Annotated in this window: 55 protein-coding genes and 4 pseudogenes (1 of these 59 cut by a window edge); 30 read left to right on the top strand and 29 right to left on the bottom strand. The window is 52.6% G+C overall.

From position 1 onward, the window contains the following. Positions 1-672: 672 nt before the first annotated feature. From ltrA to yniD, 5 genes and pseudogenes are all read left to right on the top strand, one after another. Positions 673-2,181: a group II intron reverse transcriptase/maturase gene (gene ltrA / locus OGV38_RS23185; protein ID WP_001189111.1), complete on the top strand. Its 1,509-nt coding sequence runs from the start codon at positions 673-675 to the stop codon at positions 2,179-2,181. Positions 2,182-2,261: 80 nt separating this feature from the next. After that, positions 2,262-2,441: pseudogene (locus OGV38_RS23190) on the top strand (DDE-type integrase/transposase/recombinase); the annotation flags it as partial. A 280-nt stretch (positions 2,442-2,721) separates the two neighbouring features. Beyond that, positions 2,722-3,804 (top strand): IS110 family RNA-guided transposase, encoded by a 1,083-nt coding sequence (locus OGV38_RS23195; protein ID WP_069219573.1) that lies wholly within the window; start codon positions 2,722-2,724, stop codon positions 3,802-3,804. 16 nt (positions 3,805-3,820) lie between these two features. Next, a pseudogene (locus OGV38_RS23200) lies at positions 3,821-4,117 on the top strand (IS3 family transposase); the annotation flags it as partial. A 126-nt stretch (positions 4,118-4,243) separates the two neighbouring features. After that, positions 4,244-4,351, top strand: a complete 108-nt coding sequence (gene yniD, locus OGV38_RS23205) for a small membrane protein YniD (RefSeq protein ID WP_109017548.1) — start codon at positions 4,244-4,246, stop codon at positions 4,349-4,351. Positions 4,352-4,519: 168 nt separating this feature from the next. Here yniD and OGV38_RS23210 read toward each other — a convergent pair whose 3' ends face one another. Further along, positions 4,520-5,278: a DUF481 domain-containing protein gene (locus OGV38_RS23210; RefSeq protein ID WP_016152863.1), complete on the bottom strand. Its 759-nt coding sequence runs from the start codon at positions 5,276-5,278 to the stop codon at positions 4,520-4,522. 287 nt (positions 5,279-5,565) lie between these two features. Here OGV38_RS23210 and pfkB point away from each other — a divergent pair, with 287 nt between their 5' ends. Together pfkB and OGV38_RS23220 are read left to right on the top strand one after the other, a co-directional pair. Then, entirely contained in the window at positions 5,566-6,495 is a 930-nt protein-coding gene (gene pfkB, locus OGV38_RS23215; protein WP_269517311.1) for a 6-phosphofructokinase II, read from the top strand. A 269-nt stretch (positions 6,496-6,764) separates the two neighbouring features. Further along, a complete protein-coding gene (locus tag OGV38_RS23220; protein WP_016152861.1) occupies positions 6,765-7,625 on the top strand; it encodes a fructosamine kinase family protein in 861 nt (286 codons plus the stop codon). A gap of 64 nt (positions 7,626-7,689) precedes the next feature. On the opposite strand, the gene OGV38_RS23225 is transcribed toward OGV38_RS23220, so the two are convergent. Then, positions 7,690-8,226, bottom strand: a complete 537-nt coding sequence (locus OGV38_RS23225; RefSeq protein WP_019076635.1) for a YniB family protein — start codon at positions 8,224-8,226, stop codon at positions 7,690-7,692. Between the two features lie 168 nt (positions 8,227-8,394). Between OGV38_RS23225 and hxpB the strand changes: the two genes are divergently transcribed. The 4 genes and pseudogenes from hxpB to tcyP all read left to right on the top strand — a co-directional run bounded on the left by hxpB (position 8,395) and on the right by tcyP (position 11,425). Beyond that, complete coding sequence (hxpB, locus tag OGV38_RS23230) at positions 8,395-9,063, top strand: hexitol phosphatase HxpB (RefSeq protein ID WP_016156335.1); 669 nt, start codon at positions 8,395-8,397, stop codon at positions 9,061-9,063. A 30-nt stretch (positions 9,064-9,093) separates the two neighbouring features. Continuing rightward, positions 9,094-9,215, top strand: a pseudogene (locus tag OGV38_RS23235) (2-deoxy-D-gluconate 3-dehydrogenase); the annotation flags it as partial. Positions 9,216-9,298: 83 nt separating this feature from the next. After that, entirely contained in the window at positions 9,299-9,898 is a 600-nt protein-coding gene (locus tag OGV38_RS23240; protein ID WP_087050648.1) for a metal-dependent hydrolase, read from the top strand. Between the two features lie 135 nt (positions 9,899-10,033). Beyond that, the gene (tcyP, locus tag OGV38_RS23245) at positions 10,034-11,425 is read left to right on the top strand and encodes a cystine/sulfocysteine:cation symporter (protein ID WP_137379886.1); all 1,392 of its coding nucleotides are present in this window, start codon (positions 10,034-10,036) and stop codon (positions 11,423-11,425) included. A gap of 65 nt (positions 11,426-11,490) precedes the next feature. On the opposite strand, the gene cedA is transcribed toward tcyP, so the two are convergent. After that, positions 11,491-11,736 (bottom strand): cell division activator CedA, encoded by a 246-nt coding sequence (gene cedA / locus OGV38_RS23250; protein WP_369707928.1) that lies wholly within the window; start codon positions 11,734-11,736, stop codon positions 11,491-11,493. A gap of 209 nt (positions 11,737-11,945) precedes the next feature. On the opposite strand from cedA, the gene katE reads away from it, so the two are divergent. After that, a complete protein-coding gene (gene katE, locus OGV38_RS23255; protein ID WP_137352116.1) occupies positions 11,946-14,204 on the top strand; it encodes a catalase HPII in 2,259 nt (752 codons plus the stop codon). A gap of 36 nt (positions 14,205-14,240) precedes the next feature. Here the strand turns inward: katE and chbG are convergent, their stop codons facing one another. The 7 genes from chbG to osmE all read right to left on the bottom strand — a co-directional run bounded on the left by chbG (position 14,241) and on the right by osmE (position 20,152). Then, complete coding sequence (gene chbG / locus OGV38_RS23260; protein WP_019076632.1) at positions 14,241-14,999, bottom strand: chitin disaccharide deacetylase; 759 nt, start codon at positions 14,997-14,999, stop codon at positions 14,241-14,243. A gap of 12 nt (positions 15,000-15,011) precedes the next feature. Further along, positions 15,012-16,367, bottom strand: a complete 1,356-nt coding sequence (locus OGV38_RS23265; RefSeq protein WP_016152854.1) for a 6-phospho-beta-glucosidase — start codon at positions 16,365-16,367, stop codon at positions 15,012-15,014. Positions 16,368-16,491: 124 nt separating this feature from the next. Continuing rightward, the gene (gene chbR / locus OGV38_RS23270; RefSeq protein ID WP_085951046.1) at positions 16,492-17,334 is read right to left on the bottom strand and encodes a transcriptional regulator ChbR; all 843 of its coding nucleotides are present in this window, start codon (positions 17,332-17,334) and stop codon (positions 16,492-16,494) included. A 10-nt stretch (positions 17,335-17,344) separates the two neighbouring features. Next, positions 17,345-17,692, bottom strand: coding sequence for a PTS N,N'-diacetylchitobiose transporter subunit IIA (chbA, locus tag OGV38_RS23275; RefSeq protein ID WP_003030618.1), 348 nt, complete (start codon positions 17,690-17,692; stop codon positions 17,345-17,347). Positions 17,693-17,746: 54 nt separating this feature from the next. Beyond that, a complete protein-coding gene (gene chbC / locus OGV38_RS23280; RefSeq protein ID WP_003030619.1) occupies positions 17,747-19,105 on the bottom strand; it encodes a PTS N,N'-diacetylchitobiose transporter subunit IIC in 1,359 nt (452 codons plus the stop codon). An 87-nt stretch (positions 19,106-19,192) separates the two neighbouring features. Beyond that, complete coding sequence (gene chbB, locus OGV38_RS23285) at positions 19,193-19,513, bottom strand: PTS N,N'-diacetylchitobiose transporter subunit IIB (protein WP_003832547.1); 321 nt, start codon at positions 19,511-19,513, stop codon at positions 19,193-19,195. A 297-nt stretch (positions 19,514-19,810) separates the two neighbouring features. Beyond that, on the bottom strand, positions 19,811-20,152 hold the full coding sequence (gene osmE / locus OGV38_RS23290; protein WP_003030621.1) for an osmotically-inducible lipoprotein OsmE: 342 nt from the start codon (positions 20,150-20,152) through the stop codon (positions 19,811-19,813). A gap of 210 nt (positions 20,153-20,362) precedes the next feature. On the opposite strand from osmE, the gene nadE reads away from it, so the two are divergent. Next, a complete protein-coding gene (nadE, locus tag OGV38_RS23295; RefSeq protein WP_016156329.1) occupies positions 20,363-21,193 on the top strand; it encodes an NAD(+) synthase in 831 nt (276 codons plus the stop codon). Between the two features lie 106 nt (positions 21,194-21,299). Further along, positions 21,300-22,214 carry an excinuclease Cho gene (cho, locus tag OGV38_RS23300; protein WP_410675706.1) on the top strand — a complete coding sequence of 305 codons (915 nt, stop codon included), beginning with the start codon at positions 21,300-21,302 and terminating at the stop codon, positions 22,212-22,214. Here the strand turns inward: cho and ves are convergent. From ves to astC, 7 genes are all read right to left on the bottom strand, one after another. Next, on the bottom strand, positions 22,174-22,749 hold the full coding sequence (gene ves / locus OGV38_RS23305; protein WP_016152850.1) for an environmental stress-induced protein Ves: 576 nt from the start codon (positions 22,747-22,749) through the stop codon (positions 22,174-22,176). The two genes, cho and ves, sit on opposite strands and share 41 nt — an antisense overlap. Positions 22,750-23,100: 351 nt before the next feature. After that, positions 23,101-23,586 (bottom strand): ATP-independent periplasmic protein-refolding chaperone Spy, encoded by a 486-nt coding sequence (gene spy, locus OGV38_RS23310; RefSeq protein WP_003030629.1) that lies wholly within the window; start codon positions 23,584-23,586, stop codon positions 23,101-23,103. A gap of 349 nt (positions 23,587-23,935) precedes the next feature. Continuing rightward, positions 23,936-24,901 (bottom strand): succinylglutamate desuccinylase, encoded by a 966-nt coding sequence (gene astE, locus OGV38_RS23315; protein ID WP_202195171.1) that lies wholly within the window; start codon positions 24,899-24,901, stop codon positions 23,936-23,938. Next, entirely contained in the window at positions 24,894-26,237 is a 1,344-nt protein-coding gene (gene astB / locus OGV38_RS23320; RefSeq protein ID WP_202195172.1) for an N-succinylarginine dihydrolase, read from the bottom strand. Before astB ends, astE begins: the two co-directional genes overlap by 8 nt. Then, entirely contained in the window at positions 26,234-27,712 is a 1,479-nt protein-coding gene (gene astD, locus OGV38_RS23325; RefSeq protein WP_269517313.1) for a succinylglutamate-semialdehyde dehydrogenase, read from the bottom strand. The genes astB and astD overlap by 4 nt, the downstream gene beginning before the upstream one ends. Further along, complete coding sequence (gene astA / locus OGV38_RS23330) at positions 27,709-28,743, bottom strand: arginine N-succinyltransferase (RefSeq protein ID WP_016152846.1); 1,035 nt, start codon at positions 28,741-28,743, stop codon at positions 27,709-27,711. The genes astD and astA overlap by 4 nt, the downstream gene beginning before the upstream one ends. Beyond that, positions 28,740-29,960, bottom strand: a complete 1,221-nt coding sequence (astC, locus tag OGV38_RS23335) for a succinylornithine/acetylornithine transaminase (RefSeq protein WP_049271262.1) — start codon at positions 29,958-29,960, stop codon at positions 28,740-28,742. The genes astA and astC overlap by 4 nt, the downstream gene beginning before the upstream one ends. A 444-nt stretch (positions 29,961-30,404) precedes the next feature. Here astC and xthA point away from each other — a divergent pair, with 444 nt between their 5' ends. The 7 genes from xthA (at position 30,405) to OGV38_RS23370 (ending at position 37,534) form a co-directional block, all read left to right on the top strand. Further along, a complete protein-coding gene (xthA, locus tag OGV38_RS23340; RefSeq protein ID WP_016152844.1) occupies positions 30,405-31,211 on the top strand; it encodes an exodeoxyribonuclease III in 807 nt (268 codons plus the stop codon). A 223-nt stretch (positions 31,212-31,434) separates the two neighbouring features. Continuing rightward, positions 31,435-32,091, top strand: a complete 657-nt coding sequence (locus OGV38_RS23345; protein WP_286475175.1) for a TVP38/TMEM64 family protein — start codon at positions 31,435-31,437, stop codon at positions 32,089-32,091. Next, the gene (locus tag OGV38_RS23350; protein ID WP_269517314.1) at positions 32,088-32,798 is read left to right on the top strand and encodes a TVP38/TMEM64 family protein; all 711 of its coding nucleotides are present in this window, start codon (positions 32,088-32,090) and stop codon (positions 32,796-32,798) included. Before OGV38_RS23345 ends, OGV38_RS23350 begins: the two co-directional genes overlap by 4 nt. 32 nt (positions 32,799-32,830) lie before the next feature. Continuing rightward, positions 32,831-34,000, top strand: coding sequence for an ABC transporter substrate-binding protein (locus tag OGV38_RS23355; protein WP_269517315.1), 1,170 nt, complete (start codon positions 32,831-32,833; stop codon positions 33,998-34,000). Beyond that, on the top strand, positions 33,973-35,508 hold the full coding sequence (locus OGV38_RS23360) for an ABC transporter permease family protein (protein ID WP_269517316.1): 1,536 nt from the start codon (positions 33,973-33,975) through the stop codon (positions 35,506-35,508). The genes OGV38_RS23355 and OGV38_RS23360 overlap by 28 nt, the downstream gene beginning before the upstream one ends. After that, positions 35,508-36,140 (top strand): ATP-binding cassette domain-containing protein, encoded by a 633-nt coding sequence (locus OGV38_RS23365; RefSeq protein WP_095715542.1) that lies wholly within the window; start codon positions 35,508-35,510, stop codon positions 36,138-36,140. The genes OGV38_RS23360 and OGV38_RS23365 overlap by 1 nt, the downstream gene beginning before the upstream one ends. An 86-nt stretch (positions 36,141-36,226) precedes the next feature. Then, positions 36,227-37,534 (top strand): sulfurtransferase, encoded by a 1,308-nt coding sequence (locus OGV38_RS23370; RefSeq protein ID WP_047418447.1) that lies wholly within the window; start codon positions 36,227-36,229, stop codon positions 37,532-37,534. A gap of 100 nt (positions 37,535-37,634) precedes the next feature. Here OGV38_RS23370 and OGV38_RS23375 read toward each other — a convergent pair whose 3' ends face one another. Next, the gene (locus OGV38_RS23375) at positions 37,635-38,258 is read right to left on the bottom strand and encodes a CDP-alcohol phosphatidyltransferase family protein (RefSeq protein WP_137352125.1); all 624 of its coding nucleotides are present in this window, start codon (positions 38,256-38,258) and stop codon (positions 37,635-37,637) included. Further along, positions 38,251-38,821, bottom strand: a pseudogene (locus OGV38_RS23380) (carboxymuconolactone decarboxylase family protein). The gene OGV38_RS23375 and the pseudogene OGV38_RS23380 overlap by 8 nt, the downstream one beginning before the upstream one ends. A 79-nt stretch (positions 38,822-38,900) precedes the next feature. Between OGV38_RS23380 and OGV38_RS23385 the strand changes: the two are divergent. Next, positions 38,901-39,314, top strand: coding sequence for a pyrimidine (deoxy)nucleoside triphosphate diphosphatase (locus OGV38_RS23385; RefSeq protein WP_103283891.1), 414 nt, complete (start codon positions 38,901-38,903; stop codon positions 39,312-39,314). Here OGV38_RS23385 and OGV38_RS23390 read toward each other — a convergent pair. Next, positions 39,274-39,549 (bottom strand): YnjH family protein, encoded by a 276-nt coding sequence (locus OGV38_RS23390; RefSeq protein WP_016152834.1) that lies wholly within the window; start codon positions 39,547-39,549, stop codon positions 39,274-39,276. The two genes, OGV38_RS23385 and OGV38_RS23390, sit on opposite strands and share 41 nt — an antisense overlap. A 237-nt stretch (positions 39,550-39,786) precedes the next feature. Between OGV38_RS23390 and gdhA the strand changes: the two genes are divergently transcribed. Then, complete coding sequence (gdhA, locus tag OGV38_RS23395) at positions 39,787-41,130, top strand: NADP-specific glutamate dehydrogenase (RefSeq protein WP_047498892.1); 1,344 nt, start codon at positions 39,787-39,789, stop codon at positions 41,128-41,130. A gap of 63 nt (positions 41,131-41,193) precedes the next feature. Here the strand turns inward: gdhA and topB are convergent, their stop codons facing one another. The 3 genes from topB to OGV38_RS23410 form a co-directional block, all read right to left on the bottom strand. Further along, positions 41,194-43,140: a DNA topoisomerase III gene (gene topB, locus OGV38_RS23400; protein WP_049282049.1), complete on the bottom strand. Its 1,947-nt coding sequence runs from the start codon at positions 43,138-43,140 to the stop codon at positions 41,194-41,196. A 4-nt stretch (positions 43,141-43,144) separates the two neighbouring features. Further along, a complete protein-coding gene (selD, locus tag OGV38_RS23405; protein ID WP_016152831.1) occupies positions 43,145-44,188 on the bottom strand; it encodes a selenide, water dikinase SelD in 1,044 nt (347 codons plus the stop codon). Between the two features lie 116 nt (positions 44,189-44,304). Continuing rightward, entirely contained in the window at positions 44,305-44,856 is a 552-nt protein-coding gene (locus OGV38_RS23410; protein WP_286475186.1) for an NAD(P)H nitroreductase, read from the bottom strand. A 175-nt stretch (positions 44,857-45,031) separates the two neighbouring features. On the opposite strand from OGV38_RS23410, the gene sppA reads away from it, so the two are divergent. The 5 genes from sppA to yajD all read left to right on the top strand — a co-directional run bounded on the left by sppA (position 45,032) and on the right by yajD (position 50,564). Then, positions 45,032-46,888 carry a signal peptide peptidase SppA gene (gene sppA, locus OGV38_RS23415; RefSeq protein ID WP_016156312.1) on the top strand — a complete coding sequence of 619 codons (1,857 nt, stop codon included), beginning with the start codon at positions 45,032-45,034 and terminating at the stop codon, positions 46,886-46,888. A gap of 55 nt (positions 46,889-46,943) precedes the next feature. Next, on the top strand, positions 46,944-47,960 hold the full coding sequence (ansA, locus tag OGV38_RS23420; RefSeq protein WP_016156311.1) for an asparaginase: 1,017 nt from the start codon (positions 46,944-46,946) through the stop codon (positions 47,958-47,960). 14 nt (positions 47,961-47,974) lie between these two features. Continuing rightward, the gene (gene pncA / locus OGV38_RS23425) at positions 47,975-48,613 is read left to right on the top strand and encodes a bifunctional nicotinamidase/pyrazinamidase (RefSeq protein ID WP_406584874.1); all 639 of its coding nucleotides are present in this window, start codon (positions 47,975-47,977) and stop codon (positions 48,611-48,613) included. A 259-nt stretch (positions 48,614-48,872) separates the two neighbouring features. Continuing rightward, complete coding sequence (gene chiD / locus OGV38_RS23430) at positions 48,873-50,126, top strand: chitinase ChiD (RefSeq protein WP_137380473.1); 1,254 nt, start codon at positions 48,873-48,875, stop codon at positions 50,124-50,126. A 93-nt stretch (positions 50,127-50,219) separates the two neighbouring features. Beyond that, entirely contained in the window at positions 50,220-50,564 is a 345-nt protein-coding gene (gene yajD, locus OGV38_RS23435; protein WP_003832478.1) for an HNH nuclease YajD, read from the top strand. 44 nt (positions 50,565-50,608) lie between these two features. On the opposite strand, the gene OGV38_RS23440 is transcribed toward yajD, so the two are convergent. Further along, a complete protein-coding gene (locus OGV38_RS23440) occupies positions 50,609-50,884 on the bottom strand; it encodes a YeaC family protein (RefSeq protein ID WP_016152817.1) in 276 nt (91 codons plus the stop codon). A gap of 42 nt (positions 50,885-50,926) precedes the next feature. Continuing rightward, positions 50,927-51,340, bottom strand: a complete 414-nt coding sequence (gene msrB / locus OGV38_RS23445) for a peptide-methionine (R)-S-oxide reductase MsrB (RefSeq protein ID WP_016152816.1) — start codon at positions 51,338-51,340, stop codon at positions 50,927-50,929. A 341-nt stretch (positions 51,341-51,681) separates the two neighbouring features. Here msrB and gapA point away from each other — a divergent pair, with 341 nt between their 5' ends. Both gapA and OGV38_RS23455 read left to right on the top strand, forming a co-directional pair. Further along, a complete protein-coding gene (gene gapA, locus OGV38_RS23450; RefSeq protein ID WP_003030697.1) occupies positions 51,682-52,677 on the top strand; it encodes a glyceraldehyde-3-phosphate dehydrogenase in 996 nt (331 codons plus the stop codon). Positions 52,678-52,876: 199 nt separating this feature from the next. Then, complete coding sequence (locus OGV38_RS23455) at positions 52,877-53,761, top strand: D-hexose-6-phosphate mutarotase (RefSeq protein ID WP_286475195.1); 885 nt, start codon at positions 52,877-52,879, stop codon at positions 53,759-53,761. A gap of 95 nt (positions 53,762-53,856) precedes the next feature. Here the strand turns inward: OGV38_RS23455 and OGV38_RS23460 are convergent, their stop codons facing one another. From OGV38_RS23460 to OGV38_RS23475, 4 genes are all read right to left on the bottom strand, one after another. Further along, the gene (locus OGV38_RS23460; protein WP_286475203.1) at positions 53,857-54,711 is read right to left on the bottom strand and encodes an aldo/keto reductase; all 855 of its coding nucleotides are present in this window, start codon (positions 54,709-54,711) and stop codon (positions 53,857-53,859) included. A 178-nt stretch (positions 54,712-54,889) separates the two neighbouring features. Beyond that, positions 54,890-55,243: a hypothetical protein gene (locus tag OGV38_RS23465; RefSeq protein ID WP_286475206.1), complete on the bottom strand. Its 354-nt coding sequence runs from the start codon at positions 55,241-55,243 to the stop codon at positions 54,890-54,892. A gap of 10 nt (positions 55,244-55,253) precedes the next feature. Next, positions 55,254-55,496 (bottom strand): hypothetical protein, encoded by a 243-nt coding sequence (locus OGV38_RS23470; protein WP_019076610.1) that lies wholly within the window; start codon positions 55,494-55,496, stop codon positions 55,254-55,256. 578 nt (positions 55,497-56,074) lie between these two features. Further along, positions 56,075-56,731 carry the 3' portion of a MipA/OmpV family protein gene (locus OGV38_RS23475; RefSeq protein WP_286475209.1) on the bottom strand. Its footprint extends 90 nt past the window's final position, so the window shows 657 of its 747 coding nt (coding positions 91-747); its start codon lies off the right edge, out of view — the gene reads right to left on this strand; it ends in the stop codon at positions 56,075-56,077.

A 56,731-nucleotide genomic window follows, 5' to 3' on the forward strand; every position in this document is an offset into this window, starting at 1 on the left:
AGTGTGCCCGGAGTTCAGGGCGGGCATGGATGCTTAAATGAACCGCGAGTCTGTCTGGAATATTGAACCGGTAACTCACGATGAGAAACCCAACAATCCCACCGGGTGTGACGGTGGAGAACCTGAGCGGCAGTGACCTGCGGCATGCCCGCAGGGTGATGTAACCCGCTGACAACGGGGATTGAGGCGAGATCACTAAGCCGAGATGATCCTCAAGGTTAAGTACTGAAAGGCTGAAGAACATGAACCCGTTAATCCGCCTCTGTGGGTTGAAAACGTCACCACGGCCTACGTGATCTGACAGGCCGTGCAGGAGGAACTGGCAGTGATACGTAAGCACTGCCGGTCGAAGGTGTTTTGACATGTATGCGAAACACCGGGGCAGCAGCGTCTATCACGCTTGCGTTGCTGACTTCTGCCAACTTGCGGCAAGCAAGGATAAAGAGTGCGACGGGCAGCCTCCTCAGTATGCCTGAGTCCAGGCAGGTAAACCGGGGAAGGTCAGCGACGGATGTTAAGGGGGCATGGCTCCGATGACGCGCTGGCTGGCGGAGCTTCCGTAGTAGTCCGCGATGGGGAAAGCCCATTACATGGCGAAGGGAAGCAGTTTGAATGTGTTTGCGACGTGAATTAACTGACCTAACGAGGTGAAGACCTTTGATAATCAGCGAAATGCAACGCAAGCTTGCCACATGGGCAGCCACCGATCCGTCCCTACGGATTCAACGGCTGCTGCGTCTGATAACACAACCAGAATGGCTGGCTGAAGCGGCGCGGATCACGCTTTCATCAAAGGGGGCCCATACCCCCGGCGTTGATGGCGTGAACAAAACAATGCTACAGGCCAGACTGGCTGTTGAGCTGCAAATCCTCAGGGATGAATTACTCTCAGGCCACTACCAGCCCTTGCCCGCCAGACGGGTTTACATCCCTAAAAGCAACGGCAAACTGCGACCACTGGGTATCCCCGCGTTGCGGGATCGTATTGTTCAGCGGGCCATGCTGATGGCGATGGAGCCGATATGGGAGAGTGATTTTCATACGCTCTCATATGGCTTCCGGCCTGAGCGCAGTGTCCACCACGCGATCCGCACGGTGAAATTACAGCTCACAGACTGTGGTGAAACCCGGGGACGCTGGGTGATTGAAGGCGACCTGTCCAGTTACTTCGACACCGTACATCATCGACTGCTGATGAAGGCTGTACGCCGCAGGATCAGTGACGCACGTTTCATGACTCTGCTGTGGAAAACCATCAAGGCGGGACATATCGATGTCGGTCTCTTTCGGGCGGCCAGTGAAGGTGTACCACAGGGCGGTGTTATATCGCCGCTATTATCGAACATCATGCTGAATGAGTTCGATCAATACCTGCATGAGCGCTACCTGAGCGGGAAAGCCAGAAAAGATCGGTGGTACTGGAATAACAGTATCCAACGGGGCCGAAGTACGGCGGTCAGAGAAAACTGGCAGTGGAAACCCGCGGTGGCGTACTGCCGCTATGCCGATGATTTTGTCCTCATCGTCAAAGGCACCAAAGCACAGGCGGAAGCCATCAGGGAGGAGTGTCGGGGTGTGCTCGAAGGCAGTCTGAAACTCAGGCTGAACATGGATAAGACTAAAATCACCCATGTTAATGACGGCTTTATCTTTCTGGGGCACAGGATCATTCGCAAACGCAGTCGTTATGGCGAGATGCGAGTGGTCTCAACGATCCCGCAGGAGAAAGCCAGAAACTTCGCCGCATCGCTGACAGCACTGTTATCAGGCAACTACAGTGAAAGCAAAGTCGATATGGCTGAACAACTCAACCGAAAACTGAAAGGCTGGGCCATGTTCTATCAGTTCGTTGATTTTAAGGCCAAAGTCTTCAGTTATATCGACCGTGTCGTGTTCTGGAAGCTGGCTCACTGGCTGGCCCGCAAATACCGTACAGGTATCGCTTCCCTGATGAGGTGGTGGTGTAAATCACCGAAACCGGGTCAGAGCAAAACGTGGGTTTTATTTGGTAAAACCAATCACGGCAAGCTCAGCGGCGAAATACTGTACCGGTTGGTGGGGCAAGGCAAGAAGCTGTTCCGCTGGCGGCTACCCGAAGGTAATCCCTATCTGAGGACGGAGACCAGAAACACGTATACATCGCGCTTTACAGAAGTGGCAATGGCGTTCGCCAGCATTTAAATGGAGAGCCGGATGCGCTGAAAGGTGCACGTCCGGTTCGGGGAGGAGAGGCAGGGAAATAGTCCGACTACGCCCTGCCTCTTACTCTACTCCGAACCCACGAAGGCTGGCTGTAGCTGGCCGTAGTTGTTGACCTGTTCTCGCGCAAAGTTATCGGCTGGTCAATGCGACCCCGGATGACAAAAGATATTGTTCTGAACGCACTGCTGATGGCTGTATGGCAGCGTAATCCCCAAAAACATGTGCTGGTTCACTCAGACAGTAAGAATGTCGGTGTCAGTTTTCATCATCATGCTTGCTGTTTTCTCAGCCCGGTGAGATCACTGATGCAGTGAAGACTTTCCGGCTCCCTGACTCACACTCTGATCGACCAGAAATGTGTCTTTCCCTGGACCCGTCGGTTGACGGAAAGTACTTCATGCAAGGCTTCTCCTCACCGATGCGCGTGACTCAAGAAGGGCCTGACGGCTTGTCTTATTACTGTCCTGTCCGGGTTATCGTCAGGAGAAATGACGATAAGTTTCAGAGCAGGATTAGATCATGGCGAAAATTAAGTCAGTTCTCACACCGTCTGTCGTGGGTGGAGTTGATACGCACAAGGATCTGCACGTTGCTGCAGTGGTTGATGAAAATAACCGCGTTTTAGGCAGTAAGTTTTTCGCGACAACCCGACAGGGATATCGTCAGATGCTGACATGGATGACATCTTTTGGAACTGTTGCCCGCATCGGCGTTGAATGTACCGGCTCATACGGCGCTGGCTTGCTGCGCTACCTGCAGAATGCCGGGATCACCGTTCTGGAAGTGACTGCTCCGGATAAGATGGAGCGTCGCAGGCGTGGTAAAAGTGACACAATTGATGCTGAAAGTGCCGCTCACGCAGCTTTCTCATTTATACGCACTGTCACACCTAAAACACGAAGCGGGATGATTGAAGCACTTCGCGTTTTGAAAGTTTGCCGAAAAACGGCCGTTGCGGCGCGTCGAATTGCGCTGCAAATGATCCAGATGAATATCGTTTCTGCACCGGACGAACTACGTGATCAAATACGCAGTCTGACCCGGATGCAACTGATTCGCACCCTGGCCGCATGGCGACCGGATGTTACGGCATATCGCAATGTTCAGGATGCTTATCGTATTGCCCTGAAATCGCTGGCTAGGCGATATCTTGAACTGCACGATGAAATAGCAGACCTCGATATTATGATCGCATCAATCGTTGATGAGCTGGCACCTGATCTGATTAAGCGTAACGCAATCGGCTATGAATCGGCTTCGCAGTTGCTGATCACAGCCGGTGATAACCCTCAACGGCTTCAGTCTGAGTCTGGCTTCGCGGCCTTATGCGGAGTCAGCCCCGTTCCCGTCTCATCAGGCAAAACAAATCGCCACAGACTGAACCGTGGTGGCGATCGTGCAGCTAATAGCGCGCTACATATCATCGCTATAGGCAGATTACGCACGGACACGAAAACACAGGAGTATGTAGCGAAAAGAGTCTCAGAGGGACACTCAAAAATGGAAGCACTGCGCTGCCTGAAACGTTACATCGCACGCGAGGTCTTTACACTGCTTCGAAATCAAAATCGGCAGATCAACAGCACTCAAATAACAACTTGACACTTAGAAGGGCGTCCAGGGCAGTCAATACACAAGTCATGAGTGGCAGTCGTTCCTGAAGTCACACGGTCTGGAAGATAGCATGAACCGTCGCGGTAACTGTCATGATAACGCGGTTGCAGAGAGCTTTTTCCAGCCACTGAAACGCGAACGGATAAAGAAAAAGATCTACGGAACGCGTGAAGAAGCCCGTAGCGATATTTTTGATTACATCGAAATGTTTTATAACAGTAAGCGTCGCCATGGTTCAAGCGATCAGATGTCACCGACAGAATACGAAAACCAGTATAATCAACAGCTCGGAAGTGTCTAGATCATCCGTGGCGATTCAATCAAAGCAACAATCAACGCGCACTCTATGATGTAAATCAATTCACTGACACCCTGACGTTTTTGTTACACTTGTATAAAGTCATCTAACCTGAGCAGGAAAAGGACAATGCCAACAAATCGCTTTGCGAAGAAACACTGGAAGATGGTTGTGATACTGCTCGTTATTTGTGCGGCAATGCTGATGCTACGTTGGGCTGCGATGCTCTGGGGTTAAAATACTGGCACACGCTGTTCCGGTTCCGTTGTATTTATCAATTAAATCGAATTCGTCTGAAAATAGCGCGTTATTGATAAGTATTAAAAATAAAACACAGATTTAATATTAAATAATATTTAACGTTAATTGAGAAAAGCCGGGCCAATTATTTGACCCGGCTTGTCATTACATACGATAGCCGAGTGACACAGTAGTACGACGATCGGTATGCTCCGGCGCTGTTGCCGGTGGTTCAGAGTTCCAGGTAACGTTGTAAGCCACCTTTAACCCAAAGTGTTCGTTGATAGCAACGTTCAAGGCCGTTTCAGAATTGAGCGTTGTATCGTCAGCACCAAATACCGACACACCTTGCGTAAACTTAGTATTGTCCGTCATCTGCCACGCATAGGCCCCGGACGCATAGCCCAGCGGCTGTGTTTCGGTGGTGCCATCCGTGTGCTCGTCATAGCGCACACCAGGACCGAATTCAAAACGGAAGCTGTGCACTGGTCCGTTGAGGAACTGACGACCATAACCTGCGGTCAGCACGTCACGCTCGCGATAGCCGTTGTAACGGTCGGTCAGCCAGCTTGCCTGCCCAAAGAGATAATCATAGTCGGTCATGTTGTAACGACTACGGCCACCTACGGCATATTTCTCTGATGAACGCTCATCATTTGAGGAGGTATTGCTGGCATTTCCCCACAAAGACCACGCCGTAGTTTGACCGTACCAGGTCATGGTGGTGTCTGCAGTTAAAGAAGAACTTTTTGTGTTGCCTGACTGGGCGAGATATCCCGCGTTCAGGTTACCTTCAAAGGGTTTTTTCGCGCTGGAAGGGTCATCCATGACAGTAAAAACGGAATCATCGGCGGCAGCCTGCATTGACGCAAGCAGGCCACCCGTCAGCAGTAACGCTGCGGGCACTGTCTTCAAAAGCTTCATTTATTAAGAGTCCGTACAACAAAAAAAGAGACCATAACGGTCTCGGAAACTTTCATATGGATCAATGACAAAAGACCCTTGAAAGGTAACAAATTATAAAAAGACTCGAATAACATAGCAATAAATTCTTATTTCATTTTTTGAATAAGAGCGTTCCTAAACCGTTTTTTTATTTATATATCTTTAACGCGATTATTTTAAATAAAGATATGAAAAATCATGTTGTTAATTACTTCACTTTCGGGGGGTTAAGTGCCAGACTGAGGACAGCCTAACAGGAGGTAAAGATGGTACGTATCTATACGTTAACACTTGCGCCCTCTCTCGATAGCGCAACAATCACGCCGCAAATCTACCCGGAAGGTAAGCTTCGCTGTACCTCGCCGGTTTTTGAACCCGGCGGCGGCGGTATCAACGTCGCTCGCGCAATTGCCCATCTTGGCGGCACCGCTACGGCCATCTTCCCTGCGGGTGGCGCCACCGGAGAGCATCTTGTTGCTTTGCTCGCCGACGAAAATGTTCCCGTATCCACCGTCGAAGCTAAAGACTGGACCCGACAAAATCTCCATGTCCACGTTGAGTCCAGCGGCGAACAGTATCGCTTCGTCATGCCAGGCGCTGCGCTCACCGATGATGAGTTCTACCAACTTCAGGATCAGGTGCTGGAAATTGAGTCTGGCGCACTGCTGGTTATCAGTGGCAGTTTGCCGCCTGGCGTACAGCTTGAGAAGCTGACCCGGCTCATTACCACAGCACAAAAACAAGGGATTCGCTGTATCGTCGATAGTTCTGGCGAAGCGCTGGCAGCAGCATTAACCATCGGCAATATCGAACTGGTCAAACCCAACCTCAAAGAACTGAGCGCGCTGGTGAATCGCGAACTCACGCAGCCCGATGATGTGCGCAACGCCGCACAAGAAATCGTGCAAAGCGGAAAAGCGCATCGCGTAGTAGTCTCGCTTGGACCACAAGGAGCGCTGGGCGTTGATCGTGAAACCTGTGTCCAGGTGGTTCCGCCACCGGTGAAGAGTCAAAGTACCGTAGGTGCGGGCGACAGTATGGTCGGGGCCATGACGCTTAAACTGGCGGAGAGCGCACCTTTTGCAGATATTGTTCGTTACGGTGTCGCCGCAGGTAGCGCCGCCACCCTGAATCACGGTACGCGTCTGTGCGCTTTAGACGATACGCAAAAAATATACGCGTATCTGGCTCAGTAATGACGGCTTCCCCTTGTCTAGATACAAGGGGATTTCCCCGTAAAACTGTCGGCATGGGTGTTATACGTCTATGATAAAAAATCACATGATTACAAAGCAGTGAATCATGTGCGACCAGGCGTCTTCACAACGATGCGAGGTGAAGAAGAACGACACACATTAAGTGCCTTTCCAGCGATGACGCGTCCGTGGTGTGCGTCAGTTCGTGTTTTTTAACCGCATTCTTGCGCTAACCTTATGATCTGGCAGACAACATGGGGAGAGACATCATGTGGCAGGCTATCAGTCGTCTTTTAAGCGAGCAATTAGGTGAAGGCGAAATCGAACTGCGTAACGAACTGCCCGGCGGAGAGATCCACGCCGCATGGCATTTACGCTATGCGGGGCGCGATTTTTTCGTTAAATGCGATGAAAGAGAGCTGTTAACCGGCTTTACGGCGGAAGCCGATCAGCTGGAGCTACTTTCTCGCAGTCAAACCGTATCTGTACCGAAAGTCTGGGCGGTAGGCGCAGACAGAGATTACAGCTTTCTGGTGATGGATTTCCTCCCTCCCCGTCCGCTTGATGCGCACAACGCGTTTATCCTCGGCCAACAGTTGGCGCATTTGCATGAATGGAGCGATCAGCCGCAGTTTGGGCTCGACTTCGATAATGCGCTCTCTACCACGCCGCAGCCCAACACCTGGCAACGTCGCTGGTCAACCTTTTTTGCCGAGCAGCGTATTGGCTGGCAGCTGGAACTCGCCGCTGAAAAAGGCATTGCGTTTGGCAATATCGACGCCATTGTCGAGCATGTTCAGCAGCGTCTCTCTTCCCATCAGCCGCAGCCATCTCTTCTGCATGGTGATTTGTGGTCCGGGAACTGCGCCCTCGGCCCGAACGGCCCGTACATCTTTGACCCTGCCTGCTACTGGGGGGACAGAGAGTGTGACCTGGCAATGCTGCCGTTACATACCGATCAGCCGCCGCAACTCTATGACGGTTATCAGTCTGTTTCTCCGCTACCATTGGATTTTCTCGACAGACAGCCTGTCTACCAGCTCTATACGCTGCTGAACAGGGCTATTCTGTTCGGGGGACAGCATCTGGTCGTGGCGCAGAAAGCGCTGGACCGGTTACTGGCGGCTTAGCAAAGTCGCACGTTGCTTATCTGGCCTGGCGTTTCACAACGCGTCAGGCCTGATAGTGCAGCAGTTACAAAAAACCCAGTAATGAAAAGAAGAAGTAGCCAATCACGATAACGATCACCGGCAAAATATAGAGCGGGAAAATTTGTAAAAAGATCGTATGGTGCGGTACCACAATACGCGACTCAAGTTGCTCGCGTGATAACCCTTCACTGCCCTTTGCCTGTTCCAGAATCAACTGGTCCTCAACGCCCTCGCGTAAATAACGCGCCTGACGGCTCATTCTGGCGCCTGAATCCTGCAACGCCAGACCGATAAAAATCAGAATGAAAATCAGCCAAAAAACGAGATTCAGTCCACTTTGAAAATCGGGCGTCGGCGAGTTATACCAAAACACGTTAAGAAAAGGTGTGTTCACACGCATCATGTCGATCATCACATGAGCAAAATCGAGCATGACCGCGTTAATCCCTTCCTGCTTTTCGCTGTGCGCATACATAAACTTCAGTACTGAAACCAGGGTTGAAATCAGCGCGGGAATGAAAATCACCCATCCCACCAGCCTTTTCAAGATGGCAATGCGTCCAGCTTGTTGATACGTCATGAGTTCCCCTTGATTAAGACGTGTCATTTTGGCCTAAGTTTACCCGTTGATTATCGTTTTCGCCTGATCTTTAAAGGCGGTATACTACTGAATTAGCCATAATGAACGCTCAGAGCCCGTCCAGGCTGGCTCTTAATCCCTTTTATCACCCGTAAAGGAGAGGTTGTGATGTCAACCCCGCGTCAAATTCTTGCTGCAATTTTCGATATGGATGGATTACTGGTCGATTCTGAACCGCTTTGGGATCAGGCCGAACTGGATGTGATAGCAAGTTTAGGCGTTGATATCTCCCGCCGCCATGAACTTCCCGATACACTTGGCTTACGCATCGACATGGTGGTTGATTTGTGGTTTGCACAGCAACCGTGGAACGGTCCCTCACGTCAGGAAGTAACCGAGCGCATCATTACCCGGGCAATTGCGTTAGTTGAAGAAACAAAACCACTGCTGCCGGGCGTGCGTGAGGCCGTGGCATTGTGCAAATCTCAGGGGTTGAAAGTAGGACTGGCATCCGCCTCGCCGCTGCATATGCTGGAAAAAGTGCTAACCATGTTTGATCTGCGCAGCAGCTTCGATGCACTGGCTTCTGCGGAAAAACTGCCCTACAGCAAACCGCATCCGCAGGTTTATCTCGATTGCGCGGCAAAACTGGGCATTGACCCTATAAACTGCGTAGCACTGGAAGACTCGGTGAACGGCATGATTGCTTCGAAAGCCGCCCGTATGCGTTCCATCGTAGTACCTGCGCATGAAAATCAGGACGATCCTCGCTTCGTTCTGGCCGACGTCAAACTGGCCTCGCTCACCGAACTCACTGCCGCTCACCTGCGCGGCTAATCCTGCGACGGGCAATGATCGCATTGCCCGCCTGCCGGACGCTGGGCACGCCTGATGACCTGAAAGGCCCGGTCGTGTTCCTCGCAAGTGCTGCCTCGGACTATATACATGGTTATACGCTAGCCGTGGATGGCAGTTGGCTGGCGCGGTAAAGGCGCACTTGTGACAAAGGGTTACAACGTCACCTCTTCCGCCTACTGTATAAAACCCCTATACTGTATGAATCGACAGTTTATTGGGTTTTATCATGACGGCGGAAGGTCACCTTCTTTTTTCTATTGCCTGTGCGGTATTTGCCAAGAATGCCGAGCTAACGCCCGTTCTTGCGCAGGGTGACTGGTGGCATATTGTTCCTTCAGCCATTTTAACGTGCTTGCTGCCGGATATCGATCATCCCAAATCCCTGCTGGGGCAGCGTCTGAAGTGGATATCAAAGCCCATTGCCCGGGCATTTGGTCATCGCGGATTTACACATAGCCTGCTGGCGGTTTTTGCCCTGCTGGCCACGTTTTACCTGAAAGTCCCTGATACCTGGATAATTCCAGCGGATGCCTTACAAGGTATGGTTCTCGGTTATCTCAGCCACATTCTGGCCGACATGTTGACCCCGGCGGGCGTCCCCCTGCTTTGGCCCTGCCGCTGGCGTTTTCGTCTGCCTATCCTCGTGCCGCAAAAAGGCAACCAACTGGAGCGGTTTCTGTGCATGGCGCTGTTCGCGTGGGCAATCTGGATGCCGCAGACCGTACAAGAGAACAGTGCGGTGCGCTGGTCATCACAAATGATAAATACGCTGCAAATGCAGTTTAATCGTTTTATAACGCACCAGGTTGACTAATAAATCAGCCAAAAAGTTATTTTTGGCATAAACAATTCCATTTGAATATAAGAGGCAAGTCACAGTTCTGCTAATCTTGCGCCAACAGAATCACCGTCACACGGTGATACGCATAATAAGATCAGGAGAACGGGGATGAACTATCCATTAATCGCGAACATTATCGTGTTCGTAGTGCTGCTGTTCGTGCTGGCGCAAGCCCGTCACAAGCAGTGGAGTCTGGCAAAAAAAGTACTGGTCGGTCTGGTCATGGGTGTGGTGTTTGGCCTCGCCCTGCACACCATTTATGGTTCCGACAGCCAGGTTCTTAAAGATTCCGTACAGTGGTTCAACATTGTCGGCAACGGTTACGTCCAACTGCTGCAGATGATTGTCATGCCGCTGGTGTTTGCATCTATTCTCAGCGCCGTTGCGCGTCTGCACAACGCCTCTCAGTTAGGTAAAATCAGCTTCCTGACCATCGGTACACTGCTGTTTACTACGCTGATTGCCGCGCTGGTAGGGGTTCTGGTGACCAACCTGTTCGGCCTGACCGCAGAAGGTCTGGTGCAAGGTGGGGCCGAAACCGCTCGTCTGAACGCGATTGAAACCAACTATGTTGGCAAAGTAGCTGACCTCAGCGTTCCACAGCTGGTGTTGTCGTTTATCCCGAAAAACCCGTTTGCCGATCTGACCGGAGCTAACCCGACGTCGATTATCAGCGTGGTTATCTTCGCTGCATTCCTCGGTGTTGCCGCACTGAAGCTGCTGAAAGATGATGCGTCGAAAGGCGAGCGCGTGCTGGTCGCTATCGATACCCTGCAAAGCTGGGTGATGAAGCTGGTTCGTTTGGTGATGCAGTTGACACCATACGGTGTTCTGGCGCTGATGACCAAAGTGGTTGCGGGCTCCAATCTGCAGGACATCATCAAGCTGGGTAGCTTCGTCGTGGCCTCTTATCTCGGTCTGGGCATTATGTTCGTGGTACACGGGATCCTGTTGGGTGTTAACGGCGTTAGCCCGCTGAAATACTTCCGCAAGGTGTGGCCGGTGCTGACTTTCGCCTTCACCAGCCGTTCCAGCGCAGCCTCAATTCCTCTGAACGTTGAAGCGCAAACCCGTCGTCTGGGCGTGCCTGAATCCATCGCCTCTTTTGCCGCCTCCTTTGGCGCCACCATTGGCCAGAACGGTTGTGCAGGGCTGTACCCGGCAATGCTGGCAGTAATGGTCGCCCCGACCGTCGGGATCAACCCGCTGGACCCGATGTGGATTGCCACGCTGGTCGGTATCGTCACCGTCAGTTCCGCAGGGGTTGCGGGTGTGGGTGGCGGTGCAACGTTTGCCGCGCTGATCGTCCTGCCAGCTATGGGTCTGCCGGTCACGCTGGTTGCGCTGCTGATTTCCGTTGAGCCGCTGATCGATATGGGTCGTACCGCGCTGAACGTAAGCGGTTCTATGACAGCCGGTACGCTGACCAGCCAATGGCTGAAACAGACCGATAAAACAATTCTGGACAGCGACGATAACGCCGAACTGGCGCATCGCTAAGTCTGTTCGACTGAAAAACAAAAAAACCGCCGGAGTGTCATGCTCCGGCGGTTTTTTTATATCCATTAATCGCTCAGTTCATTTTCCTGGCGAACCTGATTAGCCCAGCGTTGCGCTGATTCCGGGACCGTAAATGCAGGTGAACGCTGAAACGCCTCCCCTATTAAGACAAAAGCGACATATTTTCCGCGCAGTATCCATACGTCACGAAACGCATCCATTTTAACTGCATGCTCTGGTGGGGCTGGCTCCACGCGAGGAACATAGCTAATTACCGGACGATTTTGTTGGCGAAGAGGTTTCATAATCAGTTGCTTCACTAAAGACTAATTCTAAAAATCAGAAAACGGCTATCTTAGCCGATTTTGCCTCCTGACGTCCTGCCTTGCGTGCGCTGTTTGCCTGGTTCATCGCGCTTTACGCCCTCGGTCAGTTCCTGCACCACTGAGCAAGTGGTCTATAGTTAAAGCTTTTGACGGCAACAACGACCTTTAAGCGATGAAAACAGGAGACGAGTTTAATGTCACAGAATGATAAGCACCCACTCCATCACTCAGCGCCGGTTCATGATGCCAGCGAATCCCAGCCAGGACTTGACTCACTGGCGCCAGCAGACGGTTCACATCGGCCAACACCTGAACCCACACCACCTGGCATGCAGCCCACTACGTCCGGCAGCTTAAAAGCGCCTGACACCAAAAGTGACAAACTCAACGCGCTGGAAAGTTTTCGCAAAGGCAGCGAAGATTTTGCTCTGACAACCAATCAGGGAGTGCGCATCGCGGACGATCAGAACTCTCTGCGCGCAGGAAACCGTGGGCCAACTCTGCTGGAAGACTTTATCCTGCGGGAAAAAATCACCCATTTTGATCACGAACGCATCCCGGAGCGGATCGTACATGCCCGAGGTTCGGCCGCTCATGGTTACTTTCAGCCCTATGCCAGCCTCAGCGCGACGACGAAAGCGGACTTTCTGAGTGATGAAAATAAAATCACCCCGGTTTTTGTCCGTTTCTCTACGGTTCAGGGCGGCGCAGGCTCAGCGGATACGGTCAGAGATATTCGAGGATTTGCGACCAAATTTTATACTGAAGAGGGCATTTTCGATCTGGTGGGAAACAACACGCCAGTCTTCTTCATTCAGGATGCCCATAAATTCCCGGATTTCGTCCATGCGGTAAAACCGGAGCCGCATTGGGCTATCCCACAGGGTCAAAGCGCCCACGATACCTTTTGGGATTATGTCTCGTTACAGCCAGAAACGTTGCACAACGTTATATGGGCGATGTCTGACCGGGGTATTCCACGCAGCTATCGCACGATGGAAGGCTTTGGCATTCACACGTTCCGGTTGATAAATGCGCAAGGGAAAGCCACCTTTGTCCGTTTTCACTGGAAACCGCTGGCGGGCAAAGCTTCGCTGGTATGGGATGAAGCGCAAAAACTTACCGGTCGTGATCCCGATTTTCATCGCCGCGATCTGTGGGAAGCTATTGAAGCAGGCGATTATCCGGAATACGAACTGGGGCTGCAGCTCATTCCTGAAGAAGACGAATTCAAGTTCGATTTTGACCTGCTCGACCCGACCAAGCTGATCCCAGAAGAGCTGGTTCCGGTGCAACGCGTCGGTAAAATGGTGCTGAATCGTAATCCGGATAATTTCTTCGCCGAAAATGAACAAGTCGCTTTTCATCCCGGACACATCGTCCCTGGTATCGATTTTACCAACGATCCCTTGCTGCAAGGCCGCTTGTTTTCGTATACCGATACCCAAATCAGCCGCCTGGGCGGGCCCAACTTCCATGAAATCCCGATTAATCGCCCGACCTGCCCGTACCATAACTTCCAGCGTGACGGTATGCATCGTATGGACATCGATACCAACCCGGCCAACTATGAACCTAATTCCATCAATGATAACTGGCCGCGTGAAACGCCGCCGGGGCCAAAACGCGGTGGATTTGAATCGTATCAGGAACGGATTGAAGGAAACAAAATCCGCGAACGTAGCCCCTCTTTTGGCGAATACTATGCGCACCCTCGCCTGTTCTGGCTAAGTCAGACGCCAATTGAACAGCAGCATATTATCGGCGGATTCAGCTTCGAACTCAGCAAAGTTACGCGCCCCTATATTCGGGAAAGAGTGGTCGAACAGTTAGCCCATATTGATACAGCCCTCGCCGAGGCGGTTGCCGATAATCTCGGTTTTGAGCTAACCGAGGAACAGGCCAAAATCGCCCTACCGGCCAACGTGAATGGTTTGAAAAGTGCGCCGTCACTCAGTTTATATGCGGGTGCGCAAGGTGAGATTAAGGGCCGCGTGGTCGCCATTCTACTTAATGATCAGGTGAAATCGGGCGACCTGCTTGCCATCATGCAAGCCTTACAGGCCAAAGGCGTTCACGCCAAACTGCTCTATTCCCGAATGGGTAATGTGGTTGCCGATGATGGTTCCGTCCTGACAATCGCCGGTACCTTTGCGGGTTCACCATCGCTGACCGTCGATGCGGTTATCGTTCCGTGTGGCAATATCGCAGATATCTCTATGAACGGTGATGCCCGATATTACTTACTCGAAGCGTATAAGCACTTAAAACCTATCGCACTGGCTGGCGATGCGCGTCAGTTTAAAGCAACGTTGGATATCAAAACTGAAGGAGAAGAAGGCGTGGTGGAGGCAGACAGTGCAGACGCACAGTTTATGGATACCCTGCTGACGCTAATGACTGCGCACCGCGTCTGGTCACGCGCCGGAAAAATCGACACGATCCCTGCCTAAAAAAATGCGGCGCATTATGCGCCGCAAACTCAGGAGTTAGACGTTCAGAAAACTGCCAAGACGATAACCGCGCTCCGCAATAGCATATTTCAGTGACGGAGACGTCAGCACGTCGAGCTCAGTTAAGCGGGGGTAACAGTAGGCACTTTGACGAATAATGTCATCGATAAAGGCCGGATGACACATCACTTCCAGCGAGGACTCTCCCCGGTCTGCTGACGCGTCAAGCGTTTGCAAAAACAGGGCTTCAGAAATCGCTTCGCCATAAAACTCGCTGCTGAATCCCTGGGAAGTCCGTAACGTCTGCGGAAAGTCAGACGCCTGGAATACCGTCTGACGATCGATCCGTAACGCAATCCCCCGTTGGGCAGCAAACCCGGCCACGATAGGGAAAATCTGCGGGAACATATGCACATGGTGATGGCTATCCAGATGCGTTGGCTCCCGCCCGAACAGGTCAATAAAACGCTGATACTGCGCGGCCAGTTCCTGAGAAATTTCATCCAACGGCAAGGTGTCTTCTTCAGCCATCTGCCAGATCCATTTTCCCAGTAACCCGTCACGAGTAAGGCCTGGCATTGCCGTCAACGGCCTGCCCAGCGTCAGAACAAAATGCATCCCAACGGCAAGTTCAGGTATGTCGCGACTCAGCTGTACCGCATGGTCAATGGCTGCGCCATTAACCAGTGCAGTTGTCGAGGTGACCACGCCATTGCGACAGGCTTCAACAATGCCGTAGTTTTGTCCTTTACTCAGGCCAAAATCATCCGCATTTACAATCAGTACGCGTTCCATAGCCGACCTCAGTTAGTGTTGTTCGCTTTTGAGTTTCTCGATACACCCGGCGAAGTTTGGCAGCCATTTTTCATGCGCCAGAATCAGCTCACGCGCCAGAATCTCGGCATCGCTGTCAGAATGCACCAGCGGACTCAGGTTCAACGCCAGCAGCACATCATTCAGCTCGCCGCTCAGTGCCGCATTGCTCGCCGCGACTTCAAAGCCTTTAATGGTATAGATAAGGCCGAGCACTTTCTCATCAAAATGGGTAATACGTGGGTGCGGCGTGGCGCCGTTGCGTCCCAGTGTACAGGTCATCTCAACCGCCCAGTCCGCCGGGATATTGTCAACATGCCCATGGTGCGGAACGTTGACATAGTGCTCGGTCTGTTTGTCGTTGTAGATGGCGTTGATCACTTCACAGGCCGCATCGGAGTAATAGGCTCCACCACGCTGTTCAAGCTCTTTCGGTTTCACGTTCAAATCCGGGTTTTTGTAGAGATCAAACAGTTGTTTCTCCACTTTCTGTACCACCTGAGCGCGAGCGCCGCCCTTATAGTATTCACCCATTTCAATCGCCAGCATCTCTTTTGGCTTGAAGTAATAGAGCAAATATGAGCACGGCAGCAGCTTCAGCGAGCGAATCAACCCTTCACTGAACGGCAGGTCGAAGATGTTCTTCACGGTGGAGGCTTTCAGTTGACCTGAAGCCACGCCATCCAACAGTTCATCAAAGCGTGATTTACCATTCACCAGTACGTCTTTAATAAAGACCATATGGTTCAGACCGAACAGATCGATGGATAAGTCATCGCTCTCTTTCAGCGCCAGCACATCGCTAATGAACATTTTCATGCCGACAGGAATATTACATACACCGATGAATTTCTTAAAATTCGTATGGCGATAGACCGCTTCCGTCACCATCCCGGCCGGGTTAGTAAAGTTAATCACCCACGCATTCGGGCACAGTTCTTCCACATCTTTGACAATATCAAAGATAACCGGAATAGTACGCAGACCTTTGAACAGCCCACCAGCGCCGTTGGTTTCCTGCCCCAGATACCCGTGGCTCAGCGGAATGCGTTCATCCTTTTCGCGAGCTTTCAGTTGCCCTACGCGCAGTTGGGTGGTAACGAAATCAGCATCTTTCAGCGCTTCACGGCGGTCCAGCGTTTTAAACAACTTCATCGGCACGCCAGCTTTATCGATCATGCGCTGGCAAAGGTCAAAAATAATGTCCAGCTTCTCTTTTCCATCGTCGACATCAACCAGCCACAATTCAGAAACCGGTAATTCATGATAGCGCTTAATAAAGCCTTCAAGTAACTCAGGGGTGTAGCTGCTCCCGCCACCGATAGTGACGACTTTTAATTTCTGGCTCATACTTTCTCCCTTCAGTGTCAAAACACTGACGTGTATTATGCTCAACCCGTTTGTCAGGTATAGCGTGGCTGTCCCGACGCTATTTTGGGCAAGCTATAAAAAATGGGTTATTGGCAAATAATATCTACTGATTAAATTCAGTTAATTTCTTACGATAGCTATTAGGTGTAAATGACGTCAGCTTTTTAAACGTTTTAATAAACAGACTTGGACTACTGTAGCCAGATTCGTAAGCAATATCCGTTACAGAATAGTTAGTCATTTCCAGCTGTTTTTTAGCAAAGTTAATGCGGATTTCATTAATGATCTGCATCGGCGTTTTGCTGTAATAACGCTGGGTTGCGCGGGTCAGATACTCCTGGGATTTCGCGGACAGGTGTACCATGTTTTCCAGCGCATTCTCGCTAAACTGCCGTTTGTCATGCATGGTCTCCACGGTGGTTTTAAGCCACTGCGGAATATCATCCAGCACCTGCTCTTCGCGATGATGGCGCAACCGGTTAATAATATAGAAGGTGACCACTTCTACAAATTCATCCAGTCCGCTCTCGCGAAAGTTTAGTGATGCAATAACCGTTTCAATGTAGGTGAGAAACGAATTATTCGCCCGATAGACCTGCGATGCAACGAAACAAAATGGCAGCAGCGGGTGGTAGTGCTGTTCAAAAAAGCGTTTACTGATACCGACGTTCAGGATCCTTGTCGCCCCAAAATCATAAAAACTCTGGTGGTGCGATCCCAATGGAATAAAAACAAAGTCCCCGCGTTCGAGCAATACGCGTTTACCGTTGATTTCCTGATAATAGCGCCCGGTTAAAACCAGGGTAAATTCGTAGTAGTCATGTTGATGCAGCCCGCTGATGCTCTCAGTTTTGTTATAGATGAACACATGGAAATTTTTGCCATTAAACAGCTGCTGCTCATAGACGGTTTTGATTTCCGGTGCGTTAATCTGTAGCTGCATTATGCACTCCTCGCTATTTCAGCTTTTCGTGAAGCTCAATCAGTTCAGTCACCAGCTCACGCGCCAGCATTGATGTCATCAGGTGGTCCTGAGCATGAACCAGCACCAGGCTAACTTTCATTTTACCTTCGCCCTGATCGCCTTCAATCAGTTTCGTTTGCACGAGGTGCGCTTCATTCAGCGCCAGGCGAGACTGGTCCATCATAGCCTTAGCTGACTCGAAATCGCCTTGCTTGGCCATTTTGAGCGCGCCGTACGCCAGGCTACGCGCCTGACCGGAGTTGATGATGAGACCCATCACCACTTCTTCGAGTTCTTCTGCTTCTGACTGCGTGTCGACGATGTTTTCGATATCCAACATACTTTTTTCCTCTGGTTCAGTCCGGCATGACCGTGAAGCCATGCCGGATTAAATTTAGAATTTCAATGCGTTAGCGATATCTTCTTCGCTTTCTTCTTGATCAATAACGTTCTGCGCTTTGTTGGCTACCACCACGAACGGCAGATAAACCAGCGTGGCGATACCAAGGTTGAACAGCGCAACCAGCAGAGCTGCGACGCTACCGTTGGTGTTAAAGAACGCGCCCAAACCGGTTGGCATGGTCCACGGTGCGATGTTGGTAATCGGTGGAATAATGCCGGAGTAATAAGCTGCCAGCGTAATCGCCGCCAGAATCGGCTGCACCAGAATGAACGGGATAAACATCACCGGGTTCATGATGATCGGCAGACCGAACAGGATAGGTTCGTTAATCTGGAACAGGCCTGACGGCAGTGCCAGTTTAGCAACCTGACGATAATCCGGACGACGCGATGCCAGGAAGATAGCGATAATCAGACCCAGCGTAGCCCCGCTACCCCCGAGGAAAATATAGGAGTCGAGCATCGGTTTCGCCCAGACGTGGAAGGTCTTTCCGGCTTCCAGCGCGGCGTCTACGGAACCAAACTGTTGGTAAATGGAGATGTTTTCCAGCGCCCATGGCGTCATGATACCGCTGTCCAGCGCGGTCAGCGCCAGTGAACCATGAATACCGAAGAACCACAGCAGCGGAACAAAAATCACGTAGGCCCAGCCCACTACGCTGCCCAGCGATGCCAGCGGAGTTGAAATGGAATCCATGATGATCTGGTGGAAGTTCGTACCCCAGGTGTTCAATGCCCAGGCGATGATCCCCATAATGGAGAGGATAAGGAAGCCAGGAATCAGCGCAGAGAAAGAGCGCGACACGGATGTCGGTACGCTATCAGGTAATTTAATTACCCAATTGCGACGGACCACAAAGGTGAACATTTCCGCGACCGCGAGGCCGATAATAATACCGGAAATAATATTGGCACCGCCGAGCCAGTTCGCGCCAACGGCATAGGCTTCACCCACGCTATATGGCGTTACGGTCATAAACGCGGCGACGGATAACAGCCCGGCAGCCAGAGAGTCGACTTTGCGTTCTTCTGCCAGCGCCATACCGATAAAGAACGGCGCCATCAATGACATGATACCCAGCGTACCGTTATAGACGTTTCCACCAATGCCTTTCAAACTATTCAGCGTTTCAATAGTTGAAGCATCAAGTCGAATGCCCATTGAATAAAAAAACGACCCCTCCCCAAAGCTCAGGAAAACGTTATTGATTAATACAAACATGGCCCCTGCGAGGGTTAACGGCATTAAACGAATAAAACCGTTTTTGATTGCATTAACGTGTGGCTGCTTTCCAATTTTTACAGCAAAAGGAAGGAGTACCTTTTCAAGTGAAGCAATAGCGTTACTCATAGAAAAATACCCTTAAATACCGCAATTAATAATTGCGGTGAATGTTAATGAAATAACTCTTTGACGGGAAAAATTAAAATAAAATAATTAATTTGCTGCGGCTTTTTTAATTGCTGCAACCGCAGCCTTAAGCACGCCTAAACCATCGACTTTGCCATACAGCAGCGAGTCAATCACTTCCACAGGCTTGTTGGGTAACAAACGCTGAATTTCGGGCAACATATAAGCAATTTGTGGACCTAATAATACAACATCGGCCACTGGACCTTTTTCTCCGGCCAGCGTTTCAGGAAACGCTTCAATAATAACCGGTACTTCGTATTTTTCGGCCTGAGCACGCATCTTCGAAACCAACAATGAAGTCGACATGCCCGCAGAACAAAACAGATAAATGTGTTTCTTTTCCATTAAAACGATCCTCATGTGCGATTATCTGTCACCAGACACTCCGCAAGCCCTAACCTGCATCCATGCTCTGGGTAACTTGCGTCAGCTAAATTACTTTTTTAGGTGGCTGAAATGAGTATACGGGATTGCACCAGCGGATGGTATTTCCTTGACCAACTAAATTGTCTCTCCTTGACCTGGCGTTATGACCACCCTCACACTTCAGGTAAATAATTCGCGTCAATAATTAAGATCGTGTGACATAAAAAAACCGGCGCAGTGGCCGGTTTTCCCGAGTGCTCAGGCAATAAACAGTTGCTACTTCTTCGCTGCCTGCGGGTCGGTGTCGTACTCTGCGCAGGTCTGGTAGCCAGAGTTAATCACGTGTCCGGTGTCATCTAAAGCAACAAAATAGGTCTCAGCTTTACCATCTCGTTGACCCAGGATGTAGGTCTGACACGTCCCACGCGCATGGATCATACTGACTTCGGAAGACGGTTTACCGGCAATCTGCGCTACCTGCGCCCGGCTCATCCCTTTCTTCACATCTTTCACCACGGGCTGAACAAATTGGTCTTTCGTACGATCGTAGGCCGTACACCCTGCCAGCATAGTCAAAACAGCCGCTGCGCTCAGAATTCCTGTTAGATTCTTGTTCATATTCCGTCCTCTTGTATTTCAGCGTGTTATATAAGCCTGGAGCACAACAACGCATTTTTCAAGCAATCAGAGGATACTTAGGTGGTTTCGGAAAATTCTATTAAAACAAAATGATGCTATATCAGGCTCGCATCCCTTGTCGTTTGGGCCTCAACGCGTTAGCTTTAACACATCATTTTTTTGATCATTTTATTTTTCGGAGGGGGTTAAATGACTCTGCAGCAAGAGATAATCCAGGCGCTTGGCGCAAAACCGCACATCGATGCAGAAGAAGAAATTCGCCGCAGCGTGGATTTCCTGAAATCGTATCTGCAGACCTACCCCTTTCTGAAATCGTTGGTGTTGGGAATTAGCGGCGGACAGGACTCAACGCTCGCTGGAAAACTGTGCCAGATGGCGATCACCGAGCTGCGAAAAGAAACGGGTAATGACGCACTGCAGTTTATTGCCGTACGCCTACCGTATGGTGTTCAGGCCGATGAGCGGGACTGCCAGGATGCCATCGCCTTTATTCAACCGGACCGCGTACTGACCGTCAATATTAAGGGCGCGGTGCTGGCCAGCGAGCAGGCCCTGCGTGAAGCGGGTATTGAACTGAGCGATTTTGTGCGTGGCAATGAAAAAGCCCGTGAACGTATGAAGGCACAATACAGTATCGCCGGCATGACCAGCGGAGTTGTCGTGGGTACCGATCATGCTGCAGAAGCCATCACCGGATTTTTCACTAAGTACGGCGATGGCGGTACCGACATTAACCCACTATTTCGTCTGAACAAGCGCCAGGGCAAACAACTGCTCGCCGCGCTGGGGTGCCCGGAGCACTTATATAAGAAAGCACCAACTGCCGACCTCGAGGACGATCGCCCTTCTCTGCCGGATGAAGCCGCACTGGGCGTCACTTACGACAACATCGACGACTATCTGGAAGGAAAAACGCTGGATCCCGACGTCGCGAAAAAAATTGAAGGCTGGTACGTGAAAACTGAGCATAAACGTCGCACCCCGATCACCGTGTTTGATGATTTCTGGAAAAAAGCGTAATCCTTTTCCCTTCAAAATGCCGGGTAGCGCCAGGATTGGCACTATCTGGCATTAGCCTGCTGAATCTCATGCCGCTTTTTTAATCGCCCTCAAACTGCTACACTGGATGAATAACCAGCATCTGGAGTCAACAGTGGTACAGCGTCAATCAGCCCCTCGTCTGACATTTGAGGCAGCGGCAATCTATGAATATCCCGAGCACCTGCGCCCGTTTTTGAGTGCGCTTCCCACCGCGCCAGGCGTCTATCTGTTTCACAGTGATAGCGACACCATGCCGCTTTATATTGGTAAAAGTGTCAATATTCGCAGCCGTGTGCTGGCGCATCTGCGTACCGCAGACGAAGCGAGTATGCTGCGTCAGGCCAGGCGCATTAGCTGGATTTGTACGGCCGGAGAAATTGGCGCCCTGCTGCTGGAAGCGCGGCTTATCAAAGAACAGCAGCCCCTGTTTAACAAACGGCTGCGACGCAATCGCCAGTTGTGTGCCTTGCAGCTTACCGATCGAACGGTTCAGGTGGTTTACGCACGAGATATTGATTTCTCCCACGCCCCCAATCTGTTTGGCCTGTTTGCCAACCGCCGCGCAGCGCTACAGGCGCTGCAAAGCCTCGCCGATGAACAACAGCTGTGCTACGGCCTGTTGGGGCTGGAACCCCTCAGCCACGGGCGCGCCTGTTTTCGCTCCGCGCTTAAACGCTGCGCCGGAGCCTGCTGCGGGAAAGAAAGCCCTGAAGCACATTATTTGCGTCTGGTAGAAGCCCTGGAAAGAGTGCGCGTAATCTGCTGGCCGTGGAGCAATGCCATTGCACTGCAGGAAACCCGCGCTGAAATGACGCAGTACCATATCATCAATAACTGGCTGTGGCTGGGAGCCGTTTCAACGCTGGATGAGGCAGCTACACTCGCGCGAATGCCGGCCGGCTTTGATCAAGATGGCTACAAAATTCTCTGCCGGCCTATTCTGTCTGGTCAATATGACATTATTGAACTGAGTCCGGAGAATGCCCCGGCATCCAGTTAATCTCGCTGAACAGCAGTTTCCCCTCGCGCTCCAGCAGTCGTAACGTGTGTTTACCGTCGTGCCAGCTTGCACCCTGATCGACGGTCAACAACTTATCACCCAGTTGCCAGGCTCCGCTGATAACAAACACCACGCCGCCGCGCGAACCAAAGGTCGTAAAGGTGCGATCGGCAACTCTGACTTTTGCCTGGCAGACATCCCGTCGGGTCATGATATTAAAATCCATCGACATCTGCCCTTCCGTCAGCTTCGCTTTTACCACCTTGTCACCGGCAAAGGTAAAAGGCTGATGCTGTTTCAGGGTATGCGTGAAGGTGTTCGGCTCTTCCAGTGTCACTTCTCCGCCTTCCAGCAGGGTAATCACGCGTTCTACGCCGGGAAAAAGAGAAAACTCCCCATTCGCTGCGATGGAGGCGATACTCGCCCGCCAGTGAAAATCTCGTGTTGCTGGCGGAAAACAGCAAATCTCACGCGTTTCTCCCGCACCATTTCGCCACAGATTGACCGGCATTTTGCGGATATCAAAGTATTCCATCATCCCTCCAGAAAGGCGCAGCACGGCAGCCCACCGTAAACAGGCAGCCATAATTCATCATTGTTATGTTCACCCTGCAGATTATTGTTATCGGCAGCAGAGTTGATTTGCCTTAGCGATGAACCCGGTGTTTTGCAAAAAAGAACAACGCGCCCTCCAGGTGGAATTTTCGCGGGCTTCAGGAGAATAACGTGTCACAAGCGCGGTGCAAGAGGCAGCAAAGAAAAAACCGCCGATCCTGCCCACCTCGTTAAACGTGTTGTGGACAAGAGCGGCGGTCTTGAGTTTGGTTTCACACTGTGCGGCAATCAGCACACACAGCGTGAATGATATAGTGTAGACGCTGAACGATTACTCAGCAGCTTGCGGCATTTTACCCTTCTGCGCGGCACGTTCTGTCAGACGCTTCTCAAAATTGGCATTAAACTGCTTTTTCTGTTCCGGGGTCAGAATGTTGTAAATCTTGTTCTGGGTTTCCATATGCGCCAGCATGTTGGCTTTGCGCTGTTCTTCCATCTTCGCAATCTGCGCTTCCGCTTTCGCTTTATCAAAGCTATCGCTGGCGATGATGTCGTGCATTGCGCGGCGCTCTTCCAGCGGCGGACGTTTCATCTGATCACGCTGACCTTTCATGATCTCGCGAATCTGCTGTTTCTGCGCATCGGTCAGGTTCAGGTCTTTAAACATCATGTCGTGATGCGGGGCAAACTTACCGTTGTGGTGCATCATTGGTTTGGCATCAGCTGGCGCAGCTGTTGTCGTGTCAGCGGCGTGGGCCAGGTTAGCAGCGCCCAGCGCCAGGGTAGAGGCAACAAACAGAGCAGTCAGTTTACGCATAATTTCTATCCTTTCTTTCAGTTATTTTTACGACACTCATGCGACTCTTATGCAATGTGATGTCGTGTTGACGAGATTAACTTTACCGGCTTAAGCGTCAATTAATCAGAGCAACGGTAAAACAATGAAAGTGTAAAAAACAAACTTTCATCAATTATGGAGAAAAAAAGAATAAATTGCGCAGAGTTGCAATGAAAAATTACAACGGGATGATTTTGAAGGGATTATGAAGAACTATACCTCATCCCTGATTATTAAGAAAGCAATTCACCAGGAATAATCCGTAATAAATAAAAACAGCACGTAAAAATAAGCCCTTAGGGATAAACCAAAAGGGCATATATATTTGTCATAATTTTTCGAGCATCAATCCGGCACGTAAACCACAGGCCACGTTTGGATTTGGAAAAAGAACGTATTCAACATCATGGGTGACGGTAAAACGTTCATCACCGTCCTGCGCCAGCAAGGTGCCCTCTGTAAAAGGGGTAAAATTGAGCGTCTGGTTATCCATGTGAAGAATGAAATCGTCGCTACGCCGCGTGATTTGCGACACCACGCGGTAACGCAGCGGAGATGTTTCTCCCGGTGACATTCGCTCGCCCTGCAGCAGCTTCGCCAGCGCATCTGCCGTCTGCGCAAACTGAGTCAGATCGTTTTGTCCAAACGGCAGCGCTTTACCCAGTTCCAGCGTGCAGGCCAGCGCGCCAAAATGTTCAGCGCTAAAATGGGTGAACGTGCCGCCAGGTGTCTGATGGAAAACCAGCGCCTCCAGCCCTGCCTCTCCCAGCCATCCCAAAAAATCTTCGTCCCAGGCAACGTTGCGTTGTGGCAACACGCCAAAGCGCAGATGCTGCGAGCCGCGAATCGCGGTGTGCAGATCCAGATGCCAGCGGACTGGCTCTTTCGCCCGCGAATAAAAATCCTCCAGACACAGCTCAAGCTGATGGGCTCGGTGCGTTTCTTCGCTCGCGGCAAAAATCTGCCAACGGCCGCCAAACATACGGTTCAGGTCGCTATGACAATAACGTTGTCCCGCCGCCAGCGCCTGCGGGTTCCCCAGAATCACCAGCAGCCGCCATGTGAGCGTTAGTTCACCGCTAAACAGCCTGGAGAGAATTGAATCAAGTATCTCTACCGGGGCCGTTTCATTGCCGTGGATCCCCGCAGACAGCACCAGCGAATATTCCGCCGGAGCGACCGGCGTCAGCTCCAGAATTCCGTGACCAATCCACTGCCAGGAAAAGCCGCGAGCTGTGCCCTCGGTTGTCTCGGGGGTTATCCCTGCCAGCGTCTGGGCCAGAAAATTATCCATGGCTGGTCCTCTCCTGCTGGAAGGGATACACAGAGCCGAGGTTGAGCAATTGCGTCAACGTATCCAGCGCTTCACGCCCCTCACGCAACAGCTGCGGGTCGGCAAGGTCGGCGGCGGTAAGACGATCGCGATAGTAACGGTCGACCCAATTATTCAGCGTGTTAAACAGCGTATCATTCATGATAACCGCCGGATTTACGGCCTGCAGCTCCTGTGGCGTAAGCACCACTCTCAGGCGCAGACATGCCGGACCGCCGCCATTGGACATACTTTCACGCAGATCGAATACCTGCAGGTCATCGATCGGATTGTCTTCCTCGAGCAGACGGTTCAAATACCGCCACACGCCCGCATGCTCCCGACACTCCTGCGGCAGGACCAGCATCATCGAACCGTCATCACGGCTCAGTAACTGGCTGTTAAACAGATAGGTAGTCACCGCATCCTGCACCGACACTTCCGCAGCCGGGACTTCCAGCGGGGTAAAACCTGCCACCTGACTGCGTAACTGCTCGAACAACGCCTGCTGTCTGGCAAACGCCAGCTGATGACAAAACAGTACCTGGCGATTCGACACCGCAATCACATCGTTATGAAACACGCCAAGATCGATAACGTCCGGGTTTTGCTGGGCAAAAATGCGCTGATGCGGGTTAACCTGATTCAGTCGGGCGACCGCCTCGCTGGCCTCACGGGATTGCCTCGCCGGATAGCGCTTCGGATGGGATGCATTCCCTTCTTCACGACCGTAAACAAACAGCTGTACGCCAGGGTCGCCGTAATCCCCGCCGAGGCGGTTATGGTTTGCCGCACCTTCATCACCGAATAGCGCAACCTGGGGTAACGCACCGTGGACCGTAAAACTATTCTCATCACGGAAAATCGCCCGTAGCAACGCTTCGGTGGTCGGCGCTTCCAGCGAACGGTGAAACTTATTATTCAGATTCGCCACCGTCAGATGCACTTTCCCGTCCAGCGCATCGGCTGAAGGGCAGACCGTTGCCGCATTCGCCACCCACATAGACGATGCGGAGCTGGCGCTGGAGAGCCAGTGAGGCGCCTGACGCGCCACGTTCTCCAGTATCTGTTCGTCGCGGCCGGTAAAGCCCAACTGACGCAGCACCGGAATATACGGCCGCTCATGAGGCGGGATCACCGCCTGGGGAAATCCCGCATCCGCCAGCGCTTTCATCTTTAGCAGACCCTGCTTCGCCGCCAGACGCGGGTTCGATACCTGAAAACGATGTTTGGTTGAGGCCTCATTACCAAATGACAGCCCCGCATAGTGGTGGGTCAGCCCCACCAGACCATCAAAATTTACCTCACGGGCTTTCATAGCTTATCCTCGCGAGAAAAATCCAGGCCGGGGCTAAGCGTCGTTGGCAGCGTTAAGGCCGGTGATTCCAGACTTGCCATCGGCCAGGCGCAATAATCTGCGGCATACCACGCGCTGGCGCGATGGTTCCCGGAAGCGCCAACGCCGCCAAACGGCGCTGTACTCGCCGCGCCGGTTAACGGCTTATTCCAGTTGACGATCCCGGCCCGCGCCTCGAGCAGCAGTTGATCAAACTGGCTGCGATCGGGGGAAACCAACCCACACGACAATCCAAAGCGGGTTTTGTTCGCCATACGAATTGCGTCATCAAAGCTGTCATAACGCCAGACGCCAAGCAGCGGTCCAAAGACCTCTTCATCGGGTACGTTCGCTGCCCCGGTCAGTTCGATGATCCCTGGGGTGAGCAGTGACGTTCCGGCTTGCACCAGACGTGGCGCTAACAGCGTCCGGCCCCCTAACGACTCCAGACGCTGCCAGGTATCATAGACATGCCGCGCGGCCTGTTCGGAAATCAGCCCGCCAATAAATGGCTGCGGTTCTGCGTCCCAGTTGCCGGGCATTAAACGCTGACTGACGTCCACCAGGCGCGTCAGGAACGCATCCCCCTGCGCGCCTTTTTTAACTAACAGGCGACGGGCGCAGGTACAACGCTGTCCGGCGGTGACAAACGCGGACTGAATAGTCAGATGCACTGCGGCATCAATATCTTCCGGGTTCTCAATAATCAGCGGGTTGTTGCCCCCCATCTCCAGAGCAAGGATTTTTTCCGGCTGGCCGGATAGCTGTCGATGCAGTTGATAACCCGTATTGGCACTGCCGGTAAACAGCAGGCCATCGAGATCGTCCTGCCCGCTCAGCGCCTGTCCCGTATCGCGACCGCCCTGCACCAGGTTCAGCACACCCGGCGGCAATCCCGCCTGCTCCCACAGCTTTGTCACGGCTTCACCGGTCCACGGCGTCAGCTCGCTGGGTTTGAAAATCAATGTGTTGCCTGCCAGCAGTGCCGGAACAATATGACCATTGGGTAAATGGCCAGGGAAGTTATACGGGCCAAAAACCGCCAGCACGCCGTGCGGGCGATGGCGCAACGTCGCTGCGCCATCCGGTAATTCGCTGTGATGCTCTCCGGTACGCGCATGCCAGGCTTTCACGGAGATGGCAATTTTATTGATCATCGCCGTCAGTTCTGTAGCGGCTTCCCAACGGGGTTTGCCGGTTTCCCGGGCGATAATCTGTGTGAGTTCGACTTTATTGCTTTCCAGCAATGAGGCAAATTTTTCAACAATGGCCTGGCGTGCGCCAAAGGGCTGTTTAGCCCAACTGGCAAAGGCTGCGCGCGCGGCCCGGCACGCCTGCGCCACCTGGGCTGCATCGGCATCATTGCCCTGCCACAGTACATCACCGCTTACGGGATTGGTTTTCACCCGACGCTCGCCCAGCCCCGTCACCCAGTCGCCGTTTATCCATAATGTCATGCTGTTTTCTCCTCTGCACAAAGACGCACAAAACGTACATGGTCGCCCGCGTGACATTTCAGGGCGTCAAGTTGCGCCGCCGTCAGTACCAGACGCTGAGTATCCGGGTCGGCACGAACCAACATGACGCGGAAGTTTTGATAATTTTCATTGGCAACCAGACAAGCAGGATAGTCGCCCGGCGCAGGCTGCCCTTCAGCCACCTCCACCAGCCTGCTCTTACGGATAGCCCGTACCCGGTCAATATCGCACTCCAGGGTCGGTCCGCCGTCGAAAATATCGACGTAATTGCGGTAGCGAAATCCTTCTTTCTCCAGCACCGCCCGCGCAGGAGCCGTTTGCGGATGCACCTGACCAATCACGCTTTGCGCTTCGTCAGACAGGAAATGGGTATAAATCGGATGCTTAGGCATCAGTTCAGCAATAAAGGCTTTTTGCCCGGTTCCGCAGAGAAAATCCGCCCGGCTGAACTCCATTGAGAAAAAACGTTTGCCGAGGCTTTGCCAAAACGGAGAGTAGCCGTGTTCATCGATCACGCCGCGCATCTCGGCCACGACCTTCTCATTGAACCGGTCACGAAAGGCCGCCATAAACATAAAGCGCGACTTCGACAACAAATAGCCGTTGCCTTCTTTACGCCAGTCCGGATCGAGAAACAGAGAACAAAGTTCGCTACTGCCCGTGTGATCGTTACTCAGAAACAGCGTCGGCAGCGCGTTATACACGTTCAGCTCTTTCGAGGCGTGCACCAGAGTACCGACCCGGTAGTTGTACCAGGGATCGTTAAGCCCCACCGCCACCTCAATGGCGCAAATCCCTGCCACGGTTCCGCTGGCGCTGTCTTCAAGCACAAACACATATCCCTGCTCACTTTTGGGCAACTCACCGCGCCAGGTTTGTAGCGAACGTTCGATACGCGCCATCAGCGTAGCTTCATTCGCCGGTAGCGAGGTCAACCCGCCGCCGGTCTTACTGGCAAGCTGCATCAGCGCGGTGATATCAGCGCGTTCAATGGGACGAATCACCATCATGATGAACCTCCTGCTTTAATGCGTTCGCAGGCCAGCGCAAAGCGATCCAGTCCGGTGGCGATTTCTTCTTCGCTGACGTTTAACGCTGGCGCAAACCGCACCACATTAGCGCCAGCAATCAGCACCATCACTCCGGCAACGGCCGCTTCTTGCGAGATGAGTTTTGCTTTCCCGGCAAATTCCGCGTTCAGCACACAGCCAATCAGCAGTCCGAGTCCACGAATTTCACTAAACAGTCCAAAACGTTCGTTAATGGCGTTAATACGCTCCACAAACCAGTCGTGACGCTGTTTCACTCCGTTAAGCACTTCCGGCGTGTTAACAATTTCCAGCAGTTTTCCCGCCACCGCAGTGGCCAGCGGGTTTCCGCCATAGGTCGTACCGTGCGTACCGACCGTCATCACACTGGCGCAACTCTCTGTCGCCAGCAGTGCGCCGATGGGGAAACCACCGCCCAGCGCTTTTGCTGTCGTCAGCAGGTCCGGCGTAACGCCGTAGTGCATGTAGGCATACAGTTCGCCGGTACGGCCAACCCCGGTCTGAACTTCATCAAAAATCAACAGCGCATTATGGCGATCGCATAATTCACGCAACCCCTGCAAAAAGGCGTTTGTTGCCGGCACTACGCCGCCTTCCCCCTGCACCGGCTCCACAATAACCGCACAGGTGTTGTCATCAATCAGTTGGCTGGCAGAGTCGAGATCGTTATACACGGCATGGCGGATATCCGGCGGCAGCGGCGCGAAGTCCTGTGAATAGGCGGGCTGTCCTCCGGCGCTGACGGTAAACAGCGTGCGACCATGGAAAGCATTTTTAAACGCCACAATGCCGCTCTTCTGGCTACCAAAACGATCGTGGGCATATTTACGTGCCAGCTTTAATGCCGCTTCGTTAGCTTCTGCGCCAGAGTTACAGAAGAAAATGCGCTCGGCAAAAGTGGCATCAATCAGCTTTTTCGCCAGGCGCAGCACCGGCTCGTTGGTGTAGCCATTTCCCGTATGCCAGAATTTGCTCGCCTGGTCGTTTAATGCCTCGCGCAATGCCGGATGTGCATGACCCAGCGCGTTAACCGCAATGCCTCCCGCGAAATCGATATACTCTTTACCCTGCTGATCCCACAGACGTGAACCTTCGCCACGCACCGGAATAAAAGGGGCCGGAGCGTATACGGGCATCATCCATTCATCAAAATTTTCACGCGTAATTGACAGAGACATAGCGACCTCAACGGTAAATAAAAGGTTATTTATATGTTAATAAATATAGTGTTTGCGGTGTAAATGTAGATTGCAGGCTTCGTGCCAGCCAGCGAAAAAAGTGCATAAACGGAGGACGGTGACGGAATATCAACGAGTTACAACCTGACGATATTCACTGTATGTGCATATAAAGTGAATATGTTTGCGTACCAGATGACTAAACAGAGGAAAAAACGCAATTTTATTCAGTCGCCAAATATAATTCTGGAATTGTGATCGTATACGAAATTTATCGGAAATTATTGCTCTATTCCGACGCGCTACGCGCCAAAACGGTGCAGTTTTTGCTCCATCGTTAACACCATTAGCAATCATTGTTGGAATCAGGTGACAAGAAGCAGTCAGCCTGCAGAAATTCTGCTACCATCCTTGCACTATTCATCTTGCAAAGTGGCAGCGACTATGAAATTTGTCTCTTTTAATATCAACGGCCTGCGTGCCCGTCCCCATCAACTGGCAGCCATTGTCGAAAAACACCAACCGGATGTTATTGGCTTACAGGAGACAAAAGTCCACGACGATATGTTCCCTCTCGAAGAGGTAGCTAAGCTGGGTTATAACGTCTTTTATCACGGTCAGAAAGGCCACTACGGCGTAGCACTATTAACGAAAGAAACGCCGATTGCGGTGCGTCGTGGCTTCCCGGGTGATGACGAAGAAGCGCAGCGTCGTATCATCATGGCGGAAATTCCGTCGCCTCTGGGCAGCATCACGGTGATCAACGGCTATTTCCCGCAGGGCGAAAGCCGTGACCATGAAACCAAGTTCCCGGCCAAAGCCGCGTTTTATCAGAACCTACAAAACTACCTGGAGACTGAACTGAAGCGCGACAATCCGGTATTGATCATGGGTGATATGAATATCAGCCCAACCGACCTCGATATCGGTATTGGCGAAGAGAACCGTAAACGCTGGCTGCGTACCGGCAAATGTTCCTTCCTGCCAGAAGAGCGCGAGTGGATGGAACGTCTGCTGGGCTGGGGCCTGGTAGATACCTACCGTCACGCCTGGCCTGAAAAGAACGACCAGTTCTCGTGGTTTGATTACCGCTCAAAAGGCTTTGACGATAACCGTGGCCTGCGTATCGATCTGCTGCTGGCGAGCAAACCGCTGGCGGAGCGCTGCGAAGAAACCGGCATCGACTATGAAATCCGCAGCATGGAAAAGCCGTCCGACCATGCGCCTGTATGGGCTAAATTCCGCGTCTGATCGTCTGCGTATTTTCACTCTCCGGGCCTGGCCTGGAGAGTCTGTTTATTCTGTGCAAAATCAATAAAGCCACGGTAATACATTGTTGCGCCCGGAAATTTATTATATCTTCGCGCGCACTTTTCGCTGACGAAAACGCTACATTGCACTCGGTTTTACAGGAGAACCCCCATGAAAAAGAAGTTCGCATAACGCAGAATACCGGCTGCTAATTGTTGCGGTATTGTTCTGCGTTCTGGCGGGAGTTTTCCATCATTACGGTCTGACCGATCTGATCACCAATTTCCATCATTTACAAGATGTCATCCGCCAAAGCGGCCTGTTCGGCTATACCCTTTATATCCTGCTGTTTATAGTTTCCGCGCTGTGTCTGATCCCAGGCAGCATTCTGGTGATCGTCGGCGGTGTGCTGTTTGGCCCGGTGACAGGGACGCTTATCTCGTTAGTGGCGGCAACCATGGCTTCGGCGCTGTCATTTATGCTGGGTCGCTGGCTTGGCCGGGAATTACTGCTGAAATACGTTGGCCACACGGCAACGTTTCAGGCTATCGAAAAAGGCATTGCCCATAGTGGAGTAGACTTTCTGATCCTGACCCGGCTCGTGCCACTGTTCCCCTATAACATTCAAAACTATGCCTATGGGCTAACGGCCATTCCGTTCTGGTCATTTACCGTGATATCTGCGCTAACCACCTTGCCCGGCATCTTTATCTATACGCTGATGTCGCACGAACTGGCCAGCGAAGGGATTAGCTGGGCATTTATCGGTAAGCTCAGCGTTGCGGGGCTGGCGCTATTCGTCCTCGTTCAGGCCGCCAAAGCCTGGGCGCGACATAAACATGTCGATCCGGCGCCCGGTCACGAGTACGCGGGTAAATGATCAAGATGAATAAAGCGCGGCGGACACGCTATTACCGTATAAGCTTGCTTGCCCTGCTGCTGCTCGCTCTGATGGCGTGGGCGTGGATACCTGGCGTGAGTGATTTTCTTCACGCCAGCCTGGCGGCATTTACCACGCTCGATCAGCATGCTCTTGAGAACTTCATTCGTTCTTACGGAACCCAGGCGGCGGTCGTGTCGTTCTTCCTGATGATCTTACAGGCCATCGTTGCACCGCTTCCCGCCTTTGTGATCACCTTTGCCAATGCCTCGCTGTTTGGTGCATTTTGGGGCGGCGTTCTGTCCTGGAGCAGCGCGATGGCAGGCGCGGCGCTGTGCTTTTTTATTGCCCGCGTTTTAGGTCGCAGCGCGGTGGAAAAACTGACCGGAAAAACGGTGCTGAACAACATGGACACTTTTTTCGAGCGCTATGGCAAGCACACAATTCTTGTCTGTCGCCTGTTACCTTTTGTACCGTTCGACCCGGTAAGCTACGCAGCAGGCCTGACCTCGATTCGTTTTCGCCATTTCTTCATCGCCACCGGCATCGGTCAGTTACCGGCCACTATCGTCTATTCATGGGCTGGTAGCCTGTTAACCGGCGGCACATTTTGGTTTGTTACCGGCCTGTTCATCCTGTTCGCTCTGAGCGTGGTGATTGCCGTGGCCAGAAGACTTTATCTTGAGCATCAACGGAAAAAGACCTGAGTCTTTCCCCCATTTTTAGCAAGGGAGATATTATGCGTTACTGCTTATTGTGCCTGAGTTTGCTGCTCTCTCCGCTGGCGGCTTTCGCCGAGGACACCAGTTGGCAGCAAATCAAAAATGACGCCCGCGGTCAGACGGTGTGGTTCAACGCCTGGGGTGGCGACAACGCAGTTAACCAGTATCTCGACTGGGTTAGCGGCGAGATGAAAACGCACTATGCCATTAACCTGAAAATCGTACGCCTGGCGGATGCCGCCGACGCCGTAAAACGTATCCAGACGGAAGCGGCATCCGGGCGAAAAACCGGTGGATCGGTCGATTTACTGTGGGTGAACGGCGAAAATTTCCGCACGCTGAAAGAAGCCGGGCTGCTACAGACCCAGTGGGCACAAACGCTGCCTAACTGGCGTTATGTTGATACCCAGAAACCGGTGAACGAAGACTTTTCCATTCCAACGGAGGGGGCTGAATCACCGTGGGGCGGCGCACAGCTCACCTTTATTGCCAGGCACGATCTCACCGCGCAGCCGCCGCAATCCCCGCAGGCACTGCTTGAGTTTGCCCTGGCGCACCCTGGCACGGTGACCTATCCGCGACCGCCAGACTTTACCGGAACGGCTTTTCTTGAGCAGTTGTTAATTTCGCTCACCAACAAGCCGCAAGCGCTGAAAATAGCGCCAGATGCGTCCACATTCGCCGATGTTACCGCTCCATTGTGGCATTATCTTGATGCTTTACATCCTGCCCTGTGGCGCGAAGGTAAAGATTTTCCGCCCACGCCAGCGCGAATGGATGCGCTGCTCAACGGTGGCACCCTGCGTTTATCAATGACCTTTAATCCTGCCCACGCGCAGCAAAAAGTGGCCAGCGGTGAATTACCCAAAAGCAGCTATAGTTTTGGTTTCTCACAGGGCATGCTCGGCAACGTGCATTTTGTCACCATTCCAGCGAATGCGCGCGCCAGCGCCGGAGCGAAAGTCGTGGCAAATTTCCTGCTTTCACCCGAAGCGCAGCTGCGTAAAGCCGACCCGTCTGTCTGGGGAGATCCTTCGGTGCTTGATCCACAAAAATTGCCTGTCGACCAGCGTAATGCGCTGCTGGCGCGGATCCCACAAGGGCTCCCTGCCGTACTGCCAGAACCGCATGCTGCATGGGTAAACGCTCTGGAACAAGAATGGCTACGCCGCTACGGTACACATTAATTCTGCTACTCTGGGCCATCATGGCGGGCGTTTATCTGCCGCTGGCGCCAGCGGCTTTTTCTCTGATAACGCCGGCGCTGAGTACCAGAAACTGGCTGGCGCTATTTAGCGATCCTCAACTCCCGCAGGCGTTACTGGCAACGCTGGTTTCCGTAAGCCTCGCGGCTGGCGGCGCGCTGATCATCGCCCTGCTGGCGATCCTCGCCTTATGGTCCGGCGCAGGCTGGGCGCGTCTGTGCACGCGTCTTCCGTGGCTGCTGGCGATTCCGCACGTTGCCTTCGCCACCAGCGTGCTGTTGGTTTTTGCCGAAGGCGGCATGCTCTGGCAATGGCTCCCGTTCCTCAGCCCCCAGCCTGACCGCTACGGCATTGGGCTTGGCGTGACGCTGGCGGTAAAAGAGAGTGCCTTTTTGTTATGGATCCTCTCAGCTCTGCTGAGTGAAAAACAGCTTTCGCAGCAGGTTATCGTCCTGGATTCGCTGGGTTACAGCCGACTGCAATGCCTGAACTGGCTGGTTCTGCCCTCTCTCGCCCCCGCGTTAGGCAAAGCCATGCTGGCGATTGTCGCCTGGTCGCTCTCGGTAGTGGATGTAGCAATCGTCCTTGGTCCCGGAAACCCACCAACGCTTGCCGTGTTGAGCTGGCAATGGCTCAGTCAGGGCGATGCCGAGCAACAGGCTAAAGGAGCACTCGCCAGCCTGCTGCTGGTACTGCTGCTACTCATCATCGCGCTGGCGGGGTATCTGCTCTGGCGCGCCTGGCAACGCACTATTCCCGCAGTAAACGGGGAACGCCTGCGTTTTTCATCCTGTACAATCGGCCGCTCGCTGGTACAACTTTTACCCTTTGGCGGTGTGGTGTGCGCGCTGGTTCTGGCGCTGATCGCCAGCTATTCGTCGCTAAATAGCGAGGCGCTCAGCAATAGCCTACAACTGGGGCTTCTCTCCAGCGTGCTGGCGCTGCTGATACTTTTTGCCTGGCTGGAATGGGGTCCACAAACCGGACACCGTTGGGTCTGGCTACCGCTCATTTTGCCTGCGCTGCCGCTGGTAACTGGACAGTATCTGTTGGCGTTATATGCCGGACAGGATGGGCTGATGATAACCATTGTCTGGGGACACCTGCTGTGGGTGATGCCATGGATGCTGTTTGTGCTCAAACCGGCGTGGCGACGCATTGACCCACGATTGATTTTGATTGCGCAAACGCTGGGTTGGACCCGGGGGCGCATATTCTGGCAAGTAAAATGTCCGCAGCTGGCGCGCCCGGCGCTGGTTGCCTTCACGGTAGGGTTCTCAGTCAGTATCGCCCAGTATATGCCGACGCTGTGGTTAGGCGCCGGGCGCTATCCCACGCTGACCACCGAAGCGGTGGCATTAAGCAGCGGCGGTAGCACCGCCATTCTGGCAACCCAGGCGCTATGGCAGCTTCTGTTACCGCTTATAATTTTCGCACTGGCGGCGTTTCTCGCTGCGTGGATTGGCCGCTTTCGACAAGGACTCCGCTAATGCTCATTGTACAAGGCGTTTCGTTGTACCAGGGTACGACGGCGCTACTGAAGGACGTTAATTTCCAGGTTAATAAAAGTGACATTGTCACCATTATGGGGCCTTCCGGCAGCGGTAAGTCTTCGTTATTTTCGTGGATGATCGGGGCGTTGTCTCCTCAGCTTCAGGCGTCAGGCGAACTGTGGCTCAACGAACAGCGCGTAGACACACTGCCTACCGCGCAGCGCCAGATTGGCATTCTGTTTCAGGATGCGCTGCTGTTTGACCATTTCAGCGTTGGGCAGAATTTACTGCTGGCCTTACCCGCCAGCGTGCAAGGTCCCGCCAGACGCCATGAGGTGGAAAGCGCCCTCGCACGCGCGGGCCTGGCAGGATTTTATTCACGCGATCCGGCTTCGCTCTCCGGCGGGCAACGCTCGCGTGTCGCCCTGCTTCGCGCGCTGCTGGCACAACCCCAGGCGCTGTTACTCGATGAACCCTTTAGCAGGCTGGATGCGTCGCTGCGCGATACCTTTCGCCAGTGGGTCTTCACCGAAGTACGTAAACTGGGTATTCCGGTGGTCCAGGTTACCCACGATGCGCAGGACGTTCCGCCAGCAGGTCGCGTATTACAGATGGAAAACTGGGCGTGAATGTGGCGATATGCTGCGTTAACGCAAGGTTTTTACTTAACTGGCGGCACAGAATGTCGTCCTCTTTTTCAACGTCGGGCTATTCGATGAAACGTGTTTCTCAAATGACCGCGCTGGCACTGGCTTTAGGGCTCGCTTGCGCTTCTTCCTGGGCTGCTGAAACAGCACAGACGCTCACCCTCAACCAGTTACAGCAAAAGCAAGGCGCGGCGATCGATACCCGTCAGAGCGCTTTTTACAACGGCTGGCCGCAATCGCTTAATGGCCCTTCAGGACACGAGCCTTCCGCACTGAACCTGTCTGCCGCCTGGCTCGACAAGATGAATGATGAACAACTCAGCGCCTGGGTTAAGGCACATCACCTGAAAACCGACGCGCCGGTGGCATTGTATGGCAGCGATACTGACATGCAGGCCGTCAAATCCCGCCTGCAGAAAGTCGGCTTTAACGCTATCTCAACCCTCAGCGATGCGCTTACGGACCCTGCCCGCCTGCAACGTCTGCCGCACTTCGAACAGTTGGTTTACCCGCAGTGGCTGCACGACCTTCAGCAGGGTAAAGAGGTAACCGCCAAACCGGCCGGTGACTGGAAAGTGATTGAAGCCGCCTGGGGCGCGCCGAAGTTGTATCTGCTCAGCCATATCCCTGGCGCGGGCTACATTGATACCAACGAAGTCGAAAGCGAACCGCTGTGGAATAAAGTGTCCGACGCGCAGCTCAAAGCGATGCTGGCGAAACACGGCATCCGCCACGACACCACGGTGATTTTATACGGCCGCGATGTCTACGCAGCCGCGCGCGTGGCGCAAATTATGCTATATGCAGGTGTAAAAGATGTTCGTCTGCTCGACGGCGGCTGGCAGACCTGGTCTGACTCAGGTTTACCGGTCGAACGCGGTACGGCACCAACGGTGAAGCCTGAACCTGATTTCGGCGTGACGATCCCTGCCCAACCGCAACTGATGCTGGATATGGAACAGGCTCGCGGTCTGCTGCATCGCCAGGATGCGTCTTTGGTGAGCATTCGTTCATGGCCGGAATTTATCGGTACGACCAGCGGCTATAGCTACATTAAGCCAAAAGGTGAGATCGCAGGGGCGCGTTGGGGCCATGCAGGCAGCGACTCCACCCACATGGAAGATTTCCATAACCCGGATGGCACCATGCGCAGCGCCGATGACATCGCCGCCATGTGGAAGCAATGGAATATCCTGCCAGAGCAACAGGTCTCATTCTATTGTGGTACCGGCTGGCGTGCTTCGGAAACGTTTATGTATGCCCGCGCAATGGGCTGGAAAAACGTCTCCGTCTACGACGGCGGCTGGTATGAGTGGAGTAGCTCTCCGAAAAACCCGATCGCCAGCGGTGAACGGGGTCCGGACGCCAGCAAGTAAGATTGTCATTGTTGCCGGATGCAGCGAGAACGCTTTACCCAGCCTACATAAACCATCGTTGTAGGCCGAATAAGCGAAGCGCATCCGGCAACGCACTACGTCACTCCGGACGCTGGACCGCTTTCAGCGTCAGATATCCGCTCCAGATCCGGGTGAACGTCGTCATCCAGCACAGCGCGCCAAAGACCCACGCCATTACGGCAAAATATTCCGGGAACAGACATCCCAACACAAACAGCAAAATCGTCTCGGTTCCTTCGGTCAGTCCGCCCAGATAATAAAACGATTTATGCGCATAACCGGGGTTATCAATCTGATGCTTTGCCGCCAGCGCGGCGAAGGCCAGAAAGCTGCTGCCGGTGCCAATAAACGCGAACAACAGCCAACCGCCTGCCAGCGCATTTTGCGCCGGCGCAGCAAGAATAAAACCAAACGGCACTAAGGCGTAAAACAGAAAATCGAGCGAGATATCGAGAAATCCTCCCGCGTCCGTTAGCCCTCTGCGCCGTGCCAGCGCCCCATCCAGCCCGTCAAACAGCCGATTGAGTACAATGGCCACCAGCGCCGCCATATACCAGCCTAACGCCAGAAATGGCAACGCCAGCACGCCAATAGCAAAACCGACCAGCGTAAGTCCGTCCGGGGTAATCGCCGGTTGATCAATGATGCCCACGCAGCGATGCAAAAGCGGTTTTAATCGCGGATGAAGATGGCGGTCAAGCATGCGGGCGTCCTTTAAAACTGTCGCACAGTCCCTGGGAGGGAATATCGAGAGCGGCATTAAAACGCGCCGAGAGATTTTGAAACGCAATCAGCGCGGTCATTTCAGTAATGGCGTCATCGGTAAAATATTGCTTCATCTGCGCTTTCAGCGCATCGTCAACCTGTGGTGGCGTTGCGGTGACCGCATCAGCATAGGCCAGCCCTACACGTTCTTCTGCGCTAAATAGCGTTGATTCTTGCCAGTTGGCAACCTGTAAGACTTTATCCAGCGCGCCGCAGCGTTCAGCCAGCCGTAAACTGTTGGCGTCAACGCAGAAAGCGCAGTAGCACACCTGAGAAACGCGGGTCATCAACAGCGCGCGCATCACCGGCGACAGGCGCGCCTTTTTACGCTCCAGAAACCCGACAAACAGCGCCACCAGCCAGAACAGGAACGGCATCCGCCCCCCACCAGCGTGTGGGATGCAGCACATCACCATAATGTTTTTTCTGCGTAGCAACGAGCGGTTGCAAACTGGAAGGGATACGCGTTAACGGTTTTACCCACGACTGAGGATCGTTCAACGGTGGCTCCTGAATACTTTAGATAAAACAAAGATAACGATAGTATGTCATTTTCTGCCGTTAGATATTGATGAATATAATGAAAACCCTCGACGTGGTCGCCGCTATCATTGAACGTGATGGCAAAATTTTACTGGCTCAACGCCCGCAGCATGCGGATCAGTCAGGTATGTGGGAGTTTGCTGGCGGTAAGGTTGAGCCGGGGGAAAGTCAGCCAGAGGCGCTGGTCCGTGAACTGCGTGAAGAGTTGGGCATCGAGGCGGTCGTTGGGCGCTACATTGCCAGCCATCAACGCGAGGTTTCAGGCCGACTCATTCACTTACATGCCTGGCATGTACCGTCATATCAGGGGGAGCTGAAAGTGTATGAACATCAGGATATCGTCTGGTGTTCAACCGAAGAGGCGCTGCGTTATCCGCTGGCGCCTGCCGATATCCCGCTATTAGAAGCGTTTATCCTTTTACGCGACGCCAGACCAGCGGATTCGTGCTGATCGTTTTATCATCACGCTGGCACTGAAGCAAAACGCCATCCGCTTTAATCACCGCCCCTTCTGAGTAGTTTTGATCCTGATAAATACAGCACTGACTACAGGGTTGCGCCCGCTGACCGCTGGAACTGAACACTTCCGGCGGGACATTCACCTGCACGTCCGGGCGATAGAGCTGATTTGCCAGCGTCGCGCTGGACACCAGTGCCAACGCTCCTGCCATGATTATACGGCGCATATTCTTTCCTTTTTGACTGACAGTTATGCTCAGTATAACGGTATAAACCGGCAGAAACTTTAGCCCTTGCCATCATCGCTTTTGGTTATGACCCACGCCGCAATATTAATTTACTTAGCGCGGTTAATTTTTTCTTGCGTCCCGTCACACTGCTGATGTTATAGTCAAAAACTGCAAAACACTTAACACAAAAATCAAAAATATAACCATATCAATACATAAGAGGTATTTATATCTATGGATCAGACATGTTCTCTGGAGTCATTCCTTAACCATGTGCAAAAGCGCGACCCGAATCAGACCGAGTTCGCGCAAGCCGTTCGTGAGGTAATGACGACACTGTGGCCCTTCCTCGAGCAAAACCCGCGTTATCGTCAGATGTCGTTGCTGGAACGTCTGGTTGAACCGGAGCGCGTGATCCAGTTCCGCGTCGTCTGGCTGGACGATCGCAATCAGGTGCAGGTCAACCGCGCGTGGCGCGTGCAGTTTAGCTCCGCCATTGGCCCATACAAAGGCGGGATGCGTTTCCACCCTTCCGTGAACCTGTCGATCCTGAAATTCCTTGGCTTCGAGCAAACATTTAAAAACGCCCTCACCACGCTGCCAATGGGCGGGGGTAAAGGCGGGAGCGATTTCGATCCGAAAGGTAAAAGCGAAGGCGAAATCATGCGTTTTTGTCAGGCGCTGATGACCGAACTGTTCCGCCATTTAGGGCCCGATACCGATGTTCCGGCGGGCGATATCGGCGTAGGCGGTCGTGAAGTCGGCTTTATGGCCGGGATGATGAAAAAACTGTCCAACAACAGCGCCTGCGTCTTTACCGGTAAAGGTCTCTCTTTCGGCGGCAGTCTGATTCGCCCGGAAGCTACCGGCTACGGTCTGGTGTACTTCACCGAAGCGATGCTCAAACGCCATGGCCTGGGCTTTGAAGGCATGCGCGTGGCAGTCTCTGGTTCCGGTAACGTGGCGCAATTCGCCATTGAGAAAGCCATGGAGTTTGGCGCGCGAGTAGTCACCGCCTCCGACTCCAGCGGAACTGTGGTCGACGAAAGCGGATTTACCAAAGAAAAACTGGCGCGTCTGTGCGCGATCAAAGACAGCCGCGACGGCCGCGTGGCGGATTACGCCCGCGAATTTGGCCTGACCTATCTGGAAGGCCAACAGCCGTGGTCGGTTCCGGTTGATATCGCCCTGCCCTGCGCCACCCAGAACGAACTTGATGTCGATGCGGCACGCGTGCTGATCGCCAACGGCGTGAAGGCTGTCGCCGAAGGGGCAAACATGCCTACCACCATCGAGGCCACCGATCTGTTCCTGGAAGCGGGTGTATTGTTCGCGCCGGGTAAAGCGGCCAACGCGGGAGGCGTAGCGACATCCGGTCTGGAAATGGCGCAGAACGCCGCACGTCTGGGCTGGAAAGCGGAGAAAGTGGATGCACGCCTGCACCACATCATGCTGGATATTCACCATGCCTGCGTCGAGTACGGCGGCGAAAGCAAGCAAACCAACTACGTACGTGGCGCCAACATCGCGGGATTCGTGAAAGTTGCCGACGCGATGTTGGGCCAGGGTGTGATTTAATTCAGATCTGTTGTTCCCGTAGGCTTGATGCGGCACACATGCCTTATCCAGCCTAAGAGCGCACTACAGGCCCGCCTCTTCAGATGGCGGGCTTTTTTTCGCCGTGCGTTTACGCGGCGCGCTCTTTTTCTTGTCACCACCACTACTACCCGGTGCGGCAATTCCACGGAAGCGTCGTACCGGCGTGCTGCGCGCCTGATCGATTAGCTGATACAGCGTCCCCACCAGCGGCTGCATGAAATCCTGATATCGACACTGCTTTTCGCTGATTTGGGTCAGGATAGATTCCCAGTGCGCGGTCATATCCGGGCGCGTCGCCATTTCAGGCAGCGAATGAAACAGCGCTTTTCCGGCATCGGTAGAATGGATATAGCGCCCCTTCTTCACCAGGAAACCACGCTTAAACAGCAGCTCGATAATCCCGGCGCGCGTCGCTTCCGTTCCCAGTCCGTCCGTTGCGCGCAGGATCTTTTTCAGATCTTTATCCTGCACAAAGCGCGCGATTCCGGTCATCGCTGACAGCAGCGTGGCATCGGTAAAGTGCCGCGGAGGCTGGGTCTGTCGTTCAACCACTTCGCCTTTTTCGCACAGCAGCTCGTCGTCTTTTGCCACCACCGGCAGCGGCGTCCCGTCGTTATCTTCGTCGCGCTCTTTGTTGCCAAGCAGCGTACGCCATCCGGCCTCCGCCAGAAAACGGGCTTTGGCGACAAACTTACCTTTCGCGATATCCAGCTCAATAACGCACTTCCTGAATACCGCATCCGCGCAAAACTGCATCAGATATTGACGGGCAATCAGATTGTATATCTTCGCTTCATTGTCATTCAGGTTGATGGACGAACTGCGCGCGGTTGGAATGATGGCGTGGTGGGCATCCACTTTTTTATCATCCCAACAGCGGTTTCGCGTATCGGGATTGACCGCCGGTTGCGGAAGCAGATCCGGCGCATGGACGCTAATCGCGTTCAGCACCGCGTGACGTCCGGCAAAGTGTTCTTCCGGCAGATAACGGCTATCCGAACGCGGATAGGTGATCAGTTTATGGGTTTCATACAGCTTCTGGCAGATATCCAGAACGTTTTGCGCACTTAAGCCAAAGCGTTTCGCCGCTTCAATCTGCAACGCCGACAGCGAAAACGGCAGCGGCGCGGATTCTGATTCCCGTTTATCGTTATAGCTGGTGACGATCGCCGGCTGACCGTTAATGCGGTTTACCACGTGTTCAGCCAGCGAGCGATTCAGCAAGCGCCCTTCTTCATCCTGATGCGGCTCACACGCTTCGCTCGGCTGCCAGATAGCGGTAAACCGCTCATCGGCGGGCGTCACGATATGCGCCTTTACCTCGAAGAAGTCTTTGGCAACGAAGTTTTCAATCTCTTCATCGCGGCGCACAACCAGTCCGAGCACCGGCGTTTGCACGCGCCCGACCGAAAGTACGCCCTGATAGCCCGCGTTACGCCCCAGAATGGTATAAGCGCGCGTCATGTTGATACCGTACAGCCAGTCCGCCCGCGCTCGCGCCAGTGCCGACACGCAAAGGGGGATGAACTCACTGTTGGCGCGCAGACGCTCAATCGCCCGCTCGACGGCCTGCGGGTTGAGGTCGTTAATCAGGCAGCGTTGCACCTGCTGGCGCTTTTCAGGGGCCAGTTGCAGGTAATCAAGCACTTCATCCACCAGCAGCTGTCCTTCACGATCGGGGTCACCTGCGTGAATGACTTCACTGGCCTCATGCAAAAATCGCTTAATAACGTTGAGCTGTTTGGTCACCGAGGGACGCGGCTGCAGTTGCCACTTTTCCGGGACAATCGGCAGATCAACCAGACTCCAGCGAGCATAACGACTGTCGTATGCATCTGGCTGCGCCTGCTCAAGCAGGTGACCAATACACCAGGTCACCACTTGCCCGTTTCCGCACTCGATAAAACCGTCACCTTTGCGATGCGGCTTCGGCAGCACATCGGCGATAGCGCGCGCCAGACTCGGTTTTTCGGCAATAAACAACCGCATCGAGTTAACGGATCTCAACCATGGCGCGACCGCCACGAGCTTCCACTAACTCACCAATCGCAGTGAGGTCGATGCCAAACTGCGCCGCTGCCGCTTTAACTTCGGCTTCAGCTTCCGGCGTTACCGCTAACAGCAGACCACCGGAAGTTTGCGGATCGCAGAGCAGATCGCGAACCGACTGCGGCATTTCACCCATCAGGTGTCCGTAGCTGGCAAAGTTACGCTGGGTACCGCCCGGCACCGCGCCCTGCGCGATGTATTCTTCAACACCTGGCAGCTTAGGAATAGCCTGGTAGACGATCTGCGCCTGAACGCCGGCCCCCTGACACATCTCGCTCAGATGCCCCAGCAGCCCAAAACCGGTAACGTCGGTCATGGCTTTCACGCCGTCGATATCGGCAAATGCCGCCCCGGCAATGTTCATCCGGCACATCACTTCCGTCGCCAGCCCTTTGTGCTCGTCCTTCAGCAGCGATTTTTTCTCTGCGGTGGTCAGGACACCAATACCCAGAGGCTTGGTCAAAAACAGCTTGCATCCCGCCTCGGCGGTGCTGTTTTTCTTCACGCGTTCAGTTGGAACAACGCCGGTTACCGCAAGACCAAAGATAGGCTCAGGGGCATCGATAGAGTGCCCCCCCGCCAGCGCGATACCCGCCTGACGGCAGGCAAAGCGTCCGCCTTCGGTTACTTCGCGGGCGATTTCCGGCGCCAGCTTATCAAGCGGCCAGCCCAGGATAGCAATTGCCATAATCGGTTTGCCGCCCATGGCGAAAATATCGCTGATGGCGTTGGTGGCGGCGATGCGGCCAAAATCAAACGGATTATCGACAATCGGCATAAAGAAATCGGTGGTGCTGATTACGCTGGTGCCGTTCCCCAGATCGTATACAGCCGCGTCGTCGCGGGTTTCATTACCCACCAGTAAGTTTGGATCAACAAACTTCGCCTGCTCGCTGTGCAGGATGGTTTCCAGCACTTTCGGGGAAATTTTACAACCGCAACCGGCTCCGTGGCTGTATTGCGTTAAACGAATAGCTTGCTCGCTCATGGACATCTCCTGTCATTGCAATCCGGATATGGTAGCGCTCATTCCATGATGTGGTAAGAGTGACTGTCTGAATTCGGGTGCCTTTGCTCATAATCCAGACAGTTTTGCCGTTGATATCAGAAATAACGGACGAATGCGCTCGGATCGGCAAGGGTAATCGTCGTGGATGCTTTCAACTGTGGTGTGCCCAGATAGAGAAAACCGACGATTTTATCCTGTGGGCGACAGTCAAACGCTTCGCGGACGACCTCACTTTCGGTTAATGCGCCACTGCGCCAGATACCGCCAAAGCCCTGGGCAATGGCAGCCATCTGCATGGCCATCACCGCACAACCGGCAGACATTTCCTGTTCCCATAGCGGAACCTTGTCGTTTGCTTCACATTTCGCCACCACGGTAATAATCAGCGGCGCGCGAAACGGCGCGCTGCGCGCTTTTTCCTGGGCCTTCTCATCGCTGCCAGATGCAATAGCGCCTTTTTCAAGCACGGCGGCAAAGCGTTCACGCCCTTCGCCCTCAATGACAAAGAATTGCCACGGTTGCAGCGTTTTGTGGTCCGGCGCGCGCATTCCCGCACGCAGAATATTTTGCAGTTGCTCTCCTGCCGGGGCCGGTTCGACGAGACGTGAGGCGCTACGACGGATCATGAGTAATTCGAGTGCATCCATTTGCTTAACTCCAACAATGAAATTTGTTCACAAAATTAACACGTGAGCGGATTTTGTTACAGCACAGGCGGTGATTCCTGCTGACAAGTGCCTGTCGGGTCATTACGATAGCCTCATCTTATCGCCTTTCTCCGGGATTTCGGGGTGGCGTGTTGTTAATTGGTAGGGAGAATACATGCGAACCCTGTGGCGATTTATTGCCGGATTTTTTAAATGGACATGGCGATTACTCAATTTCGTCCGTGAATTTGTGCTTAACCTGTTCTTCATCTTTTTGGTGCTGGTTGGCGTGGGCATCTGGATGCAGGTCAGCAGCAGCAACACCAGCGAACACGCTGAGCGAGGCGCGCTGCTGCTGGATATCTCCGGGGTGATTGTCGATAAGCCTTCGAGCACCAGTCGTTTAAGCGTTATTGGCCGTCAGCTGTTTGGCGCCAGTTCCGATCGTCTGCAGGAAAACTCCCTGTTCGATATCGTGAATACGATTCGCCAGGCAAAAGATGATCGCAACATCACCGGCATCGTGATGGATCTGAAAAATTTTGCTGGGGCAGACCAGCCTTCCATGCAGTATATCGGCAAAGCACTGCGGGAATTCCGCGACAGCGGTAAACCGGTCTTTGCCGTGGGCGATAACTTCAGCCAGGGGCAGTATTACCTCGCCAGTTTTGCTAACAAAATTTACCTCTCTCCGCAGGGTTCCGTTGATCTGCACGGCTTTGCCACCAACGGTCTGTACTACAAGTCCCTGCTCGATAAGCTGAAAGTTTCCACGCACGTGTTCCGCGTCGGGACCTATAAGTCTGCCGTAGAGCCGTTTATCCGCGATGATATGTCTCCTGCCGCGCGTGAAGCCGACAGTCGCTGGATCGGCGAGCTGTGGCAGAACTATCTCGACACGGTCGCCGCCAACCGCCAGATCCCAGCTCAGCAGGTGTTCCCTGGCGCACAGGCGATGCTGGACGGTTTGACGAAGGTCGATGGAGATACGGCGAAATATGCGCTCGACAACAAACTGGTGGATGCACTCGCCTCCAGCGCCGAAGTCGAAAAAATGCTGACCAAACAGTTTGGCTGGAGCAAAGCGGATAAAAACTATCGCGCCGTCAGCTATTACGATTATTCGCTGAAAACGCCAGCGGATACCGGAGACAGCATTGGCGTTATCTTCGCGAACGGCGCGATTATGGATGGTGAAGAAACCCCAGGAAATGTGGGGGGCGACACCACTGCCGCACAAATCCGCGAAGCGCGTCTCGATCCGAAAGTGAAAGCTATTGTACTGCGCGTGAACAGTCCTGGCGGCAGCGTCAGCGCCTCGGAAGTCATTCGTGCTGAGCTGGCTGCGGCAAAAGCGGCGGGTAAACCGGTTGTCGTGTCCATGGGCGGCATGGCGGCCTCCGGTGGCTACTGGATCTCCACCCCAGCCAGTTACATTGTGGCAAACCCCAGCACGTTAACCGGTTCAATCGGGATCTTTGGTGTGATCAACACCGTAGAAAACAGCCTGGATTCCATTGGTGTACATACCGATGGCGTGGCCACTTCCCCGCTGGCGGATATCTCCATCACCAAAGCGTTACCGCCTGAAGTGCAGCAAATGATGCAATTGAGCATTGAAAATGGCTATAAGCGCTTTATCACGCTGGTCGCGGATGCACGTAAGACAACCCCTGAGCAGATTGACAAAATCGCGCAGGGCCACGTCTGGACCGGTCAGGATGCGAAAGCCAACGGACTGGTAGACAGCCTCGGTGATTTTGACGACGCCATCGCGAAAGCGGCTGAGCTTGCCAAGCTGAAACAGTGGCACATTGCGTATTATCAGGATGAACCGACATTCGTCGATATGGTAATGGACAGCATGTCAGGCTCCGTTCGCGCCATGCTGCCCGAAGCTATTCAGGCCATGCTCCCGGCGCCGCTTGCTTCTGCGGCCAGTGCAGTTAAAGCGGAAAGCGATAAGCTGGCCGCGTTTAACGATCCGCAAAACCGATATGCGTTTTGCCTGACCTGCGCCAACGTTCGCTAACAATTGCCCCCTCTTCGGGATGAAGAGGGGTTTTCATTGAGACAGAAGAAAAGTCATGCAAAAGAAATCGATTTACGTTGCCTATACCGGCGGTACCATCGGTATGCAGCGCTCAGAACAGGGTTATATTCCTGTTTCTGGTCATCTCCAGCGTCAACTGGCATTGATGCCTGAATTCCACCGCCCGGAGATGCCAGACTTCACCATCCACGAATACGTCCCGTTGATGGATTCCTCCGACATGACGCCGGAAGACTGGCAGCATATTGCGGAAGACATTAAAGCACACTACGACGATTACGATGGTTTTGTCATTCTGCACGGCACCGACACCATGGCGTTTACGGCTTCAGCGCTCTCTTTTATGTTGGAGAACTTGGGTAAACCGGTAATTGTGACAGGGTCACAAATTCCGCTGGCAGAGCTACGTTCAGACGGGCAAATCAACCTGCTCAATGCGCTGTACGTTGCGGCAAATTACCCGATCAATGAAGTAACCCTGTTTTTCAACAATCGACTGTTTCGCGGCAACCGTACCACTAAAGCGCATGCCGATGGCTTTGACGCCTTTGCCTCACCCAACCTTGCGCCGCTACTGGAAGCCGGGATCCACATCCGTCGACTGGGAACACCGCCAGCACCGCACGGCGCAGGTGAACTGATTGTTCATCCTATTACTCCACAACCGATTGGCGTAGTCACCATTTACCCAGGTATCTCCGCTGATGTGGTGCGTAACTTCCTGCGCCAGCCGGTAAAAGCGTTAATTTTGCGCTCCTACGGCGTGGGCAATGCACCGCAAAATAAAGAGTTTCTGCAAGAACTTGAAGATGCGAGCTCGCGGGGCATTGTGGTGGTGAACCTGACCCAGTGTATGTCCGGCAAGGTAAACATGGGTGGCTACGCGACGGGTAATGCCCTCGCCCACGCTGGCGTGATTGGCGGCGCGGATATGACCGTCGAAGCCACACTCACCAAATTGCACTATTTACTCAGTCAGGGACTGGATGTGCAGAGCATTCGTGAAGCTATGACGCAAAATCTGCGCGGCGAGCTCACCCCGGACGAATAAAGGAGTCTATGCCCATGGCCCGAGCCTTACTGTTGGTCGATTTACAAAATGACTTTTGTGCCGGCGGCGCTCTCGCTGTTCCGCAAGGCGACAGCACAATCGAGATTGCCAACCGTCTGATTGACTGGTGCGCCCTACGCGGCGACACGGTTGTTGCCAGTCTGGACTGGCATCCGGCTAATCACGGTAGTTTTGCCAGCCAGCATCAGCTCCCCCCCTACAGTCAGGGACAACTGGATGGTCTGGCGCAAACGTTCTGGCCCGATCATTGCGTGCAAAACAGCGAAGGGGCGGCCCTGCATCCGCTGCTGAACCAGCGTGCGATAGCGAAAACCTTCACCAAGGGCGAGAACCCGCTGGTCGACAGTTACAGTGCGTTTTTTGATAACGGTCGTCGTCAGGCAACCGCGCTGAACGCCTGGCTGCTCGAACACCGTATTGCTGAGCTTATTATCATGGGTCTGGCTAGCGACTATTGCGTTAAATTCACCGTTCTGGATGCGCTCGATCTTGGTTATACCGTCAGCGTTATTACCGACGGCTGCCGTGGCGTCAATATTCAACCCCAGGACAGTGCAGAGGCGTTTATGGAAATGGCCGCAGCGGGCGCGACGCTGTATACGCTTGATGACTGGCTGGAAACCCAGCGCTAATACTTTAAAACGCCTTATCCGGCCTATTGAATTTGCGCATGTATGCAAATCTGTAGGCCTGAAAAGGACTTGCGTCAACAATCAGTAATGTTTGCCCCAACCGATACAACCTACCAGAAATGGTTTGCCGCCTCGCCGACATGACGTGAACACCTTCGCATTTTTCCTGTTATGAAACTGTTAACCTGCAAATGCTGTTTTTTTCGCCACGCCATTTCCGTGGCGTGTTTGCTTGTTTAAATGTCAAAGAGGAACACCGATGAAACTATTGCCTTTGTTGGCAGCATTACCCCTGCTTTGCGCCAGCGTTGTTTCCGCCAGTTCACTGATGTCAGTTGGCTACTTCAATGGTGGCGGCGACGTCACTGCCGGTCCTGGTGGTGACATCAATAAACTGGATGTTCGTCAGATAACCCATCTCAACTATTCGTTTGGCCTTGTCTACAACAACGAAAAAGACGAGACCAATGACGCCTTAAAAGACGCCAGTAAGCTGCATCAGATTTGGCTTTCACCGAAAGTGCAGGATGATTTACTGAAAATTCCACAGCTGCGTAAACAGAATCCGAACCTGAAAGTATTGCTTTCCGTCGGTGGTTGGGGGGCTCGTGGATTCTCCGGCGCGGCAGCAACGAAAGAATCGCGCGCGGTGTTTATTCAGTCTGCTCAGGAGATAATTGCGAAATATGGACTGGATGGCATCGACCTCGACTGGGAATACCCGGTCAACGGCGCCTGGGGACTGGTCGAAAGTCAACCGGCCGACCGAGCTAACTTTACCGCGCTGTTAAAAGAGCTCCGCGCCGCATTGGGGCATAAAAAACTACTGACTATCGCCGTGGGCGCAAATGCGGAAAGCCCGAAAAGCTGGGTGGATGTGAAAGCCATTGCGCCATCGCTCGACTACATAAACCTGATGACCTATGACATGGCTTACGGTACGCAGTATTTCAACTCGAACCTGTACGATTCGACACAATGGCCGACAGTCGCCGCGGCGGATAAGTACAGCGCTGATTTTGTGGTCAACAACTATCTTGCTGCCGGTCTAAAAGCGAGTCAGATGAACCTGGGCATTGGTTTTTATGGTCGCGTACCGAAACGCGCTGTTGAGCCAGGCATTGACTGGAGCAAACCTGACGCACAGAAAAATCCTGTTACCCAGCCCTATTTCGGGCCCGCGCAAATTGAATTGTTCAAATCACTGGGCGTCGATCTGAGCAAAGATACCTATGTGAAGTACAACGATATCGTGGCGAAATTGATCAACGATCCGCAGAAGCGCTTTAGCCAGCATTGGGATGATGAAGCAAAAGTGCCGTGGCTGTCAGTGCAGTCTGTGGAGGGAAAAGCGCTCTTTGCCCTCTCCTATGAAAACCCGCGCTCGGTAGCGATCAAGGCTGACTACATCAAGAGCAAGGGGCTGGGAGGCGCCATGTTCTGGGAATACGGTGCGGATGATCAAAATCAGTTGGCGAAGCAGTTAGCCGATTCGTTAGGCATCAAACACTGATCCCAACGCCTGACACAATAGGTTATGATTATCGCATTCTGCTGCGCCAGCTTTTGGCGCAGCTTTTCATTTTCTACTGGAGGCATGAGCTTTATGGCTTTTATCCCTAAAAATTACGCCCGTCTGGAAGTCGGTTACCGGGAAAAGGCGCTTAAACTCTTCCCCTGGGTCTGCGGACGTTGTTCCCGTGAGTTCGTGTATTCAAATTTGCGCGAATTGACGGTACACCATATCGATCACGATCACTCCAATAACCCGGAAGATGGTAGCAACTGGGAAATGTTGTGCCTGTACTGCCACGATCACGAACATTCCAAATATACGGAAGCGGACCAGTATGGTTCAACGGTGGTTGCAGGCGAAGATGCGCAGAAAGCGGTGGGCGAAGCGAAATATAATCCGTTCGCCGATCTGAAGGCGATGATGAACAAGAAATAACTTCAACTGCGGGCCCGACATAGATGTTTGCCGGGCCTGAGTAATCAGGATTTAAACGTCGCAATGGGTTCGGGCGTAATACCAAACTCCACTTTCAACTGCTGCTTACTCTTCATCACCATCTCACCGTTGGTATCAATCGTCATATGCTGCGCGTCAATATTGTTTCGCGCCTGCCACAGCATCACCAGCTGTAAGCAGTTCTCTTTTTGTTCTGCCGTTAGCGCCACGCCATCCGGCCATTTTCCGAGTTCAACGGCAGTTGATAAGCGCTGATAAACTTCCGGCGTCATGCTGTTGATCATCTCATCAAGATTCATGTTAAATCCACTCTCCGTAGAATAATTTGCTGAATCGTTTCTTCAGCCTTTGGTCTGCTCACCGTTTTCACCATCGGTGAAGTTCAAAGACGCTGAGTTAACGCAGTAACGTTCACCGGTAGGTTGCGGACCATCCGGGAAGACATGCCCCAGGTGCGCATCACAGTTACCACAGCGGATTTCAATGCGCTGCATACCGTGTGAAGTATCTTTAATGTAACGGATAGCCTCTGCGCTGACAGGCTCGTAAAAGCTGGGCCAGCCGCAGCCAGAGTCATATTTTGTCTCGGAACGAAATAGCGGTTTGTCACAGACCAAACAGTGGTAGATGCCGTCACGCTTGTTGTGCAGCAAACGCCCGGTAAATGGCGGTTCTGTCCCGTGATTCTGCGTCACGTAGAACTGCATTTCGGTTAAATTTTTTTTTAGTTCTTCTGGGGAAGGTTGATTAGCCATTTGCTCACATCTCGCTTTATCTAAACTCACATCGCGAGACAGATTCTAACAAAACATTAACACCAGAGTGCGAACTTTTGTTCTAAACTTGATCCGTGCGAAATGGCAGCCTGCAATTCGTGATCACAATCACGTTTTTATCTTGATTGCCCTTTAAAATTCGGGCCGCCGACCCCATGTGGTTTCAAGCCCAAAGGAAGAGTGAGGCGAGTCAGTTGCGCAAAGCTTAAGCAGCAGATTGATTTGTCGCAATGATTGACACGATTCCGCTTGACGCTGCGTAAGGTTTTTGTAATTTTACAGGCAACCTTTTATTCACTAACAAATAGCTGGTGGAATATATGACTATCAAAGTAGGTATCAACGGTTTTGGCCGTATCGGTCGCATTGTTTTCCGTGCTGCTCAAGAACGCTCTGACATCGAGATCGTTGCAATCAACGACCTGTTAGACGCTGACTACATGGCTTACATGCTGAAATATGACTCCACTCACGGCCGTTTCAACGGTACCGTTGAAGTGAAAGACGGTCATCTGATCGTAAACGGTAAAAAAATCCGTGTTACCGCTGAACGTGATCCGGCTAACCTGAAATGGGACGAAGTTGGTGTTGACGTAGTAGCTGAAGCTACTGGCCTGTTCCTGACAGATGAAACCGCTCGTAAGCACATCACTGCTGGCGCGAAAAAAGTGGTTCTGACTGGTCCGTCCAAAGATAACACTCCGATGTTTGTTAAAGGCGCTAACTTTGACAAATACGAAGGTCAGGACATCGTTTCTAACGCTTCCTGCACCACTAACTGCCTGGCTCCGCTGGCTAAAGTTATCAACGACAACTTCGGCATCATTGAAGGTCTGATGACTACTGTTCACGCGACCACCGCTACTCAGAAAACCGTTGATGGCCCGTCTCACAAAGACTGGCGCGGCGGCCGCGGCGCATCCCAGAACATCATCCCGTCCTCTACCGGTGCTGCTAAAGCTGTAGGTAAAGTACTGCCAGAACTGAACGGCAAACTGACTGGTATGGCGTTCCGCGTTCCTACCCCGAACGTATCTGTTGTTGACCTGACCGTTCGTCTGGAAAAAGCTGCTTCTTACGAAGAAATTAAGAAAGCAATCAAAGCTGCTTCCGAAGGCCCGATGAAAGGCGTTCTGGGTTACACCGAAGACGACGTAGTATCTACCGATTTCAACGGTGAAGTTTGCACTTCCGTGTTCGATGCTAAAGCTGGTATCGCACTGAACGACAACTTCGTGAAACTGGTATCCTGGTACGACAACGAAACCGGCTACTCCAACAAAGTTCTGGACCTGATTGCTCACATCTCCAAATAAGTTGAGATGAAACAGTAATCTGTAAGAGCGACTCAGGTCGCTCTTTTTTTTGCCTGAAGATACCCGTCATACTTCAAGTTACCGGTGTGTTGGCAATGCTCTCTCACCCGAATCACTTACTTCTGTAAGCTAATCGGGATCGTTCACTTGCCGCCGTCCTGCAACTCGAATTATTTAGGGTAAAAAAAAGGATTGCATAATGATTAATAAAATTTTTGCACTTCCGGTAATCGAACAAATTACCCCGGTCCTCTCCCGCCGCCAGCTTGATGAACTTGAGATTCTTGTGGTCGATCATCCACAGGTTAAAGCATCTTTCGCACTGCAGGGCGCACATCTTCTTTCCTGGAAACCCAACGGCGAAGAGGAAGTCCTGTGGCTAAGTAACAATACCCCGTTTAAAACCGGCGTAGCGCTGCGTGGCGGCGTACCAATTTGCTGGCCGTGGTTTGGTCCGGCTGCTCAGCAGGGCCTGCCTTCTCATGGTTTTGCCCGCAACCTGCCATGGACGCTGAAAGCGCACAACGAAGACGACAATGGCGTGGTGCTGACGTTTGAATTGCAAAGCAACGCTGAAACGCGTCAGCTATGGCCGCACGAATTCTGCCTGCTGGCCCGTTTCAAAGTAGGTGCCACCTGTGAAATGGAACTGGAAGCCCACGGTGAATTTGAAACCACCTCTGCGCTGCATACCTATTTCAACGTCGGTGACATTGCGGCAGTAAAAGTCAGTGGACTTGGCGATCGCCTGATCGACAAAGTGAATGATGCTAAAGAAGATATGCTGACTGATGGTATCCAGACCTTCCCGGACCGCACCGATCGTGTCTATCTGAATCCGCAAGCGTGCAGCGTTATCCATGATGATGCGCTCAACCGCAATATCGACGTCGTCCATCACCACCATCTGAATGTCGTGGGCTGGAACCCGGGTCCGGCGCTGTCCGTTAGCATGGGCGACATGCCAGATGACGGCTATAAAACGTTTGTTTGCGTAGAGACGGCTTACGCGACCGCGCCGCAGAAAACCCGCGAAGAAAAACCATCACGCCTGGCACAAACTATCCGCGTTGCTAAACGCTAAAATTGTGTCTGTAGCCTGACGGAACTTGCGCCTTATCCGGCCTACCAAACATTGCGTTGGCCGGATAAGAAGCGTGAGCATCGCCATTCGGCAAATCAGGCCATATCCAGCGCCGTTTTACCCTTTGGCGCTGGATATGCCTTATCTAACTGCTTCAGCTCATCAACTGAGAGCGTTATCTCCAGCGCGGCGGCATTTTGTTCGACATGCGCTATGCTTGCCGCTTTTGGAATCGCCATCACGCCCGGCAGACGAATCACCCATACCAGCAAAATCTGCGCAGCACTAACATTGTGCGCGTGCGCGATGTCGTTCACCACAGAGTGAGAAAGCAAGTCACCGCGCAATCGCCCCGCCTGAGCCAACGGACTGTAAGCCATGACCGGCATCTGCTGCTGCTGGCACCACGGCAGTAAATCATATTCAATACCGCGCGATGCTAAATGATAAAGCACCTGGTTAGTGGCACATTCCCGCCCACCCGTGACTTGCCATAACGCCTGCATGTCATCGTAATCGAGATTAGAGACGCCCCAGCGGCGGATTTTCCCCTGCGCAATGAGTGTTTCCATGGCATCAACGGTCTCAGCAAATGAAAAACTGCCCGTCCAGTGGAGCAAATAGAGATCCAGATAATCGGTTTTTAGTCGACGCAGGCTCGCCTCACAGGCGGCAATGGCTTTCTGACCACCGGCATTCCAGGGGTATACTTTCGAGACTAAAAAAGCGCTATCACGACGCCCGATTAATGCTTCACCCACTACCTCTTCCGCTGCACCATCTGCATACATTTCGGCGGTATCGATCAACCGCAGACCGAGATCCAGACCAGCCCGCAGCACTGAAACCTCTTCCCGGCGTCGGCCAGGATCCTCGCCCATGTACCATGTTCCCTGCCCAATAGCAGGCAGCGATACCTGCTTTGTAAACATCACCTGTTTCGCTGTCATCGCGCCCTCCTGTGTTAATGCACCACAGTAAAGCAAAACAACTGGCATGTGTCCTGTTAGGGTGCACAAATTGCACCTTCTAAGATTGGAAGTTGACCGCTATGGCAACGGCAATAAAAAACCCGGGAACAAACAATGCTCCCGGGCCGAATGACAGAAAATCTTAACTGCACTGCGGTTATTTTAAGCGACCTAAATATTTCCCCTCTTTCATCGCGTTAATTTTCCCGTTTTTATAGACAATGACGGAAATCAAGCCCGCGCTATAAGACTGAGCGTCTGCATTGTTCTCAACATTTGCCGCAGCTTTGCCATTAATATAAGCAATACCATCAGCGCCACGTTTAAAGTCTACGCCCAGTTTATTCACATGCACGGGTGTGATTTTACTGGCGTGCACCGGAGCATTAGCATCGCTGACCATCGTTTTATGTTCATGCTGTAACTGCTGACGGTAAGCCTCGCTGATGGCATAGGCTGGTGCAGCAGCAGATGTTGCGACCAGTACAGCGATAATTATTAATTTCTTCATAAGTTACACCTTAATAATTATTGTGTTTGTGGTGATGACTGGAATTAGTATCATTTGAGTTATATACGTTTTGCGCGTTCTCCATAGCTTGTTTTTCAGCTACGGCATTGATTGTCGCCTGACGGTTTTGCTCAGCGATATAGCAGGCATCGCGGCTCACGCCCTTGCTTTCGCAAGCACTCATGCGTGAAGCCTCGGTGGAACATCCCGTCAGAATCCCACCCATCACTGCTATCATGATTAACTTTTTCATTATCTCTACCAGGTTTATTCGCAAGAAAACCACATGACATTTAATATCTGAGCCATGCAGCGTTACTGTCTTTACTTATTAAGTTGGAGTAATATCTGCAATCGCTTATTTAATGTCAATTTTAATTTTTTCAGATAAATACCTAAAAGATGTAAAATAAAAATTAACTTAATGATTTTATTTTTTTCAAATGAAAGTTAACTTTCATCGTCACACAAAAATAATAAAATAGTTATCTTGCTATTTTTAGTGGCGAGAGTTTCACGATAAAATTATACCGTGATTATAAAATAGAATATTATCAATATATTGCGAAACCAGAAATCACTCTCCCAGAACAATGATTCGTGAAACTGTACAGATACTCTTCCATTCACAAACGAATAGATCTCAGTCTCATCAAACAACAGGTTTAATTTTGGTAATTGCGGCAGGAAAAATACGTTAACTATTTGTTGCGGCCGATGTAATGCCAAAACAGCACAAAAAATCAAATCACATGTTTTGGATCAATATTCATCTCTGATATGCACAAAAAGCCCGCATCTCTGCGGGCTAGTGTTTGACACGCAGTGGCATCAGAACTTGTAAGTAACACCCGTTGAAATCAGACCCGTCCAGGATTTGTCCACCATCGGGCTGTCTGTCACTTCATCAGACAGGCGGGTATAACGCGCAGTACCGTATACGCTCCAGTTGCCCAGGAAGTTATAGTTTGCGCTGAGCTCCAGGTACGGGTTCCAGGAGCTTTCAGGATCGTAGCTACGCAAGCCGCTACGGGCAGATTCATGGCGTGAAACACCATAATAGTATTCATTCTGGTTTTCACTGTTCCACTCGACACCAATCCCCGGAGTCAACGTCAGACCGCCATTGGTATAGCGGTATAACCACGCCAGATCCCATACAATACCATTGCTGTTATCCAGCGTATCGCCTGCAAGGCTGGTACGCAGGAAACCGTATTGCGTGTTGTGAATGTAAGAAAGGCCAGCCATCATGGTGCTCTTACGTTTATCCAGACTACGCAGACGGTTGTCGTCGCTGTCACCCGGTTTGAAGTACATTGGCGACCAATAGGCCATCACCGACAGCTTATCGGTATCGTCATTCCACAGGTAGTAACCACCGCCCAGACCACGGAACCAGAAGTTATCGCTTTCATAAGTCACAACCGGGACCGGGTAAACGTCACTATCGTAATCTTTGTAAGGGTGCTCAACCACACCAACGCC

The sequence above is a fragment of the Citrobacter sp. Cb080 genome (assembly GCF_030334745.1).
In the GTDB taxonomy this organism is placed as follows: Bacteria; Pseudomonadota; Gammaproteobacteria; order Enterobacterales; family Enterobacteriaceae; genus Citrobacter; species Citrobacter braakii.

What these genes read in the sequence shown, in the direction of transcription:
- yniD (WP_109017548.1), top strand. Translation starts at nt 4,244, where the DNA reads ATGCCAACAAATCGCTTTGCGAAGAAACACTGGAAGATGGTTGTGATA.
- yajD (WP_003832478.1), top strand. Translation starts at nt 50,220, where the DNA reads ATGGCTTTTATCCCTAAAAATTACGCCCGTCTGGAAGTCGGTTACCGG.
- OGV38_RS23390 (WP_016152834.1), bottom strand. Translation starts at nt 39,549, where the DNA reads ATGCGCCGTATAATCATGGCAGGAGCGTTGGCACTGGTGTCCAGCGCG.
- ansA (WP_016156311.1), top strand. Translation starts at nt 46,944, where the DNA reads ATGCAAAAGAAATCGATTTACGTTGCCTATACCGGCGGTACCATCGGT.
- OGV38_RS23220 (WP_016152861.1), top strand. Translation starts at nt 6,765, where the DNA reads ATGTGGCAGGCTATCAGTCGTCTTTTAAGCGAGCAATTAGGTGAAGGC.
- OGV38_RS23460 (WP_286475203.1), bottom strand. Translation starts at nt 54,711, where the DNA reads ATGACAGCGAAACAGGTGATGTTTACAAAGCAGGTATCGCTGCCTGCT.
- chbA (WP_003030618.1), bottom strand. Translation starts at nt 17,692, where the DNA reads ATGTTGGATATCGAAAACATCGTCGACACGCAGTCAGAAGCAGAAGAA.
- OGV38_RS23195 (WP_069219573.1), top strand. Translation starts at nt 2,722, where the DNA reads ATGGCGAAAATTAAGTCAGTTCTCACACCGTCTGTCGTGGGTGGAGTT.
- msrB (WP_016152816.1), bottom strand. Translation starts at nt 51,340, where the DNA reads ATGGCTAATCAACCTTCCCCAGAAGAACTAAAAAAAAATTTAACCGAA.
- OGV38_RS23470 (WP_019076610.1), bottom strand. Translation starts at nt 55,496, where the DNA reads ATGAAAAAGTTAATCATGATAGCAGTGATGGGTGGGATTCTGACGGGA.
- pfkB (WP_269517311.1), top strand. Translation starts at nt 5,566, where the DNA reads ATGGTACGTATCTATACGTTAACACTTGCGCCCTCTCTCGATAGCGCA.
- OGV38_RS23375 (WP_137352125.1), bottom strand. Translation starts at nt 38,258, where the DNA reads ATGCTTGACCGCCATCTTCATCCGCGATTAAAACCGCTTTTGCATCGC.
- OGV38_RS23370 (WP_047418447.1), top strand. Translation starts at nt 36,227, where the DNA reads ATGAAACGTGTTTCTCAAATGACCGCGCTGGCACTGGCTTTAGGGCTC.
- astE (WP_202195171.1), bottom strand. Translation starts at nt 24,901, where the DNA reads ATGGATAATTTTCTGGCCCAGACGCTGGCAGGGATAACCCCCGAGACA.
- ltrA (WP_001189111.1), top strand. Translation starts at nt 673, where the DNA reads ATGCAACGCAAGCTTGCCACATGGGCAGCCACCGATCCGTCCCTACGG.
- OGV38_RS23350 (WP_269517314.1), top strand. Translation starts at nt 32,088, where the DNA reads ATGATCAAGATGAATAAAGCGCGGCGGACACGCTATTACCGTATAAGC.
- nadE (WP_016156329.1), top strand. Translation starts at nt 20,363, where the DNA reads ATGACTCTGCAGCAAGAGATAATCCAGGCGCTTGGCGCAAAACCGCAC.
- OGV38_RS23365 (WP_095715542.1), top strand. Translation starts at nt 35,508, where the DNA reads ATGCTCATTGTACAAGGCGTTTCGTTGTACCAGGGTACGACGGCGCTA.
- chbB (WP_003832547.1), bottom strand. Translation starts at nt 19,513, where the DNA reads ATGGAAAAGAAACACATTTATCTGTTTTGTTCTGCGGGCATGTCGACT.
- OGV38_RS23210 (WP_016152863.1), bottom strand. Translation starts at nt 5,278, where the DNA reads ATGAAGCTTTTGAAGACAGTGCCCGCAGCGTTACTGCTGACGGGTGGC.
- OGV38_RS23385 (WP_103283891.1), top strand. Translation starts at nt 38,901, where the DNA reads ATGAAAACCCTCGACGTGGTCGCCGCTATCATTGAACGTGATGGCAAA.
- katE (WP_137352116.1), top strand. Translation starts at nt 11,946, where the DNA reads ATGTCACAGAATGATAAGCACCCACTCCATCACTCAGCGCCGGTTCAT.
- sppA (WP_016156312.1), top strand. Translation starts at nt 45,032, where the DNA reads ATGCGAACCCTGTGGCGATTTATTGCCGGATTTTTTAAATGGACATGG.
- OGV38_RS23360 (WP_269517316.1), top strand. Translation starts at nt 33,973, where the DNA reads ATGGCTACGCCGCTACGGTACACATTAATTCTGCTACTCTGGGCCATC.
- pncA (WP_406584874.1), top strand. Translation starts at nt 47,975, where the DNA reads ATGGCCCGAGCCTTACTGTTGGTCGATTTACAAAATGACTTTTGTGCC.
- OGV38_RS23265 (WP_016152854.1), bottom strand. Translation starts at nt 16,367, where the DNA reads ATGAGCCAGAAATTAAAAGTCGTCACTATCGGTGGCGGGAGCAGCTAC.
- astB (WP_202195172.1), bottom strand. Translation starts at nt 26,237, where the DNA reads ATGAAAGCCCGTGAGGTAAATTTTGATGGTCTGGTGGGGCTGACCCAC.
- OGV38_RS23455 (WP_286475195.1), top strand. Translation starts at nt 52,877, where the DNA reads ATGATTAATAAAATTTTTGCACTTCCGGTAATCGAACAAATTACCCCG.
- OGV38_RS23225 (WP_019076635.1), bottom strand. Translation starts at nt 8,226, where the DNA reads ATGACGTATCAACAAGCTGGACGCATTGCCATCTTGAAAAGGCTGGTG.
- gdhA (WP_047498892.1), top strand. Translation starts at nt 39,787, where the DNA reads ATGGATCAGACATGTTCTCTGGAGTCATTCCTTAACCATGTGCAAAAG.
- astC (WP_049271262.1), bottom strand. Translation starts at nt 29,960, where the DNA reads ATGTCTCTGTCAATTACGCGTGAAAATTTTGATGAATGGATGATGCCC.
- hxpB (WP_016156335.1), top strand. Translation starts at nt 8,395, where the DNA reads ATGTCAACCCCGCGTCAAATTCTTGCTGCAATTTTCGATATGGATGGA.
- selD (WP_016152831.1), bottom strand. Translation starts at nt 44,188, where the DNA reads ATGAGCGAGCAAGCTATTCGTTTAACGCAATACAGCCACGGAGCCGGT.
- spy (WP_003030629.1), bottom strand. Translation starts at nt 23,586, where the DNA reads ATGCGTAAACTGACTGCTCTGTTTGTTGCCTCTACCCTGGCGCTGGGC.
- chiD (WP_137380473.1), top strand. Translation starts at nt 48,873, where the DNA reads ATGAAACTATTGCCTTTGTTGGCAGCATTACCCCTGCTTTGCGCCAGC.
- OGV38_RS23465 (WP_286475206.1), bottom strand. Translation starts at nt 55,243, where the DNA reads ATGAAGAAATTAATAATTATCGCTGTACTGGTCGCAACATCTGCTGCT.
- OGV38_RS23355 (WP_269517315.1), top strand. Translation starts at nt 32,831, where the DNA reads ATGCGTTACTGCTTATTGTGCCTGAGTTTGCTGCTCTCTCCGCTGGCG.
- topB (WP_049282049.1), bottom strand. Translation starts at nt 43,140, where the DNA reads ATGCGGTTGTTTATTGCCGAAAAACCGAGTCTGGCGCGCGCTATCGCC.
- cho (WP_410675706.1), top strand. Translation starts at nt 21,300, where the DNA reads ATGAATAACCAGCATCTGGAGTCAACAGTGGTACAGCGTCAATCAGCC.
- xthA (WP_016152844.1), top strand. Translation starts at nt 30,405, where the DNA reads ATGAAATTTGTCTCTTTTAATATCAACGGCCTGCGTGCCCGTCCCCAT.
- astD (WP_269517313.1), bottom strand. Translation starts at nt 27,712, where the DNA reads ATGACATTATGGATAAACGGCGACTGGGTGACGGGGCTGGGCGAGCGT.
- OGV38_RS23410 (WP_286475186.1), bottom strand. Translation starts at nt 44,856, where the DNA reads ATGGATGCACTCGAATTACTCATGATCCGTCGTAGCGCCTCACGTCTC.
- chbG (WP_019076632.1), bottom strand. Translation starts at nt 14,999, where the DNA reads ATGGAACGCGTACTGATTGTAAATGCGGATGATTTTGGCCTGAGTAAA.
- gapA (WP_003030697.1), top strand. Translation starts at nt 51,682, where the DNA reads ATGACTATCAAAGTAGGTATCAACGGTTTTGGCCGTATCGGTCGCATT.
- OGV38_RS23440 (WP_016152817.1), bottom strand. Translation starts at nt 50,884, where the DNA reads ATGAATCTTGATGAGATGATCAACAGCATGACGCCGGAAGTTTATCAG.
- tcyP (WP_137379886.1), top strand. Translation starts at nt 10,034, where the DNA reads ATGAACTATCCATTAATCGCGAACATTATCGTGTTCGTAGTGCTGCTG.
- ves (WP_016152850.1), bottom strand. Translation starts at nt 22,749, where the DNA reads ATGGAATACTTTGATATCCGCAAAATGCCGGTCAATCTGTGGCGAAAT.
- chbC (WP_003030619.1), bottom strand. Translation starts at nt 19,105, where the DNA reads ATGAGTAACGCTATTGCTTCACTTGAAAAGGTACTCCTTCCTTTTGCT.
- osmE (WP_003030621.1), bottom strand. Translation starts at nt 20,152, where the DNA reads ATGAACAAGAATCTAACAGGAATTCTGAGCGCAGCGGCTGTTTTGACT.
- astA (WP_016152846.1), bottom strand. Translation starts at nt 28,743, where the DNA reads ATGATGGTGATTCGTCCCATTGAACGCGCTGATATCACCGCGCTGATG.